47 protein-coding genes, 1 pseudogene and 1 riboswitch (1 of these 49 running past the window's edge) are annotated in these 57,671 nt (G+C 41.4%); of the genes and pseudogenes, 21 read left to right on the plus strand and 27 right to left on the minus strand.

What is annotated here, in order from left to right; translation table 11 throughout:
- The first annotated feature begins 134 nt into the window (after positions 1–134).
- Positions 135–329, plus strand: a complete 195-nt coding sequence (locus tag EWV66_RS11835) for a hypothetical protein (protein ID WP_052275514.1) — start codon at positions 135–137, stop codon at positions 327–329.
- A gap of 238 nt (positions 330–567) precedes the next feature.
- Here the strand turns inward: EWV66_RS11835 and EWV66_RS11840 are convergent, their stop codons facing one another.
- A complete protein-coding gene (locus tag EWV66_RS11840; RefSeq protein WP_052275515.1) occupies positions 568–1,995 on the minus strand; it encodes a glycosyltransferase family 2 protein in 1,428 nt (475 codons plus the stop codon).
- 211 nt (positions 1,996–2,206) lie between these two features.
- Between EWV66_RS11840 and EWV66_RS11845 the strand changes: the two genes are divergently transcribed.
- Complete coding sequence (locus EWV66_RS11845) at positions 2,207–3,442, plus strand: bifunctional sterol desaturase/short chain dehydrogenase (protein WP_052275516.1); 1,236 nt, start codon at positions 2,207–2,209, stop codon at positions 3,440–3,442.
- 10 nt (positions 3,443–3,452) lie between these two features.
- On the opposite strand, the gene EWV66_RS11850 is transcribed toward EWV66_RS11845, so the two are convergent.
- The 3 genes from EWV66_RS11850 to EWV66_RS11860 form a co-directional block, all read right to left on the minus strand.
- Entirely contained in the window at positions 3,453–4,397 is a 945-nt protein-coding gene (locus EWV66_RS11850) for an NAD(P)-dependent alcohol dehydrogenase (RefSeq protein ID WP_052275517.1), read from the minus strand.
- Between the two features lie 2 nt (positions 4,398–4,399).
- A complete protein-coding gene (locus EWV66_RS11855; protein ID WP_287107664.1) occupies positions 4,400–4,786 on the minus strand; it encodes a hypothetical protein in 387 nt (128 codons plus the stop codon).
- An 85-nt stretch (positions 4,787–4,871) separates the two neighbouring features.
- Complete coding sequence (locus tag EWV66_RS11860) at positions 4,872–5,573, minus strand: acyl carrier protein (RefSeq protein ID WP_287107663.1); 702 nt, start codon at positions 5,571–5,573, stop codon at positions 4,872–4,874.
- Between the two features lie 536 nt (positions 5,574–6,109).
- Here EWV66_RS11860 and EWV66_RS11865 point away from each other — a divergent pair.
- Positions 6,110–6,640 carry a universal stress protein gene (locus tag EWV66_RS11865; RefSeq protein ID WP_052275520.1) on the plus strand — a complete coding sequence of 177 codons (531 nt, stop codon included), beginning with the start codon at positions 6,110–6,112 and terminating at the stop codon, positions 6,638–6,640.
- On the opposite strand, the gene EWV66_RS11870 is transcribed toward EWV66_RS11865, so the two are convergent.
- Together EWV66_RS11870 and sppA are read right to left on the minus strand one after the other, a co-directional pair.
- Positions 6,630–8,789: a ComEC/Rec2 family competence protein gene (locus tag EWV66_RS11870; RefSeq protein ID WP_052275521.1), complete on the minus strand. Its 2,160-nt coding sequence runs from the start codon at positions 8,787–8,789 to the stop codon at positions 6,630–6,632. The genes EWV66_RS11865 and EWV66_RS11870 overlap by 11 nt on opposite strands.
- Positions 8,790–8,842: 53 nt before the next feature.
- On the minus strand, positions 8,843–10,654 hold the full coding sequence (gene sppA / locus EWV66_RS11875) for a signal peptide peptidase SppA (protein ID WP_287107660.1): 1,812 nt from the start codon (positions 10,652–10,654) through the stop codon (positions 8,843–8,845).
- A 663-nt stretch (positions 10,655–11,317) separates the two neighbouring features.
- Between sppA and EWV66_RS11880 the strand changes: the two genes are divergently transcribed.
- On the plus strand, positions 11,318–12,685 hold the full coding sequence (locus EWV66_RS11880; protein ID WP_052275523.1) for a DNA cytosine methyltransferase: 1,368 nt from the start codon (positions 11,318–11,320) through the stop codon (positions 12,683–12,685).
- Here EWV66_RS11880 and EWV66_RS11885 read toward each other — a convergent pair.
- The 4 genes from EWV66_RS11885 to EWV66_RS11900 form a co-directional block, all read right to left on the minus strand.
- Entirely contained in the window at positions 12,682–13,494 is an 813-nt protein-coding gene (locus EWV66_RS11885; RefSeq protein ID WP_045357158.1) for a TdeIII family type II restriction endonuclease, read from the minus strand. The two genes, EWV66_RS11880 and EWV66_RS11885, sit on opposite strands and share 4 nt — an antisense overlap.
- Before the next feature lie 22 nt (positions 13,495–13,516).
- A complete protein-coding gene (locus tag EWV66_RS11890; RefSeq protein WP_002796518.1) occupies positions 13,517–13,744 on the minus strand; it encodes a helix-turn-helix domain-containing protein in 228 nt (75 codons plus the stop codon).
- A gap of 144 nt (positions 13,745–13,888) precedes the next feature.
- Entirely contained in the window at positions 13,889–14,119 is a 231-nt protein-coding gene (locus EWV66_RS11895; RefSeq protein WP_002744591.1) for a type II toxin-antitoxin system HicA family toxin, read from the minus strand.
- Positions 14,116–14,355: a type II toxin-antitoxin system HicB family antitoxin gene (locus tag EWV66_RS11900; protein WP_002777417.1), complete on the minus strand. Its 240-nt coding sequence runs from the start codon at positions 14,353–14,355 to the stop codon at positions 14,116–14,118. Before EWV66_RS11900 ends, EWV66_RS11895 begins: the two co-directional genes overlap by 4 nt.
- A gap of 138 nt (positions 14,356–14,493) precedes the next feature.
- Here EWV66_RS11900 and prfC point away from each other — a divergent pair, with 138 nt between their 5' ends.
- The 8 genes from prfC to EWV66_RS11940 all read left to right on the plus strand — a co-directional run bounded on the left by prfC (position 14,494) and on the right by EWV66_RS11940 (position 26,374).
- Positions 14,494–16,128: a peptide chain release factor 3 gene (gene prfC, locus EWV66_RS11905; RefSeq protein WP_052275524.1), complete on the plus strand. Its 1,635-nt coding sequence runs from the start codon at positions 14,494–14,496 to the stop codon at positions 16,126–16,128.
- Positions 16,129–16,239: 111 nt separating this feature from the next.
- Entirely contained in the window at positions 16,240–16,950 is a 711-nt protein-coding gene (locus EWV66_RS11910; RefSeq protein WP_287107659.1) for a lysophospholipid acyltransferase family protein, read from the plus strand.
- Between the two features lie 394 nt (positions 16,951–17,344).
- Positions 17,345–18,328, plus strand: coding sequence for a GntR family transcriptional regulator (locus tag EWV66_RS11915; RefSeq protein WP_287107658.1), 984 nt, complete (start codon positions 17,345–17,347; stop codon positions 18,326–18,328).
- Between the two features lie 374 nt (positions 18,329–18,702).
- Complete coding sequence (locus EWV66_RS11920; RefSeq protein WP_002756598.1) at positions 18,703–19,827, plus strand: vWA domain-containing protein; 1,125 nt, start codon at positions 18,703–18,705, stop codon at positions 19,825–19,827.
- Between the two features lie 17 nt (positions 19,828–19,844).
- Entirely contained in the window at positions 19,845–23,000 is a 3,156-nt protein-coding gene (locus EWV66_RS11925; RefSeq protein WP_287107657.1) for a tubulin-like doman-containing protein, read from the plus strand.
- 92 nt (positions 23,001–23,092) lie between these two features.
- Entirely contained in the window at positions 23,093–25,414 is a 2,322-nt protein-coding gene (locus EWV66_RS11930; protein WP_287115968.1) for a methyl-accepting chemotaxis protein, read from the plus strand.
- Positions 25,415–25,420: 6 nt separating this feature from the next.
- Positions 25,421–26,062 (plus strand): OmpA family protein, encoded by a 642-nt coding sequence (locus tag EWV66_RS11935; RefSeq protein ID WP_052275527.1) that lies wholly within the window; start codon positions 25,421–25,423, stop codon positions 26,060–26,062.
- Between the two features lie 78 nt (positions 26,063–26,140).
- Positions 26,141–26,374, plus strand: a complete 234-nt coding sequence (locus EWV66_RS11940; RefSeq protein WP_012268074.1) for a hypothetical protein — start codon at positions 26,141–26,143, stop codon at positions 26,372–26,374.
- Between the two features lie 51 nt (positions 26,375–26,425).
- Here EWV66_RS11940 and EWV66_RS11945 read toward each other — a convergent pair whose 3' ends face one another.
- A complete protein-coding gene (locus tag EWV66_RS11945) occupies positions 26,426–26,986 on the minus strand; it encodes a Uma2 family endonuclease (RefSeq protein WP_052275528.1) in 561 nt (186 codons plus the stop codon).
- A gap of 5 nt (positions 26,987–26,991) precedes the next feature.
- On the minus strand, positions 26,992–27,582 hold the full coding sequence (locus EWV66_RS11950; protein WP_052275529.1) for a Uma2 family endonuclease: 591 nt from the start codon (positions 27,580–27,582) through the stop codon (positions 26,992–26,994).
- 509 nt (positions 27,583–28,091) lie between these two features.
- Here EWV66_RS11950 and EWV66_RS11955 point away from each other — a divergent pair.
- The 4 genes from EWV66_RS11955 to EWV66_RS11970 all read left to right on the plus strand — a co-directional run bounded on the left by EWV66_RS11955 (position 28,092) and on the right by EWV66_RS11970 (position 33,245).
- Positions 28,092–30,011: a long-chain fatty acid--CoA ligase gene (locus tag EWV66_RS11955; RefSeq protein ID WP_287107655.1), complete on the plus strand. Its 1,920-nt coding sequence runs from the start codon at positions 28,092–28,094 to the stop codon at positions 30,009–30,011.
- 61 nt (positions 30,012–30,072) lie between these two features.
- Complete coding sequence (locus EWV66_RS11960; protein ID WP_072923740.1) at positions 30,073–30,522, plus strand: YlqD family protein; 450 nt, start codon at positions 30,073–30,075, stop codon at positions 30,520–30,522.
- 247 nt (positions 30,523–30,769) lie between these two features.
- On the plus strand, positions 30,770–32,134 hold the full coding sequence (locus EWV66_RS11965) for a DUF3370 domain-containing protein (protein ID WP_052275531.1): 1,365 nt from the start codon (positions 30,770–30,772) through the stop codon (positions 32,132–32,134).
- 226 nt (positions 32,135–32,360) lie between these two features.
- Positions 32,361–33,245, plus strand: a complete 885-nt coding sequence (locus tag EWV66_RS11970; RefSeq protein ID WP_052275532.1) for a hypothetical protein — start codon at positions 32,361–32,363, stop codon at positions 33,243–33,245.
- Between the two features lie 153 nt (positions 33,246–33,398).
- On the opposite strand, the gene EWV66_RS11980 is transcribed toward EWV66_RS11970, so the two are convergent.
- The 5 genes from EWV66_RS11980 to queA form a co-directional block, all read right to left on the minus strand.
- Positions 33,399–34,970: a TIGR04222 domain-containing membrane protein gene (locus tag EWV66_RS11980; RefSeq protein ID WP_052275533.1), complete on the minus strand. Its 1,572-nt coding sequence runs from the start codon at positions 34,968–34,970 to the stop codon at positions 33,399–33,401.
- A 586-nt stretch (positions 34,971–35,556) separates the two neighbouring features.
- The gene (locus tag EWV66_RS11985) at positions 35,557–37,287 is read right to left on the minus strand and encodes an Rqc2 family fibronectin-binding protein (protein ID WP_052275534.1); all 1,731 of its coding nucleotides are present in this window, start codon (positions 37,285–37,287) and stop codon (positions 35,557–35,559) included.
- 136 nt (positions 37,288–37,423) lie between these two features.
- Positions 37,424–38,530 carry a glycine cleavage system aminomethyltransferase GcvT gene (gcvT, locus tag EWV66_RS11990; RefSeq protein WP_052275535.1) on the minus strand — a complete coding sequence of 369 codons (1,107 nt, stop codon included), beginning with the start codon at positions 38,528–38,530 and terminating at the stop codon, positions 37,424–37,426.
- Positions 38,531–38,742: 212 nt separating this feature from the next.
- On the minus strand, positions 38,743–40,452 hold the full coding sequence (locus EWV66_RS11995) for a serine protease (protein ID WP_072923749.1): 1,710 nt from the start codon (positions 40,450–40,452) through the stop codon (positions 38,743–38,745).
- A 164-nt stretch (positions 40,453–40,616) separates the two neighbouring features.
- On the minus strand, positions 40,617–41,714 hold the full coding sequence (gene queA / locus EWV66_RS12000; protein WP_052275537.1) for a tRNA preQ1(34) S-adenosylmethionine ribosyltransferase-isomerase QueA: 1,098 nt from the start codon (positions 41,712–41,714) through the stop codon (positions 40,617–40,619).
- A 160-nt stretch (positions 41,715–41,874) separates the two neighbouring features.
- Between queA and EWV66_RS12005 the strand changes: the two genes are divergently transcribed.
- Positions 41,875–42,264 (plus strand): hypothetical protein, encoded by a 390-nt coding sequence (locus EWV66_RS12005; RefSeq protein WP_002796539.1) that lies wholly within the window; start codon positions 41,875–41,877, stop codon positions 42,262–42,264.
- 3 nt (positions 42,265–42,267) lie between these two features.
- On the opposite strand, the gene EWV66_RS12010 is transcribed toward EWV66_RS12005, so the two are convergent.
- Together EWV66_RS12010 and EWV66_RS12015 are read right to left on the minus strand one after the other, a co-directional pair.
- Positions 42,268–43,320: an LOG family protein gene (locus tag EWV66_RS12010; RefSeq protein WP_052275538.1), complete on the minus strand. Its 1,053-nt coding sequence runs from the start codon at positions 43,318–43,320 to the stop codon at positions 42,268–42,270.
- Positions 43,321–43,508: 188 nt separating this feature from the next.
- Positions 43,509–44,696, minus strand: a complete 1,188-nt coding sequence (locus EWV66_RS12015; protein ID WP_287107652.1) for a tetratricopeptide repeat protein — start codon at positions 44,694–44,696, stop codon at positions 43,509–43,511.
- A gap of 37 nt (positions 44,697–44,733) precedes the next feature.
- Here EWV66_RS12015 and EWV66_RS12020 point away from each other — a divergent pair, with 37 nt between their 5' ends.
- Entirely contained in the window at positions 44,734–45,909 is a 1,176-nt protein-coding gene (locus tag EWV66_RS12020; protein ID WP_002756636.1) for an esterase-like activity of phytase family protein, read from the plus strand.
- 111 nt (positions 45,910–46,020) lie between these two features.
- Here EWV66_RS12020 and EWV66_RS12025 read toward each other — a convergent pair whose 3' ends face one another.
- From EWV66_RS12025 to EWV66_RS12035, 3 genes are all read right to left on the minus strand, one after another.
- Positions 46,021–46,572, minus strand: coding sequence for a LabA-like NYN domain-containing protein (locus tag EWV66_RS12025; protein WP_002764933.1), 552 nt, complete (start codon positions 46,570–46,572; stop codon positions 46,021–46,023).
- 381 nt (positions 46,573–46,953) lie between these two features.
- Positions 46,954–47,778: a sulfurtransferase gene (locus tag EWV66_RS12030; RefSeq protein ID WP_287107651.1), complete on the minus strand. Its 825-nt coding sequence runs from the start codon at positions 47,776–47,778 to the stop codon at positions 46,954–46,956.
- Entirely contained in the window at positions 47,747–48,190 is a 444-nt protein-coding gene (locus tag EWV66_RS12035) for an ATP-binding protein (RefSeq protein WP_052275542.1), read from the minus strand. Before EWV66_RS12035 ends, EWV66_RS12030 begins: the two co-directional genes overlap by 32 nt.
- Positions 48,191–48,362: 172 nt before the next feature.
- Here EWV66_RS12035 and EWV66_RS12040 point away from each other — a divergent pair, with 172 nt between their 5' ends.
- Entirely contained in the window at positions 48,363–49,499 is a 1,137-nt protein-coding gene (locus tag EWV66_RS12040; RefSeq protein WP_052275543.1) for a PP2C family protein-serine/threonine phosphatase, read from the plus strand.
- Here EWV66_RS12040 and EWV66_RS12045 read toward each other — a convergent pair whose 3' ends face one another.
- Positions 49,500–49,823: an STAS domain-containing protein gene (locus EWV66_RS12045; protein ID WP_052275544.1), complete on the minus strand. Its 324-nt coding sequence runs from the start codon at positions 49,821–49,823 to the stop codon at positions 49,500–49,502.
- A 145-nt stretch (positions 49,824–49,968) separates the two neighbouring features.
- Here EWV66_RS12045 and crtO point away from each other — a divergent pair, with 145 nt between their 5' ends.
- Entirely contained in the window at positions 49,969–51,615 is a 1,647-nt protein-coding gene (gene crtO, locus EWV66_RS12050) for a beta-carotene ketolase CrtO (RefSeq protein ID WP_072923756.1), read from the plus strand.
- A 45-nt stretch (positions 51,616–51,660) separates the two neighbouring features.
- Here crtO and EWV66_RS12055 read toward each other — a convergent pair.
- The 4 genes and pseudogenes from EWV66_RS12055 to EWV66_RS12070 all read right to left on the minus strand — a co-directional run bounded on the left by EWV66_RS12055 (position 51,661) and on the right by EWV66_RS12070 (position 56,716).
- Positions 51,661–51,844, minus strand: a pseudogene (locus tag EWV66_RS12055) (hypothetical protein).
- A 204-nt stretch (positions 51,845–52,048) separates the two neighbouring features.
- A complete protein-coding gene (locus tag EWV66_RS12060) occupies positions 52,049–54,064 on the minus strand; it encodes an ABC transporter ATP-binding protein (protein WP_287107649.1) in 2,016 nt (671 codons plus the stop codon).
- A 35-nt stretch (positions 54,065–54,099) separates the two neighbouring features.
- Positions 54,100–55,272 carry a glycosyltransferase gene (locus EWV66_RS12065; protein WP_052275546.1) on the minus strand — a complete coding sequence of 391 codons (1,173 nt, stop codon included), beginning with the start codon at positions 55,270–55,272 and terminating at the stop codon, positions 54,100–54,102.
- A gap of 106 nt (positions 55,273–55,378) precedes the next feature.
- Complete coding sequence (locus tag EWV66_RS12070; RefSeq protein ID WP_052275547.1) at positions 55,379–56,716, minus strand: ArsB/NhaD family transporter; 1,338 nt, start codon at positions 56,714–56,716, stop codon at positions 55,379–55,381.
- Positions 56,717–56,948: 232 nt separating this feature from the next.
- A riboswitch (cyclic di-AMP (ydaO/yuaA leader) is annotated at positions 56,949–57,079 on the minus strand.
- Positions 57,080–57,268: 189 nt separating this feature from the next.
- Here EWV66_RS12070 and EWV66_RS12075 point away from each other — a divergent pair.
- Positions 57,269–57,671, plus strand: partial view of a DUF3172 domain-containing protein gene (locus EWV66_RS12075; protein WP_002733879.1) — the 5' portion only. 176 nt of this gene lie beyond the right edge of the window; 403 of the gene's 579 nt are visible here — the first part of the coding sequence; its start codon is at positions 57,269–57,271; its stop codon lies beyond the right edge, outside the window.

Below are 57,671 nucleotides of genomic sequence, written 5' to 3' on the forward strand. Positions count from 1 at the left end.
CTATCTAAATAATCGATCAATTGAGGAAAAAATAACTCAATAAATTCGACAAAAAAGGTGGAGATTAACTCCTTAAATAAGCGGTCATGGTCAATATTATTAGTCATGTAATGTCATCTTAACTAATCTGAGCGATGAATGACTACTCGTCCCTATTGTATTCTGAAAAGTCGGTTTTGGCAACGGATTATTATGACCTTACCCCCTTAACCTACGAGGAGAGGGGGATGCTTCCCGCAAAAAACCCCACAGAAAACGGGTTTCTTGAAGAAACCCGTTTTCTCGATAAGAAATTAATTACATTTTCGCTAGATTTAACCTTAAAGTGATTAACAAGCGCAGACATTCCACTAACCGATCACAAAAAAAAACTGGAGCGAGCGCTTTTCGCCACCCCAGTGCTGTCACGGAATTCAATTCTGTATCTAAATTAACACATTATTGGCAGCAAGCATGATTAAGGAAATTGGAAATTTTTCCCAAAGGGGTTTCCAAAGGCTGTTACCTTGACTGACAGGGGATTTCGAGCCTGATAAAGCCAAAGTTTTGGGAGTCTATCCTCGAAAATTAAACTTCGGCGCTGAGATGTTCCCCCAGATGAACGGTTTTCACCCATTTTAAACGTTTAGGACGCAAAGCCATCCGTAGGCTGACACTGGGAATAATAATAAACCAGTGCATCATATAAATCATGCCGCGAATGGTTTGAGCCAGGATGTCCAAACCGAGAGCAAAAGTGAATTTTTTACCCGTATTGACTCGGATTAATCCTGTCACCATCCCCCAGAGAGAAAGGGAAAGAGCCAAACCAGTTAAAGGCGTTAAAATCGGGGCTTGATGCTGGGTAATTGTGATTAAAAGATCGGGAATAGCGGCCGCAGGTAAGATATATTGAACGAGCAAAAAAGCAATTAAATCAAACTTTTTCGGCCAAGGCATGGGAGACTTTAAAATTGCTTTCCAATAGTCGAGATAACGCTGAAAACCACCCTCGGCCCAACGATTGCGCTGATGCCATAAAGCGATCGCAGTTGTCACCCCTTCTTCCGCTACTGCGGGAAAATTTAAGACATTAATTTTCCAATTATCAATATGGAGACGAATAGTTAAATCAAGATCGTCGGTGATCGTTTGTTCATTCCAACCCCCGCAACGATTTAAGGCACTACGACGGACAAATTGACCATTTCCGCGCAATTCTCCGATCCCTCCCACTGCGATCCGTTGCTGTTGGAAACAGCTATCAAAGATCATTTCTACCGCTTGTCCTTTGGTCCAGAAGTTTTCGGCAGCATTGGCGATCGCTTTTCGCACCTGTACCGCACCCACTTCTCGATCGTCGAACATTGGGACCACATGACGCAGTAAATCGGAGGATAATCCCGCATCCGCATCGAATACGCCGATAATTTCCCCGTTAGTCAGGGATAAAACCTGATTCAAGGCGCCAGATTTGCCACCTCCGGCATTAGCAGGACGATGGAGAATTTTTAATTGGGGATATTCTAAAGCAAGGCGATCAAGAATTGCACCGGTGTTATCGGTACTATAGTCATCGACGATCCAAACTTCTAACTTATCTTGGGGATAGTCTAGATGACAGAGATAATTAACCAGCTTCGTGATTACAGTTTCTTCATTTTTGGCCGCTACTAAGAGGGACACCCTGGGGACAGAGGCTAAATCCCAATCTGGCAAAGGAATTGGCGGCGTTTCTGGTTTCGTGAACAGCAGCCGCAAAGCTTGCCCCGATAGTACCATAGTTAAGGCGATAATTGCCCAATAACCCCAACTCAGCCAATGAAGTCCGATAATTATTGTCCAGATCGCCATGAGGCTAAAAGCCGCTTTCTGTCTGCGTCCCGATCGGCCTTGAAAAATTTCGCTCCTAAATTCCTCCTCCTCATCTTCGGGATCGGACCAGTCAGATAGGAGGGAACCAATCGGGTCTAATTCTTCGTTATCATCCTCTCGCGACCAATAATTTTCTGCCATAATCGACTCAGGTTAAGTAACTGTTCAAATAGAAGCTTATTTCTTGCTTTATCTTACCGAAAATTGTTAAAATTTTTAACGGAATCTTAAGTTTTTTCGGTAAAGAAACCCCAGTTTTTCAGGCTATTGGTTCCTTTTACCCGATAAATGCGCTTTTTCGGCTAAGATTGCTTTGTTTACATTCGTTGAGAAAATTTAACATTTATCCCCTATGTCAAACCTGCTCCTCTGTGTCGGACTGATTTGTGGCTCAATTATTTGGGTGGAGATCGTGCGTGATTGCTATCATGCTCTGGCCCACCATTGGCAGCCCCTTTATCGTCTGCACGTCTGGCATCATCGGGTTTTTCGTCCCGATCTGTCGGTAATGAGCGAGGAAATTTATCGTCGGGCGCACTGGTACAATGATGTACCGGAGGCCTTGGTGATGTTGGCTGCCAGTGTTTTACCGGTACTACTGGCCTACTCTTGGGGGTTCGATCGCCCTTGGTTGGGTTGGTTAGGTTCCCTTTATACTTTGGCTTTTCTCAGTACGGCGATCGGTCGAGGTTTAGGTATCGCCAATCTGGAGGAATTAACCGATTTAACCCATCGTCCGGGGGAATTTGAGAGTTTTCCCGCTCAATGGCGCGTTAATCGTACCTACCACTGGCGACACCATTTTGATAACCAAAAGGCTTATTATTGTGGCACTTTCACCTTTATGGATAAATTGATGGGGACGGCACTTTCTCTCAAGGGTAAAACGATCGCCATTACCGGAGCGAATGGAACTTTAGGGCGATCGCTGTTAAAGTACCTACAACTGAAGGGAGCCAAGGTGATCGCGCTCACTTCTGGGGAGAATGCGATCGCTCTTGAAATTAACGGCGAATCAGTACCCGTAAAAACCGTGAAATGGCAAATCGGCGAAGAAACGCAACTTGAGAACCTATTTAAGTCTGTAGATATACTGATTTTAAATCATGGCGTTAATGTCCACGGCCAAAGAACCCCAGAAGCGATCGAATTAGCCTACGAAGTGAATACTTTTTCCGTCTGGCGTTTAATGGAATTATTCTTCAAAACTGTCCGCACTAACGAGCAAATTGCCCGCAAGGAAGTCTGGGTGAATACCTCGGAAGCGGAGGTTAATCCTGCCTTTAGTCCCCTCTACGAACTCAGTAAACGAGCGATCGGTGATATGATTACCCTGCGTCGTTTAGATGCTCCCTGTGTGGTGAGAAAGCTAATTCTTGGCCCTTTTAAGAGTAATTTAAATCCTGTGGGTATTATGTCGGCCGATTGGGTGGCTAAACAGATTATCAAGGCGGTACAGAGGGATAGCCGCAATATTATTATTACTATTAATCCCTTGACTTTTATCACCTTCCCAATTAAAGAATTCTCTGTTTCTACCTACTTAAAACTATTTACTCGTTCCCCAAAAAATCGGGAAAATCCCTAACTATTTATCCTTAATCGGGGATTAAGACTATTTTTCCGCGCACTCTTTCCGATTCACTATAATTATGAGCTGCTGCCACCTGGGAAAAAGTATAGGTGCGATCGATTCTAACAGTTAATTTACCCGATTCGATCGCTTCTTTGAGAAATTGCCAGTCAGACGCTTGTGCTTGAGCAAAAAATATCAGTTTCCCTTTTTGGGGCAACCAAGCACCGAGATAATTTAAGAGGATAATTCCTGGATTTGGGAGGGTGGTTATATAGGTCCCTTGGGGTTTTAAAAGCTGACGACAGTGCCAAAAAGAAGACTTAGCCACAGCATCGAAGATTATATCATATTTCTGCTCAGTTTTTCTCCAATCTTCTTGGGTATAATCGATAACTTTATCTGCTCCTAAAGAGGTGACATAATCGATATTTTTACTACTACAAACTCCATCTACTTCCGCAGAGAAAATTTTCCCTATCTGCACAGCAAAGCTACCCACTCCTCCCGATGCACCATTAACTAAAATCCGATTTCCTGCTTTAATATTGCCAAAATCTCGCAAGACTTGCAAAGCGGTAGAAGCAGCTAAAGGGGTGGCAGCAGCTTCAATAAAGCTCTGATTAGGCGGTTTTTTAACTAATAGGGAAGCGGGAATAATTGCATATTCAGCATAGGTTCTACCGGGTAATTTATTGACAAAACCAAAAACCTCATCTCCGATCTGGAATTGTTCCACCTGACTGCCTTTTTCAACGATAATTCCACTATAATCAAAACCTAATTGCAGGGGAAATTTATTACCTGTGGCTATTTTGAGCATTCCCCGACGAATCTTCCAATCAATCGGATTAATTCCCGCTGCCATAATCTTAATTAAGACTTCTTTCCCTTGGGGAATTGGCTTTTCTATTTCGGTGTATTGGAGAACATTACTATCGCCATAGCGATTGATGATAATAGCTTTCATAATTAAGAAAAAAGTTGGTAAAATAGTAAAGGAGCAAAAGTAATGACCAAGAGAACAAAAATCCAAACTCGTCCCGCTAAAAGATTATAATCTTGCCCTAATCTTGACCAAGAATGACCAGCGATAAAATGACCGAACAGAAACTCAAACCCCACTGTTAATACTAACCAAATTAAACCGATAGTAATTGCTTGACCGGAGGATTCTAGACCCCAAAAATAGACAAGAGTGCCAATATAAAGACTAAAAAAGAGGATTCCTGTCAGGGTAGAAATTTGATGAGCGCGTAGTTCATCGAGATATTTTCCGTAGGTGCTTTCCCTGAGAATACCGTTACTAATTCCTATTACGATCATCGGGAGCCATAGGACAATGTAGCGACTAATCATAAGTTGTTGGTTTAGAACTCGCTCTAATTGGATTATAGCTATATTTGGCTGATAACTTGAGATATTTTGGTAAAAATTAAGATTGTTACTTGCCTAAATTTTCAGCCAGATAATCAACTAGCTTTTTCACTGTTGTAAATTCTTGGCATTTTTCTTCAAGTTCAAGTTCGAATTCTTCTTCTAAAGTCATGATTAATTCAACTGTATCAAGTTCATCTCCTCCCCAATTTGAGACTAATAAACCATTACTACAAGAACCATAAGAACTATAAAAGCTAGAAGAACTATAACTACTGAGGGTTTCCTTAGATTTTAAATAAAATAGTTCATCATCAATATGTATCTCAGACTTTTCCACATCTAATTGATCACTAATTATCTCTTGAACTTTGATAAAAATTGCCAGTTTTCGTTCATTGTCTTGTGACGTTATTTTCTCGGTATCATCATTGTTTTTATCGTTAATAACAGCATTAGCTTTTTGTTCTGCTATTTTAATAGCTTTCTCTTCATTGATTCTCCTTGATTCCAATAGACTGGATTGACTGAAAAATAACTGATATCTCATAACTTCAATTCTAGAATTAATTAAGTTTCGTATTATATGAAATTCTACTTTATGACCACTTTCCTTGTAAATTCTTGTGGCTAAATCCCAAACAATCTGATCGCGGTTTGCTTCTAGCTGGTTTAATTTTTCTTCACTCAGAGATACCATATCATCCAAATACTGATTGATCATCATTGCCAGAATTTGCATCTCATAATTTTTGCTATCTTCATTCATTCGACTAGATCCTCTGCTGCAAAAAATCTCAACCATATTGTATCTTAAGATAAATACTTTTATAAAAAATCTAGGGGTGCATCTCACATTTGCAGAAATACCGACAATCAGCAATTATCGGTGACTCTTAGATGATTACAAATGTATCAGCATCTGGCTGTAAGCATCCCACCGAAAAGCTAATGCGCTCCGGGGTTTGGGTAGGGTTGATTCATGAATCAACCCTACCTTGAATCAACCCTACCTTGAATCAACCCTACCTTGAATCAACCCTACCTTGAATCAACCCTACCTTGAATCAACCCTACCTTGAATCAACCCTAGGGTATCGTCTCGGAGTCTCCCCAAATTGTTAATTTTTTTGGGGATTTAGCTACATCATCCGAAAAATGTCACACTAGAGGTAGGGGAGCGTCAACTATCAGTCATCAGCTTTCAGCAATTTTTGGCTATTTCCCCAGGGTATTGCTGGCAGCCGGTGGGAAAAAAGATTAACTTCAACCCTGACTTTATCTGCTATCGAGGAGGTTAATTCGATGAATAATACGGAAACACTCTCAGTCGATCGGGATACCAACAAACTCTATAATAAAATTCTCGTGGCTGTGGATTATCAAGATGTCACTCCAGAGGTATTGAATACGGCTATTCTCTTAGCGAAAACCTACGCTAGTGAGTTGCGAATTGTTTATAGTCTGTCTAAACCTTTGACTCCCTACACGGAAACTTTTATTTATGGTAATCTGATCGGTTATGGTGGTGGTTATCCCCCCGATATGATCGCCTTGCAACAACAAATCACCGAAGAAATGCAGGCGGAATTACAAGCTTGGTTAAACGGTTTAGTCGATCGAGCTAAGGAAGATAATATCACAGCCCGGGCTGATTATTATATCGGTGATCCGGGGCAGAAAATTTGTCAAGTTGCCCAGCAAGAGGGGGTAGATTTAATTATTGTTGGTCGTCACGGTCGATCGGGTTTATCTGAGTTAATCTTAGGTAGTGTCAGTAATTATGTGGTACATCATGCTCCCTGTTCGGTTTTGGTGGTACATATCACTCATTAATTAGAAAGGGTTGAAATCCATTTTTTGCTGTCCATTGAATCGCACCATCTCTCCCCGTCCAGTAAGTCTTAATCCGGGCCTTTCTCAGTTGATTTCTGGCATTACGGGAGAGATTGTTGGTGACGGCGATCGCTGTTTGAGGTCGAATGGACTCTAACCATTGTTTATCTAGATTGCTTCCCTGCCATAATAACACTAGGGGGCTGAATTCTTGGGATAAATTAACGGGATTTTTCGGGTTGATAATCCAGAGCCAAGATTGATTTTTTACCTGAAATTTAAATAAATTTTTCTCGAGCAATTGTCCAGTAATTTCGCCGAGATTAAATTTTTCTAACTGGGATAAAGTAATAGTTTTTTTGATTGGTATGTCCTCACTGATAGTTGAGAATTGCGCCGAATTATTGACGGTTATTGCTCCTTGTATTTGATTAATTCCCTCCTGTCGCAAAAAAGGCAAAACTGTATAACGTGCTGTTGCGGGTTCCTCCCCATTAATTAAGAGAGTATTTCCTCGATTTTGAATAATTATTACCGGTTGCGATTTGGTGGCTAAAACTGTCACCTGAGTTAAAGTTAAATGCTGATAAATAATCGGTATTAAAATTAAAGTGAGGATAAATAAACCGATTAAATGCCACCGTTGACGAAACCAGATATTAAAGCAGATTAAGGTAAGGCAAATATAAATAATTAACATCACTCCTAAGGATAATTTACCTGTGGAGTAGGTACTAAAAGGAAGCAGACTAAAAAAGTTGGTAATTTGCAGTAATAACTCTAGAGGGTAATAGAGAATACTAGCACCGATACTGCCCAAAGGGGGATAAATTAAGCCTAAAAAGGCAGTAAAAACTCCTCCTAAACTAATCAGGGTAACTAGGGGAGTTGTGATAATATTAATGGGGATATTATAAAGAGCGATCGAGTTAAACGTAAACATTAATAAAGGCATAGTCCAGAGAGTGGCAGCTAGACTAATAGCTATAGGTTCAGCGATTAAATTAGGGAAATAGTCAATTTTATTTTTCAGTAAGGGAACGGTAATAATTAATCCCAAAGTCGCTAAAAAACTTAACTGAAATCCTAAATCCCAAATCCAGAGAGGTTGCCATAATAATAGAATTGTAGCCGCTAGTAACAGGGAACCTAAACTATTAACTTGTCGATTATAAAGCAGACCAATTAATGCGCCAATTCCCATCAAAATCGCCCGCAGAACTGAAGGTTGTAACCCTGTTAAAGTGCCGTAAATTATTAAGATAGTAACGGCAATAGTGAACTGTTTTTTAGGGGATAAATTGCGAGTAACAGTTAAAACAAATCCCAACAAAATAGACACATGAAAGCCAGAAGCTGCTAAAATGTGAGCCAATCCAGTTTTAATAAATAAATCAGTGATTTTTGCTGGCAAATTAACCGCTTGTCGTCCGAGGGTAATCGAACTTAATAAAGTCCCTTTTTCCTGGCCTATTCCTTGAATTTGTGCCTCAACAATGCGCTGACGAATCTGCCAAACTCCCCAAGTCGGTGATTTTTTATTGATAATTATTTCCCCTTTTAAACCAGCAAAAGCACCCTGACGCGCTAGATAATTAGCAAAGTCAAAAGCATTGGGATTATTGGCACGACGGGGACGATAGAGTAATCCTTTAACTGTTATTTCTTGTCCGGGATAAACCTGATTTTCTGCTAGATTTGGTAGAGTAACGTAGAGTTTACCTGTGGATTTTTCCTTTGGTAAATTATTGAGGCTAAATTCCTTTACTTCTAACCAAAATTGTAAATTTTCTCGGCGATTGAGACGAATTTCTGATATAATACTGCCCGTGATTTTAATAGAGTTAACCACATTATTTTTTAAAAGATGACTGATATCGTTTGCGCTGGGGTAAGGAGTGCGAATTTCTAGATAAACAACGGCAAAGATAGCTATTAATCCCGCTATCAGCCAAATTTTTTGCGGGGGACTTTGCCACCAAAAACGACGGATAAAAGTTGTGGTTAACAGGGTAATTAGACTGATAATAACAATTCTAATTACCACTTCTTGCCATCGGTTTAACTGGGGACTAAAATCTAGCAGACCTGTAGATAATAATCCCAAAATATAGGCTAAACCAAGAATAACGCTATTAGGGCGATTCATAGAAATTTTTGTCAAATAATTTCAGAATTAGCGGGCATTATTTTTACCTAATATCAGCGAAAATCGAGATTAAAAAGTAACTTAGCATAAACACTATGGGGATCATTAAATGTAGGTAACTTCAATAATTCCTGCTGAAAATTTTGCCATTCCTGCGTCAAAGGGTGATTATTTTTAGTTAGAGGAGGAAGATAGGTTTGCAAGAAATTAGAGACAAGTTCTTCTTGCCAACTTTGCGATCGAGGATATTCTTTAAGACTCCAATCATCTCCTAATTTAGCTGTTTTGGCTGCGTATTGTACTGCCGCTTCTAGACCACCGATTTGATCAACTAAACCAATTTTAACCGCATCTTTTCCCGTCCAGACGCGACCTTGGGCCACAGTTCTAACCTTGTCTGGGGATAATTTTCGCCCCTTGGCTACCGTCTCGATAAATAAATCATAGAACTGATTAACTGCCGCTTGATAAATTTCTAATTCTTGGGGATTTTTCGGTCTGGTAATAGTAGATATATCGGACAATTTTCCAGTTTTAACCGTATCCCAATCGATGCCATTATTATTAGCAATCTTCTGGATATTTAACAACAATCCAAACACACCGATCGAACCAGTAATTGTATCATTATCGGCAAAAATTCTTTGACCACCCATCGCAATCCAATAACCCCCAGAAGCTGCCACATCACCCATAGAAATAATTACCGGTTTTTTCGCATCTAAACGCTTAATTTCTCGCAGAATCACCTCGGAAGCGGTGGCACTTCCCCCCGGACTATTAATTCTCAAAACTACCGCTTTTACCTCCTCCTTCCCTTGTAATTTTCGCAATTCCTTCGCCAATTTATCCCCACCGATTTCGCCTCTATCTCCCTGACCTTCTACGATTGTCCCTTCTGCATAAACTATCGCTATTTGATCGCTACTATCTTCCTCCTCATCGAGAGAACTAGCATAATTAGCTAAAGAAATTTGCGAAAAGGAGCCAGAGTTTTCCTCCTGATTAGTTTTATTTTTTGCTTCTCCTGTCAAATCCTTTGCTAAAGCAATTACTCGATCTAAATGGGCCACTTCATCAACAAAACCCGCCTTTTTCGCTGTGGTTGCTTCCAGAATACCTTGAGTATCAGAAATAGTTTGCACCTGTTGGGGTGTTAAATTGCGACTTTTGGCCACTGTGGAACTATAATTAGACCAAATTGTATCGAGTAGGGTTTGCAGCTGCTGACGATTCTGGACACTTAAATCCTGACGCGTATAGGGTTCCACCGCACCTTTAAAAGAACCCACTTTTACCACTTGTACCCCCACACCATATTTTTCTAGTGCATCGGCAAAAAAGGTTTGTTGACTACTTAAACCATTAATTTCCATTCTCCCCACGGGATTAATAATCACCTTTTCAGCAACGGAAGCGAGATAATATTCCTTTTCCGTCCATTCCACATCGTAGGCGATAATTTTTTTACCCGATTGGCGAAATTTTGCCAAAGCTTGCCGCACTTCCGTCAGGGTAGCATAGCCATATTCACCGACAGTGCCGCGACCGTAGAGTAACAGACCGACAATACTATCATCAAGGGCGGCCTTTTCGATCGCCGCTATCACCTGTCGCAAATTTAAAGTGATCCGACTCTCACTGGTCAAACTATCGGCTAAACTTGAACTAGGGGGAGCATCGCTGATATTGGTGGCTAAGTTAAAGACTAAGACTGATTTTTCCTTGACTGAGGAGCTATCGCTAGAAATCAGGAAAGAAAGCAGTAAAAATGCTAATCCCCCCACACCTAGGGACGAAAATACCAATAATCCCAATAAAGTTCCCAAGCAACTAGCGAAAGTTTGTTTAAAAAACTGACCCATCGGTTTTCATCTACTACTAATTATCCTGTTTCCTATTGTAGGGATTCCCCGCCCAGAAACAAGTTTTTTATCTGACTGCCTGACACATCTTGCTGAATCACCGACAGGTTAAGACACGGATGCGAGAGAACCAAATTCGGTCAAAGAAATCTTGTTTAGCTGGCTTGGAAGCAAAAATTGGTTCGAGGGATGAAACCCTTATAGAGAAAGACATTCGGCTATTTTTGTCAATTGTTTTCGCTCTAGAACAAAAGTGGTCTAGATTTTTTACTTCTATCTTTGACATTTTTCTTGACTTGAATATTTTTTGAGAACTTTTTTAGTTTCTCACTTTTTCTGCCCGAAGAGCATAAGTATAAATACTTAAGTTATTTTCATTTTATATGCTACCAGTCATAAGCTGTTGACTATCTAAATTGCTCGTTAAGGCTGCAAGGGAGAAGGGAGCAGGGAGAGGAAGTTTGAGCATTTGTACTAAAATTTTCAATCCGCAGTTTAAATTCAGTACAGCTTACTACAATTGGAAGTGCGGAATGTGGGTTAGAGGTCTATTATTGTCGTGCCTCTATCGGCTGAAAATACCGAAAAAAAACTCTTAAGTTATACTAAAATAATTAATACAGATAGGCATCTTCCCAGACGGTGAAAAGGAATTATTGACCCTTGAAAACCACAGTTAAAGTCAGCACACAAACCCAATTACCCCTACATCTAGTTATCACCCATCCCCAGTATCGTTTTATCGATTTATTCGCGGGAATCGGTGGGTTTAGAATCGCTTTGGAGAAATTGGGAGGACGTTGTTTAGGCTATTCAGAAATTGATAAACAGGCCATCCAAGTTTATCAACAAAATTTTATTAGCTATCTCAACAGCGATGAAATTGCTTTCGGAGATGTGAGTAAAATTAGCAATTTACCCGATAATCTCGATCTTATTGTCGGCGGCGTTCCCTGTCAACCTTGGTCGGTGGCGGGATGTTTACGGGGATTTGAGGACCCCCGGGGAAAACTCTGGTTTGATGCGATTAAATTAGTCCAGAAAAGTCAACCGAAAAGCTTTATTTTCGAGAATGTCAGTGGGTTAGCTAGTCCTCGCAATCAGGAGAATTTAGAGTTAATTATCGATGAATTAACCAGCTGTGGTTATCAAGTTTACTGGCAGTTATTAAATGCCTACGATTTTGGTTTACCCCAGAATCGCGAGAGAGTTTTTATCGTAGGAATTAGAAAAGATATAGACAACTATGATCGGTTTAAATTTCCTTTACCTTTGGGTATCCATCCGAAGGTTTTAGATATTTTAGAAGACATCAAGAATATTCAACCCGTCGAGAAAGTCAAGTTATCCGCAGATACTTTATTTAATGGTTTTGTTCCTCCATCGAGAACTCGTTTTCAAAAAGAAGATGAATTAAATGACTTTTTTATTTTTTCTGATTTAAGAAATGGTCACACAACTATTCATTCTTGGGATATTATCAAAACTACGGAACGACAAAAAAGTATCTGTTTAGCTTTGCTGAAATTAAGACGCAGTAAAAAGTATGGCGAAAAAGATGGTCATCCCGTGGCTTTTTCTGCTTTTTTGGAAATTATACCCGATCTAAAAATCGAGGAACTAAATCAGTTAGTTTCTCTGGGGATTTGTTGGCAAACGCAGGAGGGGAAGTATGAATTTATTAACTCGAAAAATATGACGGGAATTAACGGCATTTATCGGATTATTTTACCGACGGCCGATATTATTCCTACCCTAACCGCTACGGGTGCTAAAGATTATATTGCTACTATTTCAATTACCGCTACTCATCCCCAAGAATACAAACAATTGTTTTTAAAGAAAATCTATAAACCCAAAAAGTTTCGAGAAATTACTCCCCAAGATGCGCGTAAATTACAAGGATTCCCCGATAATTTTATCTATCATCCACAGCCGGCTATCGCTAAAAAACAATTCGGAAACGCTGTTCCTGTACCAGTGGTGGAGGCAGTAGCAAGAAATTTACTAGAAATAATTTTACCAAATTAATTATCTAGATAATTACGAAACTTTTGTCTATACTTGTTGATAAATGCTTGATCTTTTTGAAGATCAATAAAAGCTTCTTTAATTAATGACCAAGTATTGATTTTACCAGAACAAAAATCCCAAAATTCATTTTCAACCCATATATCATGATGTTCCTCTAGAGGATACATTTTATTTCCCTGTGATTGCCACCATGTTTGAGGTAAGAAAGGATTAAAAGGAATAACAATTCTTGTGTGAATACTTGCTAAAGGTTCACGGGACAGCCGATAACAATACCAATCTAACAACTGGTCGCTAAATCTAGAGCCATCTCCCCTATTGGGATGTGTAGCTTTTAAATCAAACACATACTCAATGTTGTCTTTGATTAAATAAATATCTACTCCATGACCAGAAGGAGGATCGATATAATTGAGGTTATTCCTATTTATTTTCTTAGCTACTACTCTAAGTCTTTCAATGCACTCTGTCATGGATATTTTTTGTTCTTTCGATTTTCTGAGACTTTTTAAATTATCGAGTTCACTTCTTAAGTCTTGAGGAAATGGACTAGGTTGTAAAAGTTTTTTATCCTGCTTATATAAAATACGAAATCCATTATCTTTGGCTAAAAAGTTTGCTAATTTTTCCCAGAAAGTAGTTCCCATGCTTGTCGTTAGTCCAGTCATCACAGAACTAATCTGTCTCTCCTCTGGAAATAAATAATCTAAAATATGATGATTCCTAGGTTTGGGTTTTTTAAAATAGTTTTCTATTGAGTTTTTAATTAGCTTTTGAATTTCTATCACTAACTGGTTATTATCCATACTGAATTGCAATTAATCAAATTTATAGATAAGCAAAAAGATCAGCAATAGATATATCAAGTGCTTTGGCTAACTTTTCGATATTTTCTAAAGATACATTACACTTACCAAGTTCAATACTGGAAATATAAGTTCGGTGCAGTTCCGCTTTTTCAGCTAAGATTTCTTGAGATAAGTCAAGTTCTCTTCTGCGTCTTCTGATAGCTTTACCAAAACGATGTTTGATATCTAAGGATTCTTTTTGTGCCACAGATCAATTATCAAGAAAGTGTATGAGACATTTCTACAGATTATAATTCACATTTTGCAGATTATAATTTACATTTTGTCTAAAACATTGGTTCGTTCCTCTGAAAGTACAATTGCTGCTATCGCTTCAACTATCTTTTAACTCTTATTTTCGTAACAACTCGAAAAATGTTTCTTTATCAAGACCAATATCTTGAATCATACCCATGAGAGTACCTTGCTTAATATCTTTTCCTGAATGAATAGGGATCACAACCCTACATCCACCACTATTTTTGTAAATAGCATGGCTACCTTTTTGACGATCCAAATAAAAGCCCAATTTTTCAATAACTTTAATAAACTCCTTGACTTTAACTGCGGGATACTGACTCATATTAAAATATTTAAAGGCTTAAAAATCAAATCTTCTTTGGGAATGGGTTGATGATCAGCTATCAAACTTTCGAGGTACAATTCCATAGCTTCTGTAATATTGACAATCGTTTCTTCAAAAGTGTCTCCTTGAGAATGACAACCTTGAAGCGCAGGACAAAAAGCGTGATAACCACCGTCTGACTCTTTTTCTAGAATAACGGTGTAGTTATAAATTTGTTTGGTATTATCACTCATAACACTATCAGTTGTGGATTGTAAATTATCCTAGCATAGACTTTTTTTAATGACTTTTCCCGGAGCGATCGATTTTTTGAGCGGATTAACTCCCCACTTAAACTAGAATAGAAAGATAGGAAAGCGATCGAAATTAGAATGACGACCGAAATTGAAAAAGAACTAGAAACCGGCGAAGCTGTCTTGGAAAAACGGCGAAATTTTGCCATTATCTCCCACCCTGACGCGGGAAAGACCACCCTGACCGAAAAACTGTTACTATACGGGGGTGCAATCCATCAAGCGGGTGCAGTCAAAGCAAGACGCGACCAACGCAAAGCCACCTCCGACTGGATGGAAATGGAAAAACAACGGGGAATTTCGATTACTTCCACGGTTTTACAGTTCGATTATCGTGATTTTCAGATTAATCTCCTCGATACTCCCGGCCACCAAGATTTTAGCGAAGATACCTATCGTACCCTAGCCGCTGCCGATAATGCGGTGATGTTAATCGACGCAGCCAAAGGTTTGGAACCGCAAACCAGAAAACTCTTTGAAGTGTGCAAACTGCGTCAGTTACCCATCTTCACCTTTGTTAACAAAATGGATCGCCCCGGCCGCGAACCCCTGGACTTATTGGACGAAATCGAGCGAGAATTAGGATTACAGACCTATCCCGTCAATTGGCCGATCGGAATTGGCGATCGCTTTCGGGGAGTCTTCGATCGAGCCACCCAGACCATACACCTGTTTGAACGTCGCTCCCACGGCTCTCAGGAGGCGCAGGAAACCGTGATCGAGCTTGGCGACCCCAAAATTGAGGATTATCTCGAAAAAGACCTGTATTACCAGTTAAAAGAGGATATAGAACTGCTCTCGGAATTGGGTGCGGAATTGGATTTGCCAGCAGTCCACGCAGGAGAAATGACCCCGATCTTTTTTGGTAGCGCGATGACCAATTTTGGGGTGAAATTATTCCTAGAATCCTTCCTCGACTATGGATTACTACCCAGAGGACGCAATTCCTCCCTAGGAGTCCTTGATCCCACCTATCCCGATTTCACCGGTTTTGTCTTCAAACTGCAAGCAAACATGGACCCCAAACATCGGGACAGGGTAGCCTTTGTGCGGGTATGTACGGGGAAATTTGAGAAGGATATGGTAGTAAACCACGCTAGAACTGGTAAAACTATCCGTTTATCCCGTCCTCAGAAACTTTTTGCCCAAGATCGGGCAGTTATTGAAGAAGCTTATCCCGGAGATGTGATCGGATTGAATAACCCCGGGGTCTTTGCGATCGGTGATACGATTTATATGGGTAAAAAGCTCGAATACGAAGGGATTCCCTGTTTTTCTCCGGAATTATTCGCCTATCTCAGAAATCCTAACCCTTCCAAGTTCAAACAGTTTCAAAAAGGAGTCTCGGAATTGCAGGAAGAAGGGGCCGTACAGATATTATCCTCGATCGATGAATTTAAACGCGACCCGATTTTAGCCGCCGTCGGTCAATTACAGTTTGAAGTGGTGCAATTCCGTCTTTTAAGCGAGTACGGAGTCGAAACTACCCTCGAACCCCTAGCCTATAGTTTAGCCCGTTGGGTCGCCGGGGGTTGGGCCGCTTTGGAAAAAGCAGGTAAACTCTTTAATACTTTAACCGTCAAAGATTATTGGGGTCGTCCCGTCTTATTATTCAAAAATGAGTGGAATTTACAGCAAGTCAAAGAAGATCATCCCTCTTTGCAATTAAACTCGATCGCACCGGTAGGAGCGGGAGTACAACCCCAATCCTAACCATTAATCCCTCAAGACAATTGCCGAACTGGTCAGGACAAGATAGCGACCCCCAGACAACTGCACTAAAGTGGAAGTGGTCAGAAAGTCTCGATCTTTCCTAACAATCGGATGTCTCAAAGCACTATCGTTGACGAGTCCCTCACCATTAGAAAAATTCCTGCTGTCAATTCCCGAATTAATCCCTGTTTAATTCGCTTTTGTTATTTTCTGGGAAATTATCTGGTTTTACCAGCTTTTTTCAGCAAAATAACGGTTACGGGCCAGGAAAATATTCCCCTAACGGGGGGTGTCATCCTTGCACCTACCCATCGTTCCCGTTGGGATGCGCTGATTTTACCCTACGCGGTGGGACGCTTAGTTAGTGGACGCGATTTGCGCTTTATGGTTTCCGCTAATGAGATCAAAGGGGTGCAAGGTTGGTTTATCCGACGTTTGGGGGGTTTTCCCGTCAACACCGATCACCCCAGTATGGGTAGTCTGGTCCATAGCGTCGAACTTTTGGCCGCGGGGGAAATGGTGGCGATTTTTCCGGAAGGGGGTATCTGTCGCGATCGAGTGGTTCATCCTCTTAAACCGGGGGTAGCGCGGATCGCGTTGGAAGTTAAGACCATGAAACCCGATGCAGATATCAAGATTTTGCCGGTAAGCATTAGTTATAATCAGCCTTACCCTGGATGGGGAAGCGAAGCGACAGTAAACATCGGTCAAGGGATTAATGTGCTTGATTATCAACAAAATTCGCTAAAACGGGAAACTGTCCGCTTAACCAAAACCTTGAGCGATCGCTTAAAACTTCTCCACGAGGATCAATCCCCTTAATCAGCTGTTGATACTAAATCCTGTTCAAAAAGTATAGTATAGTCGGGGGGTCACTGCGTGCGCGTTGCGGGGGGAAATGGGGTGATAGGGAAGTGGGGTGTGGGGAGAAACAATTCATAACTTGAGAGTTAATCACACTATTAAAAACGGATTTGGTATGACTATCTACCGCATGAGTGGGATTTCGGGGACGGATTAAAATGATTGTTTTAACTATTTTTAAGTAAAAAAGTAGCTTTTCTAGTTTAAATAAATAATATTTTGGTGTTTGCTGCTTCTGGCTCCTGAATACTGCCTCGAAGACCCCTCAGATCGGGGAAGATATCCGATTGTTGCCGGAGGTCTAATGATAGAATAGGCATCAGCGAAAGTAGTTTGTGAGCGAAGTGATCCGATGCAGTTCCAAATCCAGCCAGACAGTGAAATACCCGCCTCTAAGCAATTATTTGACCAAATTCGCTTCGCTATCGCCTCTCGTCAGTATCCCCCGGGCCATCGTTTACCTAGTACCCGTCAACTAGCTATGATCACGGGATTACACCGTAATACGATAAGTAAAATTTATCAACAACTGGAAGACGATGGGTTAGTGGAATCTATAGCAGGTTCGGGGATTTATGTCAAGGCTCGCGGGCATGAAAACGATAATTTATCGGGTTCGCCCCTATTGGAACAAAATCCAGAAATAGGCCGACTAATTCGCCAGAGTTTGGCTGGTTTTCTCGCTCAAGGTTTAACTTTAGAGCAAATTCGCGAGTTATTACTGGCGGAAATCGATTGGCGATCGCAGTGTAGTTCTCAAGTTCTTGTCACCATTCCCCGTCACGATTTGGGTGCAGGGGAACTAATGTTGAGAGAATTAGAGCAATCCCTCAAAATTCCCGTCCAATTAGTGGCAATGGAGGATTTAGCCCAAGTTTTAGCCAATACTAAATCTGCCACTGTTGTCACCAGTCGCTATTTTATCAGTGTGGCGGAGGAAATTGCCGCTCCTTTTCACCTACGAGTCATTCCCATCGATATCTACGATTACAGCAAGGAATTGGCATTAATCAAAAAATTACCCACCGATAGCCGTTTGGGGATTGTCAGTATTAGCACCGGTATTATTAAGGTGGCCGAAATTTTAATTCATAGTTTACGGGGCGATGATTTATTAGTTATGTCTGCCCAAATTCATGAAACGGATAAGTTAAAAGTTTTAGCTCGAACTTCCCAGACAATTATCAGTGATCAGGCGAGTTATACTTTAATTAAAAATCTGATTAATGAAGTGCGATCGGATTTAATTCGTCTGCCAGAAATTATCTGTAGTGATAATTATATTGGGGATAAATCAATTCAATTGCTCAGACGAGAATTAGGATTAGGTGGTTAGAGGATAAAAGACACATTTTAACCTCTGAATCTCTCCCAATCCCTTTACTGTTACCTCTTGCCTTATCTCAACAAGCAATTTAAGTAGGGAGGCACAATTATTTGTAGGATGGGTTAGCGGTAGCGTAACCCATGCTGGCGTTGGGTTTCATGCTTCAACCCAACCTACGTTCATCTTATATTTAATTCCACTCACCCACTTAAATGCGCGGGCAGCTGAACTTTAAAATTTAGTTTAATCTATGGTTACTATTGACAATGACCTAGGGCAAATCGAGAATAAAAGCGAAAAAAACTTTTAAGAAGTATTATTTTTTTAGTACAATGGGGCAAGGATAGGGATAAGCTCAATTTTTCACTCTCGGACGAGGTTAGATGAAAAGTGCTGACTGTTTAACGGTATCCCCCGGGGAACCGCTTACCGATTGGCAAAAACTCGGATTAGATTTGGTGGCTCGTTGGCAGGGACGAGATGTTATCCTAGCGATCGATCTTACCGGCAGTGTTAACTTTAATGATGAAGGACGCACGCGCCTCGGTCAAATTATTCGCGATAGTTTAAAAAATAACGATTCCGTTTATTTAGTCCCCTTTGCTGATAATGTTCAACCGATTACAGAACCGATTTTAATTCGCGGAAGGGAAGATATAGACGCGGTTTTAAAGTCAATTCCTTGGCAATCTAGCCAAAGTGCTAAAAATACCGATATTCAGCGCGCAGAATGGCACGTTTATCCCCGACTGGCACGCTTAAATCAGTGTCGTTTAACTGCCAATCAAGCTATCAAACCCCAGTCGGTAGTTTGGATTACCGATGCACCCCTTTCTACTGCCGCGGGGATTACTTCACAACAGTGGATAGAAACCCCAAAAAATAGCCCTTTTCGTCTTGCTAATTCTCCCGAAAGTTTGGAAAGACAAAACTGGCTTAATTCCCTACCAATTAATCTAAGAACTCAAGAAATTACTGCCACTAACGGCAATAAATATAAACTATCAGTTGTCGATATTGCTCCCACAGCACAAGAGTTTTGCACTCCCGCACCGGGAGGACAAGAAACCTGTTTGATTAATCCTTATCTCTTGAGTCAGTTATGGTTGCCAGCATTGGTAATTACATTAATGGGAATTGGGGGAATAGTAGCGAGTATTTTGGGAATTCGTCACTGGTTGCGGTTAAATACTGCTTGGACTATTAAAGTCTCATCTAATGATGATGACAATGAAACCCAAAAATATATTTTAAAAACATCCGAAAGAATTAACATCGGTGGTGATGAATATCATAAGAATACCATTCCTTGTCATGGGGAAGAAATTCGCTGCTATTTAGAAAGACGCGGCAATCAGTTATATCTAAAACCCACTAAACAAGCAGAGATTTTTTATCGAGGTAATCAACTAACTCAGGAGGTGAAGATAGATAAAAATTACCTGACTTTAACCTATCACCATAACCATCAAGATTTCGACCTACAAATTCAGATTAGCAAAAAATAACTCAGGAGATTTAAACCATGGCTAACACCAGTCAAACCCGCGCTATCAAACGGACAGTTATCATCGGATTAGGTGGTACTGGTCGAGATGTGTTAATGAGAATTCGTCGCTTTATTATTGATAAGTATGGGAAGTTATCTAACCTACCCGTTGTCAGTTTTGTTCATATTGACACAGACAAAAACGCTTTCAATGGTTCGGGTTTACCCACAGGAAATAGCTATCACGGGGAAGAAATTCTTCTATCAGCTGCCGAAAGAGTATTCATTAATATGAATGCTCAGGATGTTAACAATCTAATCTTTGAACTTGAACACAAAACCCTTTTTGAAAGTCCCTTTTCCCATATTGAAAGCTGGTTAGACCCAAGACTAAAAAAACAAATAACTGCCATTGAAAATGGTGCGGGGGGTATTCGTCCCGTCGGTCGTTTAGCTTTCTTCCATAACTATCAAAAAATTCAAGAGGCAATTGAAGCAGCGGAAAGACGAACTTCTGGTCATGAACCCTTTATGTTTAGCGGTAAAGTTAATGGTCAAAGTTTTAATGTCCAAGAGGGTTTAAATGTCTTTGTTGTCGGTTCTTTGTGTGGGGGAACTGGTAGCGGTATTTTCCTCGATGTGGCCTATACTTTGCGTCATATTTTACAACAAACCGCCGAATATACATCCTTTGGTTATTTAATAATTAGTCCTAAACTTTATGGTGATGGGGCAATTATGAGAGCTAATACCTATGCAGCTTTGAAAGAGTTAGACCATTATACCAATGAAAGTAATTCCTTTCAAGTCTGTTATGATAAACAAAATTTCGTCAACATCGATGAAAAACGTTCTCCTTTTGATTTTGCCTACTTAGTTTCTAATCGCACTGCGGGAGATTACCGGATTAATAACAAAGGTAAATTATGTAACGTCATTGCTTACAAGATTTTCTTGGATTTTGCCGATGAGTTATCTCCTCACATCAAAAGCAATCGGGATAACTATAAAGACCCGATGATTCGTAAAGATAATCATCCTTTTCAGATGTGTCAAGGTTATATCTCCTTTGGACTAGCGAGGATTTATTTTACTCGCGACCGAATTGTGCAGATTGGTCTCAATCGTTTTAGTCTCAAATTAATCAAATTTTGGTTAGAGGGATATGGTCAAAGTCCCAGTGGACAAGAGTTATTAAGTAAGTTCCTAGCTAATTGGAGTACTCAAAGTAATAAGGATGATTTTACTGCCAGATTGGAAGAAGCAACCCTAGAGAATAATAAAACTTTTTCTAAGACTTTAACCTCTTGGAAAAATTCCCTAGAGGAAGAAATATCCAATAGTCAAGATTTGGAGAATTTACCCCAAACCGTCAAGCAATCCCTAGAAAAAGAGTTTCGCAAAGTACAAGGGGGAGAAACAGATAGCAGTCGCGGAATCTGGTTAACTCTGACCCAACAAACGCAACCCAAGTTAATCGAAAAATTTAAGTCAGATATTGACCAATTTTTGGAGATTCTTCTTAATCCTGATAGCTTAGAATTTTCTTTGGAAAATAGCCTATCTTTTTTGGTCGCTTTACAAGTACAGATTAATACCTACAAGGGGAATCTAGAGGAATTATCTCAGGATAATAAAGGGTTTCATTCCTCGGAAAAAATTGATAACATTTGGCGAAATGTTAAACAAACTCTCGAAGATATAAACGGGAAAAAGTCTGTCTTCAAGATGTTTAATAAAAATGCCAATAGTGAGAGAATCAAGGCCGAGTTAAGAGACTACGTTCAAAGCGGACAAAAATTAATTCAGCAGAACTTTAATTTCAGCATCAATGGGGAATCCAGAAAGATTGTTGAAGCGATTCTCAAGCATATTTCTAGTCGAATACTGCAGATACAACAACTGAAAGAATCCCTATATCAGCTAATCACAGAATACGATAAATACGAACAGGAGTTAATGCAGTTAAATCTCGACGAGATGACTGGGGAAGGTATTTTCCCAGAGGAGAATATTGATAACTGTATCCCTGACAGTAACTCCCGAACTCAATACATTTCCGTTAGCCAAAAAGTCACTAATAATTTAGGCTATAATGCTTCCTTATTCAGTTTATTTAGCCAATCCTTTGTTATTGATAATGAGACTCTCAAAGAGACCCTAACAGCAACAATTGAGAAACAGTTTCAATCAGTAAGCACTAATAAGATTGATGCAGTAATTAAGCGATTTATGGGTCAATATAAACCCCATGATTTTCCTGAACGCTTGGCGCAAATTCTGCGAGAAGCTGATTTAATGTTACCCATAAATGTTAATGATGCTTACTATCGCTTGGAACCAGATAAAGCATTACTAATTGGGACTAAGGATGATAATTCACCCACCATGCAAAGATTCCTGAAGACTCTCGAATCTGATTTAAATATTAATCGGGGTACTTCTTTTAAATCAATTCAAACGGACGAAGAAATCCTAATTACCTACGAATTTGGTGGGTTTCCCCTAAGAATCATTACTGATTTATCTGGGTTACAAAAAATCTATCAAGACCAAAAGAGAATAAGCATTTTACACAATGATTACAGGATAGATTTTGCTGATATTATCCCACCACCTGCGAAATTAATTGAGGAATTAGAGTTTATTTTCTATCCCGCAATTGCTCTCGGTTTACTAGAATACGATGAGGAAGATGATACTTATCAATTAGTCATCGAAGGCGATTTATTTAACAATAAGTCCATTATCGATATTAGCGGTAATTGGCGACTTGCTTTAGAACAATTTGCATCTCGTAAGGACATGATTAATGCTTTACAGATACTGCTTAATCAGGCAAAAAATGAGATTTTGGCTAATCCTCCTCTATTATTTACTAACGAGGGTGATTATTTCCAGAACGTCAGCTATTTTGTCAACAATGTCAAAAATTTACCCTCCTATCACCCCAATTATCGCTACAAAGATAAGGTAGCTGGACAAGATGGAAATACTCGACAGGAGGCAAAAGAAGGAATTATCACCCGTTTTGTTAATCAACTGAAAATGGAACTAGAAAAACGTGCTGCTGAACAGAAAAAACTCGACAAACAACAGCAAAAGCAACAAACTTTACTGGGAACAAATAATAACAGTAGTCAACCCAGTTTACCCCCAGAGGTTAGCACTACTGATGAATGGTCAAATTAATCAATCTTAATAATGTTTCCCCAGCTATCTGAGGAAACATTCACCCCCTAACTCTCTCTATCAACCACAATTCGAGGTATCCAATAACTATCATGGCATTACTTAACCTTTTTCCCCCCTATCTGATTGTTTTAACTCTAGTCTTGGTTATTTTTCCCACCGTCTTAACTCTGGGAATCCGGATTGCTCTCTATAAACATCTCCAAGAGTCAACTGTAAAAGTCAAGCGCTTAATTCGGGGAGAAAGTCGCGGGGTTCAACCTAAAATTATCTCTAATCTAGAGAATAGATTTAAGATAGCCAGTAGTCAACTAGATGATGTTAATACCGCAGCTTTGGTAGATGGTTTATACCATGAAGAACAATTTACTTTCATGTCTAAATCTCTTAGCTGCGAGAAATGGGATTATTTTGTAAGAGTCTTACCCAATCTCCTCCTCGCTTTTGGTTTGTTGGGAACTTTCCTCGGAATTACTCTCAATCTGACGGGAATCAGCACACTTATCGATATCAATAATGTCGATGTGCAAAGTTTAGGAGAAAAGCTCAAAACTCCCCTAGAAAGTATGGGGATTGCTTTTATCACTAGCTTAATTGGTTTAGCTTGTAGTTCTTTACTGACTGTGATTAACTTAATCTTTAATACCCACCTTGCTAAAGTAAATCTAATTAGTTCCCTAGAAGACTATTTAGATAACATCTTGCAGCCGACTGTAGAAGGGAATAGTCGCTTGAATAAAGCGGTTGATAGCATGGTGGATAAACAGCAAGCATTTCTGACTAACTTTCATACCGAGGTGACGAGAGTATTAGAATCTTCTTTAGGAAAAGTTGCTAAAGAAATTGCTGATGGTAATCAGGAAACAGCTAAGTTAGTCACCCAGGTTTGTGAAAGATTAACTGAAACCGCAGGAACTTTATCTACCGGTGCGACGACTTTTCAGCGTTCAGCTTTTGAACTTAACCAGCAAGTACCAATTATCACGCAAGCAAACCGAGAGTTTACACAATCCTCTCAGGAACTAAAAAATAGTGTACTGCTTTTTAAACAAGCGTCAGAGTTAATTGAAAAAAGTAACTTCTCTGGTAATATCGAAAGGTTTACCGCTAGTTTAGCAGAAACTCAAGGGAGATTTTCTCAATCCACTGCACTACTAGAGCAGAATATCGGGGAGATTATCAGCAGTAATAAAAGAGCTAACGATTTAGCAGAACAAGTGTATTTAAATATCCAAGAATCTTCTCAAAAATTACAAAATAGTGCGGTAGGTTTTCTGGAAGCTTCCGAAAAAATCGAAAGTAGTCAATTTGCCGATAAGTTAGTGCAAGCAACCGCAGATTTAATGACTGCTCATCAACAGTTTGCCAATTCTACTACAGATTTAAACCAATCAACTCAATCTCTAGCTTCTTTAACTCAAGACTTCCAGCGTTCAATGACAACTATGGTTGAGTTAGGAATAAAAATTACTGACTTGAATCAAAAATCTGAGACAATCCTAGAACAAAATCAGCAACGATCAGTCACCGAACAAGAAAAGTTATCTAACATCCAGGGAGAATTAGTAAAATTAATCGAAACTGTGAAAACCTATCAAGACAGTTTTAACTCCGAGTCGAAACAATTAGGCAATCAACTTATCAATCGTCTTGAGCAAAGACTATCCCAAACCTCCGATAAAATCCTCACTGCTTCCCATGGCATTGAGCGCTCTAGTAATAATCCAGAGGTGACTAATGCTAACTTGTCTCAGTTAATTGGTACAGTGACAGAGCAACTTACTCAAGTCAAGGAAAGCTTACAGTCTGAGTTAAACCTTTTAAGCAATAACTTAGGGATGGTAGTTGATGATAAATTAACTAAGAACTCAGAACAATTAAAAGCAGTTTCCCAATCTATTGAGAAAACAGCCAATCAATTTGGCAGCCTTAAATCAGATTTTTCTCAAGTAATTAATTCAGTGAACACCAACACCAGTCAATTAACTGCTAACTTAGAATCTTTGCGAGATAAGTTAGAGAAAGTTATCGCTAAGGAAAATAAATCGAATCAGAAAATGATTGAACACATCTATGGAGAAATTCAAAAATGTTTAGCAGAACTGGAGAAAATTAACGATATGCGTTCTGAATTTTCTAACTTAAAGGATGAGATAGAAGAACTTTTTGAGACAATCCCTAATCCTGCTCAAAAAAATGTTCAGGATGACATTTATAAGTTAAATAAGAAGTTGGAAGAACTTAAAAAACTTTTTGAGACAATCCCTAATCCTACTCAAAAAGATGTTCAGTCTGAATTTTCTAACTTAAAGGATAAGATAGAAAAACTTTTTGAGACAATCCCTAATCCTACTCAAAAAAATGTTCAGGATGACATTAACACCATATTTGATAACTTCACTAACAAATTCTAAGCAATTATGTCTAGACGTACCTACTACCGAGATGAAGATAAATCGGTGGATGTTTATCCCGCATTTACCGATTTAATGTCCAATGCTTTCATGATTCTGAGTTTATTTCTCCTCTTGGCACTTTTTCAGTCCTATAATCTCATCAGCAAACTGGAGGAAGCTAACCGAAAACTGCAAACAGCAACCCCCATAGTTATCGATGAAAAATCAGGAAAATTTAAATTTCAGTCGGGAAGTGCCCAATTAAACCCAGCTTTAAAAACCTATATTCGTCAGCGCATTATTCCTGCTATCGAAACCATTACCAAAGACAGAGAAATCGACTTTATTCAAGTAATTGGACACACCGACGGACAGGGAATACAAAAGACAAGTAATCTCGATAAAAATATCGAATCGGTTGCCAGCAGAAAACAATCTGTTAAAATGCTAGTACCCGGTTCTAACACTGATTTAGGATTAATGCGCGCTTTAGCAGTCGTCCAAGAAATCGAAAACACAGGTAAACTCAAAAACGTCAAATTTCGAGCTTTTTCCGCAGGACAGTTATACCTACCCTCGGGTAAATTAGCTGCGGTTAATCGTGACGCAGATGCAAGCAGACGCAGAATTGAAATCCGTTTTATTCCCCCCGGTAAAAAACAATAAGGCAAAAAAATCTAGAAATTTGTTTTTTTATCTTTTGCTTGTTACACTGAGGAAAGAACGAAATTCAAATCAATATCTATGGAACAAAACACTTTAGAGGGGACTTGGGAAGAAATTTTACAGCATAGTGCTAAATTAGCTGGTCAGCGAGTGAGATTGACCATTCTACCTAATCAATCTTCCAATTCTTCCACTCCAGAAACTCTAGACCAAAAATTAAAAGGACGAGTTGGACGAGTTTATTTTCAGCCATCAGATTTATCTGAGCGAGTAGAAGAAGTTTTTACAAATATTTTAGATGATAAAGACTAAACGGTATGGAAATCAACCTTTTGAGGTTGTACCTTAATGATTTTTCATTCCCTAGAGGGTGACATCCTCGTATAAATCCCGAAAAGATGCCGTCAGATTAATACTCTGCAAACTAAAACTTTCTTGCTGATAGGTTTGCAGAATCCATAAACCCTGTTCACCCCGTCGAAAAGTTTCTACTCGTTGGTGTTTACTATTGACTAGGACATATTCCTCTAAACTTTCTAGAGTTTGATAATCATTAAATTTATCACCCCTGTCAAAAGCTTCTGTGGAATCGGAGAGAACTTCAATAATCAATTTAGGAAAACTTTTGTAGGTAGCAGTTTCTCTATCTCTGTCATCACAGGTGACAATAATATCAGGATAATAAAAGTGATTGCGCTTCTCTAATCTGACTTTCACATCAGCAAAATAAACCCGACAATTGGAACCCCGCAAATGATTACGAATGATAAAAGTGAAATTGAGTCCGATAATATTATGAGTATCCGTTGTCCCTGCCATGGCGTAAACTTGTCCATCGATATATTCATGTTTAATGGGACTTTTTTCTTCAAACTGAAGATATTCTTCTGGGGTGAGATTATTATAGTTAGATAAAGCAATCATGGTTTTTAAGGAATTTGGGGAGTATCATTAACCGTTTCTAGGGTGACATCCTCGTATAAATCCCGAAAAGATGCCGTCATATTAATACTCTGTAAACTAAAACTTTCTTGCTGATAGGTTTGCAGAATCCATAAATCCTGTTCACCCCGTCGAAAAGTTTCTACTCGTTGGTGTTTACTATTGACTAAGACATATTCCTCTAAACTTTCTAGAGTTTGATAATCATTAAATTTATCCCCCCTGTCAAAAGCTTCTGTAGAATCGGAGAGAACTTCGATAATCAATTTAGGAAAACTTTTGTAGGTAGCAGTTTCTCTATCTCTGTCATCACAGGTGACAATAATATCAGGATAATAAAAGTGATTGCGCTTCTCTAATCTGACTTTCACATCGGCAAAATAAACCCGACAATCGGAACCACGCAAATGATTACGAACAATTGTGTATATATTCCCCGCAACAATATTATGAGTATCCGTCGTCCCTGCCATGGCGTAAACTTGTCCATCGATATACTCGTGTTTAATGGTACTTTTCTCTTCAAACTGAAGATATTCTTCTGGAGTGAGATTATTATAGTTAGATAGAGCAATCATCGTTTTTTCTGCTAATTACAACTTTATTAAGTACCTAAGCAGGTAGGTGTTAAAAATTGTCGGCACCCCCCTTATTAAGGGGTAGGGTTGATTCATAGTAGGGTTGATTCATAGTAGGGTTGATTCATAGTAGGGTTGATTCATAGTAGGGTTGATTCATAGTAGGGTTGATTCATAGTAGGGTTGATTCATAGTAGGGGTAGGGAAGGATCAGAGGCAAAATCTATCTTCTATTTAATTAGAACCACTTACCTAAGCAAAATTAATTATACATCTAAGCCGTTAGCCTTTTCCGTAATCAGTAAGCAGTATTAAGTAACAGTACATTCCCTGATTACTGTTCACTGTTCACTGATAACTGAAAAGTCTCCTCTCTCCGAGTCTCGACTAGGAAATTAACTTTGCAGGATTAGATACCTGTTGAAATACTGTCTAGGAGAACCGGCAAAAAGAGCCTCGAATGGTTAATCTATATGTTATTACTCTTGTAACCCTCTATAACTACTGTTATGACAACCCTAATTGACTATTCAAATATTCAATCTTTACCCGAAGTTTGGTCAATAGTTGCCCAGCGTTTCCCCGATATTATCGCCCTGCACGATCCCCACAGTAAACCGGAAGTAATTATCACCTATCGGGAACTTTATCAACAAATTCAGCAATTTGCCGCCGCTTTACAAGCATTAGGAGTCACAGAAACCGAAAATGTCGCTTTATTTGCCGATAATAGTCCCCGGTGGTTTATTGCCGACCAAGGTTCCATGGCAGCCGGGGCCGCCAATGCGGTACGATCTGCTCAAGCAGATGCAGAGGAATTAGCCTATATTCTGGCCGATAGTGACAGTCAGACGCTGATTGTCGAAAATAAGAAAACTTTAGGCAAATTGCTGGCGAAAATCCCTGAATTGCCCCTAAAATTAATCGTGCTGCTCACCGACGAAGACCCCGCTACTGGGGCGATTTCCGTGCAGACCTTAAATTTCAAGCAACTAATGGCGATCGGGGCTGAGAACACCCTTAAACCCATCACCAAGAGCGAAAATGATCTGGCTACCCTCATCTACACATCGGGAACGACGGGACAACCAAAAGGGGTGATGTTAAGTCATGGTAATCTCCTCCATCAGGTACGCAACTTAAATGCTATCTTTCAACCGGATCCTGGGGATCGAGTTCTAAGCATACTACCTTCATGGCATTCCTACGAGCGCAGTTGTGAGTATTTCAGTCTAGCTCAAGGTTGCACCCAGATTTATACCAGTATTCGCACTTTTAAGCAGGATTTAAAGCAGTTTAGTCCGCAATTAATGGTGGGAGTTCCCCGTCTTTGGGAATCTCTTTACGAGGGTATCCAAAAACAATTTAGCGAACAATCGGCCACAAAACAGAAATTAGTGCGATTTTTGCTAGAAAAGTCGGAAAAGTACGTTATTGCTAAACGTATCGCTGATAATCTCAGTCTAGATCATCTTCATGCTTCCCCCGGAGAAAGACTAAAAGCAAGAATTCAATCCCTCTTACTCTATCCCCTCCATGCCATCGGTGACAAGCTAGTTTATGGCAAAATTCGCCAAGCAGTGGGAAATAAAGTTAAAATCTTGGTTAGTGGCGGTGGTTCCTTAGCCAGACATCTAGATACTTTCTATGAGATTGCCGGAATCCCGATTTTAGTTGGTTATGGACTGACAGAAACTTCTCCTGTGGCTACCGTCCGTCGTATCGATCATAACCTGCGCGGGTCTGCCGGTCGTCCCGTCTTTCAGACAGAAATCTGTATTGTCGATTTACAGAGCAAAGAAGTCTTACCCACAGAAAAACACGGTTTAGTTTTGATTCGCGGTCCGCAGGTGATGCAGGGATACTATAAAAAACCGGAAGCAACCGAAAAAGCGATTTCTCCCGATGGTTGGTTTGATAGCGGTGATATTGGTTGGTTAACCGCTGCTGGGGATTTAGTCTTAACCGGACGGGCCAAAGATACAATTGTTTTGAGCAATGGTGAAAATATCGAACCGCAACCGATTGAAGATGCTTGTTTACGCAGTCCCTTTATCTCCCAAATTATGCTAGTGGGACAGGATCAAAAAGCTTTGGGGGCTTTGATCGTGCCTAATCTTGATATACTGGCCAATTGGGCCCAAGAACAGAAAATATCCTTAAATTTACCCGATCTTCACAGCGATCGCTCAATGATTCTTTCTAGCGATCTCTACAGCAAAAAAGTCTTAGCTCTCTACCAACAAGAATTAAAGCGCGAGGTGAGAAATCGGCCCGGTTATCGTGCCGATGACCAGATTAAAACCTTTGAGTTAATTTTAGAGCCTTTTTCCCAAGAAAACGGCATGATGACCCAAACTTTAAAGATTAAACGACCGGTAGTAACGCAACGCTATCGCGATATGATTAACGAGATGTTTGCCAAGTAAATATTTCTGGCAAATATTCCCTAACCCCTTGACAAAAAGACCTTTTTAGGATAAGCAAATCATGGATGACGCACAAACCAGTTTATTACTGAAGCGCCCGGTGACAATTAAAGTCATCGTGACTCCGCGCTGGAAAGAAGAAGCACAACAGCAATTACAAGCACAAATGGCTCAAATTGACGCACAAATTCAACAATTAGAAACCCAAGGACAAAGAGCGATCGCAGAAATTCAGCGTCAGAGTCTGATCCCCTTACCCCCCGCGGCTGCCCAACAGATTGACAATATTCAAATCCAAGTCAATCAACAGAAAAGTGAGTTTCTCGAACAAAAAAACCAGTATCTGCAACAATTGCAACAGGTACAACTCTTGGAACTCAATCAAGAAGTCGCCCAAGCACAACTAGAAAGCTTTTTCCGCGTCGAAAAAGGCGATAACTTAGTGGCCAAAATGAATGTGGAACTCGTCCTTAGAGATGGCATCGTCGAAGACATTCGCGGCGAAATTTAAAGCTAGGGTGAGCAGTTACCCGTCCCTGTCAACTTAACGGTTAAAATCGGCAATAGCAAGGGTTTTTCTCCCTTGCTAACCCAGAAAACCGCCCCTAGCTCACATCATCCCTGACAGGACTTGATCAGACCTTAAAAATATATTAAGATTCTTTATCGATCGCCAAGACAAACTCGCTTATATTGTCCTATAACTTCACCTCTCCATCGACTCACCCTTAATTAGATCCTATAAATATGGAATCTCTATGCTTTCTTTCTTACCCACTATTCTTTTAGCTCAGTCCGCCTCGGTCTTGCCCCAGATAGAGAGGAAATTAATCACCCAATATCAGGAAGTGCGTCAGTTGCCCGGTCAACTAAATGACGTTCTAGTTTTTAATAGCAATAGTCCCGAAGTCGTAGAAAAAGAGGGAATTCTCCTCTCCACTTTCCCCGGCAAAGGAAAACGTTATCCCGTAGCCCATCTCAATCATCCCCTACAAGGACGTTTTGACGTTTTCACCCACCACATCGCTCGTCAAACCGATCCCAATCGCGACTTACACCAGGGCCTGATCGTTACTAATCCCACCTCCAGAAACCTGGTTATCCGCATCCTGCAAGGAGTCAGTTACGTCACCTCCGCCGATGCCCCTTTTGTCGATTTGCCCTCTCTGGTGGAAGATCCCAACGGCCGGGTTTTTTCCGGTCCCGGTTCCCGTTTAGCCGGCGATATCATGCGTCGTCGCCATGATAGCCAATTTCCCACCCAGATCGTCATTCCCCCGGGCCAAAGTCGGATGCTCTTCGATCTGGTTATCCCCAGAAGTAGCGCCCGCTCGACTCTCCTGCGTCTCTACAGCGATGGACCGGTCTATATGGCTAATTTAGCCCTCTACGAAGTTCCCCAAAAAGTCAAAATCGAAGATCGGGAAATAGAAAGCTTTCGTCCCCCTACCCTAGAGGAATGGCGTACCCTATTAGTTAGAGGTGATTTGGCCGCTCCTCGTGATTTTCCCCCCACTCCCCCCGATCAATGGTTCCCCGGCAGAAGAAATTTTTATGGTCGCGTGGCCGGAATTTCTGTCGGTTCGGAATGGGCAACCCGGATTGTCGATCCCAAAGGGGGAATTAATCTCACCATTCCTCAACCTGGTCAAGCTTTTGCCTATCCTTTAAGTACGGTGACAGCAGCTACTTTCGGAACCAGACAAATCCAAAGCGCCCCCATGTTAGTGCGTTATCCCGATACGGCTTTCAAAGCTCACGGTAACTACGGTGTTCACTACTATCTGACTTTACCTCTATATAACAACACTAGCAAAACCCAGGTGGTGGTTTTGAGTATTCAAACCCCAATTAAAGAAGATAATTATCTCGATCGCTTGCTATTTGTTGAACCCGTCCAGGGACCGGTATTTTTCCGGGGTGCAGTGCGCGTTACCTATCGTAACGAACTGGGACGCACTGAGGAACGTTTTTTCCATCTCGTTCAACGGGAAGGACAACAGGGAGAAGCTTTAGTGCAGGTGGAACTTCCCCCTGGCGCCCGACGCGACGTTAATCTCGATTTTCTCTATCCCCCCGATGCCACCCCTCCCCAAGTTTTGAGCGTTAAAACTTTGGAATAGATAGTTTTTCTCGAAAAGTTAACGGCTGATTGTCGGTAAAAATAAGTAAGATAAGTAGGTGGGTATTAAAAACTTTCAGATGCCCCCCTTATTAAGGGGGATCCCCCCGCCTTCGGCTTCCCCCCTTATCAAGGGGGGCTAGGGGGGATCGAACCTAAAATCCATTTTAAATTTAATTATAACCAGCTACTTACACTGATATTAATCTCTCTCTGGGAATTAGCCGATGAATATTAGCAAAACTTGCTTTATTTGCTGCTTATTATCTCAATTCTTGGGCGATGCAGCTGCGAGTTTAGCCGTGACTAAACTCGATTTTGATGCCGGTCAACCCCTCAGAAATCAAGTGGTTAGATCGGGGAAAATTAAGGTACAAGTTAGCTATCAACCTATCGACCTAAACGAGAAAGTTGATGATAATTCTGATATTAATAATGTGTCTTATCAAATCTTTTATAACGGGCAAATTTATCAGCAAAATAGCGGTTATAGTGCCTTTGGATCTGGCTATGTTGAATTAAGAGATTTAGATAATAATGGCATCGATGAGATTATCGTCTCCACCTATAGCGGCGGCGCTCATTGCTGCACATCTTTGGTAATTTATACTTGGCAAAAAGATAAATTTATTAGAGAAGAAACGGGTTTTTTAGATGGTAGTGGTGGTTCTTTTGAAGATTTAGATGGAGATAATAATTATGAATTTATCACCGTTGATAATGCTTTTTTGTATGCTTTTAGTTCCTACGCCGCCTCTTTTCCTCCCTCGAGAATTTATACTTTTCAACAGGGTAAATTAGCAGATGTCACCAGAAAATATCCCCAAGAATTAAGAAAAACTTTAGCAGCAATGTTGAAAGCTTTTCAGTTAGCTAAAAAAGAAAAAGCCGAAGTTAATGGCATTTTGGCCGGTTATGTGGCACAGAAAATTCTACTAGGAGAATACCAAGAAGCTTGGCAATTTCTTCTCGCTAATTACGATAAAAACTCCGATTGGGGTCTCGATATCCATGGCGAAAGTATAGCGATCGGAAAATATCCAGACTTTCCCACTGCCCTAAGAGCTTTTCTCCTGAAAAATGGCTACTTAACCCGAACTGGGGTTAAGTAGAAGCGATAAAATTCCCTGTTCAAGGAGGATTTTTTCGGCTGATGGCAGTAAGCAATCAAACCAGAGAGGAGATTAAGGCAAAAATTAACAGGGCTACGGTGGCGGGAATGTTCAACGGAACGAGCGAGCGGCTGTTAATAGCCTTGAACTCAATCAACCACCACCACAACCACCACAACCGCCACAACCGCCGCCACCGCCATCACTGCCGCCACCACCGCCATCACTGCCGCCACCGCCATCACTGCCGCCACTGCCGGCATCACTGCCGCCACTGCCGGCATCACTGCCGCTACCACTGCCGCTACCACTGCCGCTACTAGCAGCGGCTATGGGAGTCAGCATTTGATACAGGTCTGCTAAAGCCATATCCGCCATCAGAACTGTTGCTCCAAACAACGCCACCGCAAGTACCAGTTCAGAATCGCTGCTATTGGCTGTTTTTAAATGTTGTAAGCGATTTGTTAAATCATTAAAAATGATCTCTCCATAACGGCTGCGCTGACGCTGTGGTTTGACAAAAAACCTTGCTCCCAAAACTAGAAGCCCAAATATACAGATGAGAAGTAAACCAACTGGCTTATCGCGAGAAATTCCCACCGCCATTTTGCACAAGCCTATTCCTAGAAGAATAACCACAATCAATGATGGATAAATTTGCGCTTTCAATGCTTGGGCATCGCTCAGAAACAAACCAAGCTGTTCTAGGCGGGAACGAATGCTATCTTTCATTCCTTGAGACTTCTGGAAAACCTGTTTAATTGCCCCATCAGTGGCCAAAATATCTTGTGCAACCGCCTTTTCTACAGGATCGGCAATAGCATCGATCTTTCCTGTCACCACCAGTTTGCTTTGTGTTCTTCCAAATGGTGATTTTTCTTTTAATACCTCCACATAGCCTTGTTTTACCAAACTGGTGATTGCGGCCATAATCAGGCGATGATTGCCCCCCGCCAAGAAAGCTATCTCGTAAGTATTTAAATCAGGTTGCTGCTTTGTATTAGTGCTAACTAGGCACAGGGAAAAACGTAGCCAGGCTGCCAAAGCGATTCCCATCACTCCTAGGGAAATATAGAAGGTTAAAAATTCCGGACCTGTAAAATTCATTGGGTTAGGAATTTGGGAGATTATCTGACAGCCAGTTATCATCAGTGAAAGGAAGGCTAAAAAGGTAAAGATGCCTATTTTTCGCAGTTGTGGTTTGACGGAGACTGTGAAATTAGGTTTTGACAAAACCCAGCTTTGTTGAGTATTGATCCGGATAAAATGCAAATCTCGCCCGAATCGGTCTTTGGGTTTAGGCCAAATATCTATTGGGGGAATATGTCCAAAAAACTGTTCGTAACTTTCTAGCGTCTTGCTATACCAACTGCCAAATTTTAATTGCTCGGATGAACCCCCACGAGTCGGCTCGTGATGTAATGTGGTTTGCAAAATTTTGGGACAGAACTCTTGCCAGTACAATCGCGTATAGGTCAGATGTAAATGCCAAACTTGATCGATTTGGTCGGATGGCGTGACTGGATGTCCTGCTGCAACGGCTAGAAATATAAACTTTTTGTATTCCTCGATCACTCTCTGAGTATAGCCTAAGGACCAGCCGTTATCTCTTGCTAATCGTTGGCTGAAAGATAATTGACTATCTGGCCGATCCAAGGCAAATGCCTGAATTCTTTTATATAGTTCTATCTGTTGAAAGTTCATCGTCCCTAATGGGCTATCCATAAACCGGGCCTCCCGAAAAAAACTGTTTCTAGTCGTTTATTTAGGCCGAAGAGGCTTAACTATGCGTGCAGTTTAAATTTCTTTACAAAAAGCTGGATGCTAACTATCCCTCTTTCATCCCAAAGATAGAGCAAATATTCTCAACAATCAAAATCATTCATCTGGGCAATAAGGGACTTGCGTGGGAATAATATCCCAATCGATCGGAGGGCGCAAGCTTTGCGCCCCTACAGTAACGGATTTTGTCCACAATGTAGGGGCGCACTGCGTTCGCCCAAAAGGTACATTATCAAAGCGCAAGTCCCTAAGTCTCGGAAACCCAAAAGAAAGTTGAGGAAACTGACAGAACCGGTTAGGTGAAGATAAAATACCAGTGGTTGCTTTAATATCACCTAAATAGTCGGTTTTTTGTGTCTTTCCCCCGACTATTGGCTGCTACCACTGGTTTGCTGTTGTTTGTTGTTGTAATCCGAGGAAATATAGTTCTTGCGTTCCCAAGCGCCTGAACTGCATTTGTCTCTCTAGTAACAATTGTAACAGACAATACCCTTTTTGTGTAAAAAAAAGTAAACAATTTGGTAAAAAATTATTTTTTGCGGTAATCTTCAACCCTCTGAGGACAGCCCCAGATTACCGTTTCCTGTTTGTAAACCACCATACCGGGCTTGGCGCCCTTGGGTTTATAGACGTATTTGGGACGGGTATAGACGACGGGAACCTGTTCACTATGGCGAGCGCGGCTATAATAAGCGGCGTAATCGGCGGCAAATTGCAGATCGGCGGCTTCTGGAACTGTACCGGGGGTTAAACGGAGTAAAACGTGACTACCGGCGATTTCTTGACTATGAAACCAGATATCGTAATCGCTGGCGCTACGAAAAGTTAGCCGATCATTTTGACGGTTATTTCTGCCAATCCATAATTCGACTCCAGAGGGAGTAGTAAAGCGCATGGGTTCGGATTCTTTATTATTCGTCCGATTACGCTGGTAATTGCTTTCTAAATACTTCTGTTGTATTAATTCTTCTTGTATCTCGTCTAATGCCTCTAAATCTTCGCTGCCGCTATAATTTTCTAGTTGACTTAAACTCGATCGCACTTGTTCGAGATAATTAATTTCACTAACCACTTCCTCTAATAAAGGTTCCACCGCTAACCGCGCTCTTTTTAATTTCTGATGTTGTTTATAAAAATATTGGGCATTCTGTACGGGATTTCTTTCGGGATCAAGAGGAATAATTACAGGGGTTCCTGTCTCGAAATCTGCCAAAGTAATGCTAGTCATTCCCTGCGGTATTTGCTGCAGATTGGCCATTAATAAATCCCCTTGCTCTTTATAGCGATCAGCATGAGCAGATTCTGCTAGTCTTGTTTGAAATCCCGCCGCTTTAGTTTGCAGTTTAGTCAGTAAAGAGGTAATTTTTTGGTTTAATTTTTGCTGTAGTTGTCGAAAGCTTTCTTGATTAATTTGCTCGCTATAATAACGGTTTAATAATTCTTGGACATCTTTAGCCGCTGCCAGCATCTCCCCACCGATAACTGTATAACCTTCTCTCGTCCATCCCGGTTGAAAGGTTTTATTTTCAAGGATTTTTAACCATTCTTGCCAAGCTGAAAAGAGCTTTTCCCAATCAGTATTATCTAACTGATCCGTGTTTAATTTCGGGTTAATTTTGGCTTTTTGTAACAGCGATCGAGCGATGACGGGACTAACCCCACGATAGGTACTAACTAACTGTTTTTCGATAGTTTTAGGGATTAAACTAACCCTAGCTTGCCAACTGCTTAAGGATTCTTCTAAACTGGGGTCTGTTGCCAATAAAACGGGGGGTAGTTGATAGATTTGTCCCGTTTGTACGGTGCGAACACTAGACTGAGTGGCATTGACTTGATGGGCAACGGTGACGATTTGATTGTCAGCCGCAGTTAAAATCACATTGCTATATTTGCCCATAATTTCTATATACAAATGCCACAGCGCCGGATCATCGGGACGTTGGGCAAATTGCAGATCGATGACTCTTTCCCACGGGGCAACAAATGCTAATTTCGTCAGCGCAAAACCATTGAGTTGATGACGCAATTGATCGCTGAAAGTGAAGGTATCGGGGACTTTTGGCGGTGGATCACCAATATGCAGCCGCGCCCCTTGGGGATGCCAAGAAATAATTAACCATCCTTTGCGATCGAAGGTTCGTAAATGGAGGGCGATCGTTTGGCGATCAATTTGATACACTTGTTCTAGTCTGGCCGGCAGCCAAGCGGCGGCAATTTCGGCACAAGTGGCACTGAGGGTGGTAAAGTCTAGGGATTGCATTTTCAGTTATCAGTTATCAGTTATCAGTTATCAGATTTGAGTTTTAAGTGGACAGTGTTATCTAGCAGTTGCCGTTTTCTCTTCACTGATTACTGATTACTGTTCACTGAAAAGCCACCTAACCTCGATCACCTTTTTACTTTTTACTTTTATAAAAGGGTTTTTTAACGACGGTAGCGGGGTAGGTGCTGCCGCGAATTTCCACTTCGATCGCCTGTCCGATCGAGGCGAAAGGTGTGGGAAGATAGGCTAAAGCGATCGCTGTGTTTAAAGTTGGTGATAAAGTGCCACTGGTGACTTTACCCACCATTTCCCCAGCGAATATTACCGGATAATCGTGACGGGCGATATGTTTGCCGGACATCTGCAATCCCACCAAGAGCCGATTGACACCATTAAGTTTTTGGTCTTCCAGGACATCACGACCGATAAAATCGCCTTTTTCTGGCAGATGAACCAACCAATTTAAGCCAGCCTCTAGGGGACTCGTGCTATCGTCGATATCCTGTCCATAAAGGGCTAAAGCTGCCTCTAAACGCAGGGTATCCCGGGCCCCCAAACCGCAGGGAGTCACCCCTAAATTTAAGAATTCCGTCCAAAGTTGCTGCCCGATTTCAGGGGTGGCCATAATTTCAAACCCATCTTCTCCCGTGTAACCGGTCCTAGCGATAAAAACTTTTTCCCCGAAAAGCTGGCTTTCCCAGTGATTAAATAGGCCAAAATCGCTTAATTTTTCCCTGATCAAGGGCTGTAAAATTGTGGATGCTTTGGGTCCTTGCAGGGCAATTAAGACCCTTTCTCGCGATAAATCTTCTAATTTGACCCCCGATCCCTCTAAATTGCCTAAAATCCATTCTCGATCTTTATCGGTAGTTGAGGCATTAACAATTAACAGGCCCTGGCTTTCGCTTTGGTAGTAAAAGATAATATCATCGATTATGCCACCGTCCGGGTTAAGTAAAACGCTATACTGTGCCTTTCCTGCCCTTAAACGGGCTAAATTAGAAGGAACTAGGGTTTGGAGAGATTGAACCAGATTATCTCCAGTTAAGATAAATTTGCCCATGTGGGAAATGTCAAACATCCCGACACCGTTGCGGACAGCATTATGTTCGATTTTTAAGCCGCTAAACTGTATCGGCATCTCCCAACCCGCAAAAGGGGTAAATTTGCTGGTTTGTTGGGCAATTAAATTGTATAAGGGGGTACGAATAGCGGGGGAAGTTGCTTCTTGGTTGGCCACGGTGTTCTCGATCGAATGGTTTTCTGCCTAGAGTAGCATAGCAGTTATCAGTGACCAGTTATCAGTTATCAGTGACCAGTTATCAGTGACCAGTTATCAGTTATCAGTTATCAGTGACCAGTTATCAGTTATCAGTGACCAGTTATCAGTTATTAGTGACCAGTGACCAGTAAACAGTGATCGATCACTATCCACTATCCACTGATTACTGATTACTGATTACTGATTACTGAAAAAGTTCCCCACTCTCTTAACCTTTCTCGCACTCTGTCAATGGGAATTGCGAAACCGCAGCCCAATCTAACGGCATTTTCTAGGGGTTTAGGAGTGGAGGTATTATCACAAAATAAACTCGCTTGGGAAATCACTCCCACCACTTGATTTTTATCGTTTAAAACTGGACTTCCCGACTGTCCAGAAACGACAAACATGGATAAACTTAAGGATTTTTCGTTATTATCATTAACAGTGCCTTTGCTGACAGTCCAATCTTTTTGATTAAAAGGATTACCGATCGAGATTACTGGTTGATTAGCGGCAATTGGTAGGGGTGCTAAAGCTAAAGGTTTTAAATCTGGGGGGGGATTTTTTACCTCTAATACTGCTAAATCGAGCCAGTCGTTAGGGGGGGTAGTGTGGAGAATTTTAGCTTTTGAACGCTTGCGAATTTGTCCCTGGGGTGGTTGGCTATAATACTCCACAAAAATGCGGGACTTTGCATCGATTTCTTGACGGGAATTCGTGACCACATGGCGGTTAGTCACGATCCAAGCTGTGTCTTGATCTCGTTTTAATAACCAACCAGTGCCGATGCCATTTTTATTTTTACCGCGAATGACAATTTTAACAATTGAGCGTTTTAAATTCACCAGAGGATCACTCTTAACACTGGGAATTATCTCTGGCATTTTTAATAATTCGGGATGGTCGTGAATCAATCGCCCCCGTTGGATTTCCTCTAAAATAAATCTAACTTCTGATAAATTGGGATCAATTTCTACGGCCTGCCGACACCAATTTAGACCCTCATCGATCTGACCGTTGTTGATATAGATATAACAGAGATTTTCGTAAATATTAGCATTCTTGGGACTAATTTGGCGCGCCTGTTGAAAAACTGCCATGGCTTCCCCTAGTTTTCCCTGTTCCGCTAAAGCTTTACCTAAATAATTATAAATATCCCCATCTTTAGGAGCGTAAATTAAAGCCTGTCGATATATTTGCTCTGCTTCCTCCCATTTTACCTGTTTTGCTAGGGTTTCTCCTAATTTTTTGTAGGTTTCACCCTGATCAGGTATCAATTCTAGAGCTTGCTGATAGGCATAACTGGCCTCTGGCCAGAGTTGCTGTTCACTGTAGGCCTTTCCCAGATAAAAATAGGCTTTTCCCTGAGTAGGATCGAGAAAAACCGCTGCTTGCAGAGCTTTCGCCGCCTCATCCCAACGTTGTGAACTATAGAGGGCTTTTCCTAGCTGAAATTGCCCTTTAAAAGTTGGTTTAATGATAATTGCTTTTTGGTAAGCATCGATCGCCTCTGACCATTTTTCCTCCTGCGCGAAGATATCCCCCAAAGCCACTAAATAATTACTTTGGGAGGGTTCCATCGGTGGTTTATTATTAACGATAAAGCCACGATTATATGCTTGTAAGGCTTCAGAATAGCGTTTTTGACTTTGCAAGACCTGAGCGATTTTTATATGGGCTTGGACTGAATTTTCGTGAAAAGATAAAACTGTTCGGTAAGCAGACAGAGCCGATTCCTTCTCCCCCGCGGCCAAAAGTCGATCACCTTGCCAGAGATAGGCCAAGGCAATAAGATAAAAAATAGCAAAGGGAGCGGCGACGGTGAAGGCAATAATTAAAAATATTTGCAGGGGTTTGCTAGAATAGCGGCGACCAATTTTAATATCTTTTCTTTTCATTTCTTGGTTAGGATAGACAACAGGCTAGAGATGGTTCGATAATCGACCTAGACCAATTTAGATGCGCGGGCCGCTTACACATATTTTTACCTTTTTCCTGTTGCCCTTTCCGCAGTTCTGCTCCTCCTTCTTTCTAGGGTGTGGATGTAATTTTGTCCAACTACTTACTGATTACTGCTGCAAGCGCTGGGTAGGATTAACATAGCGTCACCGAAAGAATAGAAACGGAAACGTTCTTGGATAGCTGCTTGATACAATGCCAGTAGTCTTTCCCGTCCGACTAAGGCACTGACTAACATCATCAAACTGGACTTGGGTAGGTGAAAATTAGTGATCATGCCGTCGATAACCCGCCATTGATAACCCGGATAGACAAATAAATTGGTTTTTCCCTGAAAAGCGGTTAATTTATCGCTCTTAGTTTCTTTAATTGCCCCTTCCAAGGCGCGAGCTACCGTGGTTCCTACGGCGATAACCCGGCCACCTCTAGCCTTTGTTTGGGCAATTTTTTCGGCAGTTTCGGCGGAAATTTCTAAAAATTCCCGGTGCATTAGGTGTTCTGTAATATTTTCCACTTCCACGGGACGAAAGGTTCCCACTCCCACATGAAGGGTGATATAGGCGGTATCTATACCCTTCTGGGCGAGCTTATGGAATAATTCGGGAGTAAAATGTAATCCGGCCGTGGGAGCGGCCACAGAACCCTGTTTATCAGCGTAAACTGTTTGATAACGGTCTTCTTCCGCCTCTGATTCGGTGACGTAGGGGGGGAAAGGAATATGACCGTACTCCTCCAACATATCCCAAAAACTGCGTCCGGGATGACGTTGAAATTCCAGCAGACGACCACTGGTGTTCAGATCTCGATCGATTACTTTCGCTAACCATAATTTTGCTTGGTCTTCCGTTCGCCCTGTTTTCGGATAAAAAAGGACTTCTGAACCGACTTTAAAGCGTTTTCCCGGTTTCACTAGGGATAACCAACGATGGTCATCCTGTTCTTCCAATAGTAATATTTCTATGGGTGCGCCGGTGGTTTTACGTCCAAATAAACGGGCCGGAATCACGCGAGTATCGTTGAGAACCAACAAATCCCCCGGCTCTAACCAAGTGGGTAAATCCCGAAAAATAGCTAAATTATAACTATTAGGAGAATCTACCACCAAAAGACGGGAACTGTCTCGGGGTTCTGCGGGATTTTGGGCAATTAACTCCGGAGGAAGGTGATAATCGTAGCTGGAGAGTGATTGGTCAGGGATCATCGTCGTTATCATCATAAAGATCTTCGCAAAAGTTGGGTAATTCTACCCAGGCGAACTTCACTAAATCGGGGATTTCTCCCCTTGGTATCTGGAACGGTTTATCGTCAGACTAGAGATATAACACTAATCGTGACTGTTAGCCAACATCCCAGCGGCCACTATGGACTATCTCTATTTTCTTGCTAACGCTAGTTTAACGCTACGAGTCACCGAATACCTGCGATCGATGACTCATCTACCCTCCTCCGTGATGACGGTTATTCATCAGATTAACGGTTGGGTGGTCAAGGTCAAGTTTAATCAAATGCTGACTCCTTGCCAACACGGGGATTTTCGCGCCTACATGAATGAGTTAGGGATTACCTATCAACCAGAAATGCGTCTCCAGATGGTTTTTTGGAGTTTGGAAACGGGACAATCCCCCATTGATGTCATGCGTCGTTACCAAGTGGCGATCGTGTCCCACGGTACCCCGGATCAGCAAGATATAGAGGCTTTTCGGCAACAATTTACTAAGGGTTTAGGATACTGTCCGGAAACTCTAGCCTAGGGTTTATTTTTTCTCGGGATGCTCTTCAAGGGCAACTACAGGACTTAAATCGTTGATGTGATCTATTAATTGATACAAGCGTCCGTAACTCTTGCCGTTAAAGTAAAAAACTAGACGGGGTAAATGGTGGCTGGAATCCCGATTCTCTCGTTCTAGAATTTGACTAGGTGCGATTTTGCCCTTAACTACGATATCGCCGAAGTTTTGGTTAATTTGTTCGATCTGTTCCCCGCTTAGTTCGTGATTAAGACGAATAACAAAGGATTCTCCCACAAAACGGCTGGAGTGATACACCCGATAGAAGTGGCGAATTGTTTGACAAGCGTGGTCTAGATCGTTGGTAATAGTATAAAAATTCCGATCTTCGGCGGATATCAGTCCTCTTTTTTGCAGATTTTCACTAATTTGTGCTTGCCAAGTTTGCCAGTAATCCCCATCAGGCTCATCAATTAATACTAGGGGTGCAGGTCCGTATTTACCCGTTTGACAGAGGGTAAGCGTCTCAAAGGCTTCATCTTGGGTGCCGAAACCACCGGGGAATAAAGCTACTGCGTCACTTTCCCGCAGAAAAAATAGTTTTCTGGTAAAGAAATATTTAAAATCGATTAATTTGGCATCATTTATGATATAGGGATTAGCCCCCTGTTCAAAGGGTAGCTGAATATTTAATCCGAAGGAATTTTCCCGGCCGGCGCCTTCATTCCCCGCTTGCATGATGCCACCCCCAGCACCGGTTAACACCATAAAACCGTATTGACTGATACGACGTGCGAATTCTACTGCGAGACGGTATTCACTGCTGTCGGGTTTGATGCGTGCCGAGCCAAAAATGGTCAGTTTACGAATGTGACGGTAGGGGTAAAATACCTGAAATCCCTTTTCTAGATCTTCGATCGCGTAGGTTAAAATTTTCCAATCCAGGCGATCGATTTCCTCCCCGGCAATTCTGACTATTGCTTCCAGAGATCTTTGAATCCATTTACCATCTTTCAAGTGGGGTAAATGTTGCAGCAATTTCAGCAAGTCTTCGGTTAATTCAGAATAGGAGTTGTTCATTTGGGTGTTGGGTGTTGGGTTTTGGGTGTTAGAGTTTTGGGGTGTTGGGTGTTGGGGTGGTCACTGCGTGCGCGTTGCGGGGGGTTTTAGGGTTTTAGTTGAAATTCCCCACTTCCCCACTTCCCCATTCCCCCATTCCCCATTCCCCATTTCCCTGTCCATTAGTTAACTATTCAAAGACTTAAAGATCACTGTTCAGGATTATTTATTGCTTGATTAACTTGGGTGATTTGGGTTTGAAAATATTGTTCACGATAACGGATAGCTTGGGCTAATTCCGCACCTTTTTGGAAAGCGAGCAAAGCTTGGGGATAATTTTTTCTCTCTAGATAAATTTGACCGATTTGATCGTAGGTATTCATTAAACCGTAGTAATTATAACCCAATTCATGGACTTTAATTAATTCTTGATAGATTTGTAAAGCATAATCTACCTGTTGATAACTTTTATAAAGTTCTGCTAACTTATTTAAAGCTTCTCCTGCGGTGCCGTACTGTTGTAAAGCAAAAGCGAGAGAATAGGCTTCTTGAAAGTTTTGGCTGGCTTTATTTGCATCTTTTAAAGCTTGATAATCTAAACCAATTTGAATTTTTAGATCGGGAATTAACTGTATTTGCTGATTTCTGATTTGGTTTTCAGCTATTTCTTCTTTAATTTTTACTGCGTTAGCTGGTTGCAAAGATTCTCGATAAATTTCTGCTAGTCTTTGCAAATAAATTCCTTGAGTTAAAGAATTATTCTGCACCTTAGAAATAGTTAATAATTCCTCATATACTGGAGCTGCTTTTTGATAATCAAAACGGGATAAATGAATTTGACCAAGTTTATTTAAAGTGGCTTCTACTGCCACATTATCACCAGATTTTCTGGCATTAGCTAGGATTTTATCATAGATGATTATCGCCTCATTAAAAGCTCGTACCTGTTGATAGGATGTACCTAGTAATGCTAATAATTCCCCGTCCATTGTCTGGTTAGTTTCTGCGGTTTGTTGCACAGTTTTTAAACGAGCAGTAATTAATTTAACATCCTCGGTTCGATCTCGATTCCAAGCTGCTAAACCCACTTTTCCCAAAGATTTGACTTCTTCTTTTGCTCCTAAATAACGATTTAATTTAATCACTTCATACCAGATGGGAAAAGCTTCCTCATTTAATCCCGCATCGTATTTAGCCTGAGCTTCAGCATCGCGTTGATCGATGTATAATAACAGTTGACGACGCTCCAAGGGAGTTAAAGGGCGATCGATTGCGGGTAATAAAGGACTTTTTAGGGGAGTTTCGAGGGGATTGGGTGCAGGGGTTTCTGTTTGTGCTAGGAGAGGAAGGGAAGTACCGATCAAACAGAGCCATAAACCGAGAGAAAAACGTAGCATAATAGATTGATAAGAGCGTAGTAGAGGATGATATTTTGTGATCGATCGATTCTATAAGAGACTGACTGCCGAAAATTTGCGTTTCCCAATTTTGGGTTTAATTGCTAGTTTGATTGTAACCTTTAGTCTGGGGGCCTGTGGTGTCTCCCCGCAAGTTTTAGCAGAACAACGAATGTTTCTACCCCTCTCGGTCGAGTTTTTGGGAGAATATCAATTGCCACAAGCGGATTATCAAGGGACAAGGGTGGGGGGATTATCGGCAATTACATACGATCGTGCCAATAACCGCTTTTATCTCCTCAGTGATGATCGTTCTCAGAAAGCTCCGGCCCGCTTTTATCGGGCTAGTTTGCAGATAAATGGTGAAAAAATCGAAAAAGTGAATTTAGAGGCAGTCACGTTGCTAAAAGATGGCAAGGGAGAAACGTTTAAAAAGGGATCGATCGACCCGGAAGGTATCGCTTTTTCGCCCCGACAAACTTTGTTTATTTCCAGTGAAGGTGCGGTTAAACAGGGAATTGCTCCTTTTATTGCTGAATTTGATTTGCAGGGACAATTAAAGGAGTCTTTGTTAATTCCTAATCGCTTTTTACCAGATGATACCAATCAAAAAGGAATACAGGATAATTTAGGGTTTGAATCCTTAACTTTAGGGATTACCAGCACTCTCAAAGACGATCCTTTTCGTTTGTTTACTGCCACAGAAAGCGCGTTAATTCAAGATAGTCCCACGGGAAAAAGAGCAGAAAATCTCAGAGTGCGACTTCTTCATTATGTTATTGATCCGATTGGTGCGCCTGTGTTAGTATCAGAACAATTGTATGTGTTAGATGAGCCACCCAGTGGTGCGAGATACTACGGTTTAACGGAATTATTAGCTTTAGAAAAAGAGGGTTATTTTCTCAGTTTAGAGCGAACTTTTGGTTTAGAAGGTTTTGGAGCGAAACTATTTCAGGTAGTTAATGGGAGTGCCACCGATACCTCGAAAATTGCTCGGATACCGGGAGAATTAGAAGCTTTACAGGTGCAACCCTTGCGGAAAAAATTATTACTAGATTTAGGGACTTTAGGGATTGATTTAGATAATTTGGAAGGAATGACCCTCGGTCCAAGATTAGCTGATGGCAGTCGCTCTTTGATTTTAGTCAGTGATGATAATTTTAATCCGAATCAGGTCAATCAGTTTTTACTATTTCGACTCAAGGAAAAATAAACAAGAGATGGTTAACTGCCTCACCTATCCCCTTCTGGGAGAAGGATTGGGGTGAGGACTACCAATAAAGAAAAATGGGATAAATAGCCGGTTTAAAGACAAAACGGCCGGTTAATAATCACTTTTTTCGATATCTTTGCGAATATCATTCAGGTCAATATAGCGATCGGTGGCGTTGCGTAATTCCCTAGCGATCATCCCTTCCGTAGAAACTACGGTAATATGAGTATTTTTAGAGCGCAATAGTTCGATCGCTCGTTCAAAATCTCCATCACCGCTAAATAAAATCACTCGATCATATTGATCGACGGTATTAAACATATCGACGACAATTTCGATATCTAAATTAGCCTTCTGAGAAAAACGACCGGAACTATCATCATAATATTCTTTCAAAATTTTCGTTCTCACCGTATAACCCAAACTAATTAAAGCATCGCGAAAACCTCTTTGATCTTGGGAATCTTTTAAACCCGTGTACCAAAAGGCATTAATTAACATAATATTCGGGTCGTTGGTGAAGTAATTTAACACCTTGCGCGGGTCAAAAAACCAACCATTTTTTTGTTGAGCATAAAACATATTATTGCCATCCACAAAAATCGAAAGGCGATCTTTCGGACGACCGCCACCATTACAATGACAAAGACCGGCTTCTGTCATACAAAATACATACCTAATTTTTTATAGAGTTTAACTATAAAATTACCTTTGAGTAATTTTACGGGGGAAAACGACTATTCTTTGAGGAATAGCGGTGATTTGAGAGCAAAAGGATAGCAACTAAAATAAAAATTAGCTTTTTTGTCTAAGTAGGGAGACACAATTATTTGTAGGATGGGTTAGCGGTAGCGTAACCCATGCGGGCGTTGGGTTTCATGCTTCAACCCAACCTACGTTCATCTTATATTTAATTCCACCCACCCACTTAGGAGACAAACTAGATAATAGTTTGGGAATAATTAAAAGTGATAATAGAGGGATTGTACAGTAATCAGGTCATTTTGATAATCTTTCTCGATAGATGGGTATCAATAGGGCTGGTTAGATCAGGTAGGAACACCAATCACTCCAACCTCCAGAATATAGCTTAACATTCTCGTATCCGGCTAGGGTCAGGGAAAAGATATTAACACAGGCTGTCACTCCCGAACCACAGTAGAGGATAATTTCTTGATCGCCTTGCCGCTCTTGCCAACGTTGTTTTTGCAGGGCCAGGGGTTGAGAAAAACCCTGACTATCGGTGACTTCTAACCAGGGATAATTAAGCGCCCCCTCGATGTGGCCGGCGATCGGATCGATCGGTTCCCTTTCGCCCCGATAGCGATCGCTTTCCCTGGCATCAATTAACACCACTCCCCCTTGCTCTTTTTGCCTTTTTACCTGCTCGATCGTGACTACCCAATCCTGTTGAACTTGGGGGAGAAAAGCGCCGGTTTTCGGCACAGGTATCTGATTAGAGACGGGATAACCGGCATTTAACCAATTTTGCCAACCACCATCGAGAATGCTGACTCGTTCATGGCCCAGATAACGTAATAACCACCAGAGACGACTGGCAAAGGCAAAACGGGAGGAATCGTAGGCGATGACATGGGTTTGACCAGAAATCACCCCTAAAGAGCTTAATTTAGCGGCTATCGTCTGCGGATTCGGTAAAGGATGACGGCCGCCATGAGGGGCAACGGGAGCCGATAAATCGCGATCGAGGTGTAAATAGAAGGCATTTTCAATATGATTGGCTAAATACTCTTGATAACCGAGATCGGGATCGTTTAACTGAAAACGACAGTCAATAACCATCAGATCGGGGCGATCGAGATTAGTCACTAACCAACTAGGAGAAACTAGGGGTGCGATCGGATTCATGGCGGGAAAATTGTTTAATAATTAATAGACAGTTGCGCTGATCTTCGCTGCGAGTATAACTGAGTTGATCGGCGATTTTTTCGAGGATCGGCAGTCCTTGCCCATGAGCGGAGAAACTATAGTCACGATGGGCATTTTTCTCGATAAAGCTCTCTAAATCGAAGGCGGAACCCCGATCCCAGATGCGAAGTTCCATCTGGTGGGGGGCAATCTCGATCTCGATCTCGATCGGGATTTCGGGAGGTAGGTGTCGGTGAGCGTGACGGACTGCATTGGTAAAACCTTCGGCAAGAGCAAGCTGACACTGGAGCCAGTCTTTTTGGGGAATGCCCGCTGGTTCAAGTTGCTCAAAATATTTTAAAACGGTATCTAAGGACTTGAGATCGCTATCTACCTGAAAAGAAATCTTCACCCCCGGCTTACCTCTCCAATGCCTTACGCTAGAAGTTATACCATTTTTCCCAAACTATGACTGATGTGTTAGCTCGATTCTGGATTTAATCCCTGGTTGAGGGACAAGCAAAGTCATCTGTCAGGGAGTCGGGGGTAGGCAGTAAGATTGAGATAGTCAAGTCACAAAAAAGATGGTACGAATTCTAGTAATTGATGATGATGGAGTAATTCAAACGTTTTTGAGCCGCGCTTTGCGGAAGGAATACGAGGTTTTTATTGCCAGTGATGGGGAAGAAGGATTAAAGCAAGCGGGGCAACTAAAACCAGCGATGATTATTTGTGATTGGATGATGCCGGGGATCGATGGGTTGGAAGTTTGCCGGCAAATTAAGCTTAATCCCCAACTGTCAACGACTTTTTTTATCCTCTTAACTTCTTTGGGATCGGTGGAGGATCGGGTCAAGGGATTGGATGCGGGGGCCGATGATTTTTTGTGTAAACCGATCGAAATTAATGAGTTAAAAGCGCGTGTGCGAGCGGGAATTCGTTTGCATCAATTAAGTCATGATCTGCAAGCACAAAAACAATTACTAGAAATGGAGTTAGCGGAGGCGGCGGACTATGTGCGATCGCTGTTACCAGAATCTTTTATTTCTCCAAAACTTGCTATCGATTTTCGCTTCCTTCCTTCTCGTCGATTGGGGGGGGATGGATTTGATTATTATTGGTTAGATAATGACCATTTGATGTTATATCTTTTAGATGTGGCTGGCCATGGTTTGCGAGCGGCTTTACCTTCCCTTTCGGTGATTAATTTACTCCGTTCCCGTGGTTTAACTCAGGTGAATTACTATCAACCTAATCAGGTTTTACATGGGTTAAATCAAGTTTATCAAATCAGTCCTAAGAATGATAAATATTTTACTATCTGGTACGGAATTTATGATCAGAAACAACAACAGTTAACCTATGCCAGTGCCGGTCATCCCCCGGCAGTTCTCCTGACTCAAAAACCTTTTGGACAGATGATTGAAACCAGACTGAAAGCCCCCGGTTTTCCCATCGGAATGTTTCCGGAAGCAGAATATATCAATCAGGTTCAATCCCTGAATTTCTCCAGTAGCCTTTATCTTTTTAGCGATGGAATTTACGAGATCGATTGTGCTGATGGTAGGATGTGGGGACTAGAAAACTTTATTCAATCTTTACGAAATTATCACTGTAATTCTGCTAAAAATCTTGATAATTTTATTGAAAAAATTCAAGCTTTACAATTTGATGGTAATTTTAGGGATGATCTTTCGATCATGCAGGTGGATTTTCGTTAATTAACTTCCGAGGATTTTTTGTTCTAATTCTTCTCGGTTATTAAAAATTTCAAAAACTCGATCCATATCGGTCAATTCAAACAACATTTTTATCTGCTCATTAATCGAGCAGATCAATAGTTTACCCCCCGCAGAACGCACGGTTTTTAAGGATAAAACTAGCGCCCCTAAACCAGAACTATCCATAAAGGTGACATTCTTGAAATCAACGATAATAACCTCGGAACCTCCCTGCACGGCTTCGGCAATTTCTTGGCGAAATTCGCTGGCTTGGTTGCCATCTAAAATACCCGATGGTTGAATAACTTTGATGGAAGAACTCATAAAAAAAAGGAAAAATTAAATGTTTTCTACCTGCTCACTGATAACTGCTCGCTGAAATCTGCTGATAGCAGCCAATCTTTAACTATTTTTAACATATTAGGGTCAAGAAAAGCGCAAAATTAAAAATAGGAATTTTTGAAACTGTATGGAAAGTTACGATGTCATCCTCATCGGTGCGGGGCATAATGGTTTAGTTTGTGCCGCCTATCTCCTCAAAGCCGGTTATCGTGTCCTCCTTCTCGAACAGCGTAGCGTACCAGGAGGAGCGGCTACCACAGAAGCGGTTATCCCAGATCTAGCCCCCGATTTTAAGTTTAATCTCTGTGCGATCGATCACGAATTTATTTTTTTGGGACCGGTAATTGAGGAATTGGAGCTAAAACGCCACGGATTAGAGTATTTATTCTTCGATCCTACCGTTTTCTGTCCCCATCCCTCTGGCCAATATTTTCTTTCCTATCGCTCTCTGGAAAAAACTCACGCCGCAATTGCCCAGTTTTGTCCGCGAGATGCCGATCGCTACCTTCAGTTTATCGACTATTGGGGACAGTTGATGAATGCGATTGGGCCTTGGTTTAACGCTCCGCCCCAAGATTTGCTCAGAATCGCCCGCAATTATAACTCTAGTGCCTTAGCTAGTGTCTGGAAAGCGATCGGCTCGAAAAAGAAACTGCTCGACTTCATCCGCACGATGATTACTTCCCCCGAAGATGTCCTCAATGAATGGTTTGAGAGCGAATTTGTCAAAGCACCCCTGGCTCGTCTAGCGGCGGAAATTGGCGCTCCTCCCTCCCAAAAAGGCATTACCTCCGGGATGATGATGATGGCAATGCGTCATTCCCCCGGGGTGGCTCGCCCTCGTGGTGGTACAGGCGCACTAACCGAGGCTCTGGTGAAATGTGTTGTTAGTCTCGGTGGGGTGATTTTAACCGAGCAGAAAGTTAAACAGATTCTAATCGAGGAAGGACAAGCGATCGGGGTTAGGGTGGACTCTGGACAGGAATATCTGGCAAAAGCGGGTGTTATCTCTAATATTGACGCTAGACGAGTTTTTTTACAGTTAGTCGCCCCCGCCGATGTGGATGCCGCCGATCCAGAATTGCGAGAAAGGGTAGAACGGCGAATTGTCAATAACAATGAAACAATTCTTAAAATTGATTGCGCCCTCGCCGAAGCACCAAGGTTCGAGGCTTACGATCACAAAGAGGAGTATTTACAGGGAACGATTCTCATCGCCGATTCCGTGCGTCACGTTGAACAGGCCCACGCTTTAACGATTTTGGGGCAGATTCCCGACGAAAATCCCTCGATGTACCTAGATGTCCCCACTATTCTCGATCCCTCCATGGCTCCCCAGGGCAAGCATACCCTCTGGATCGAATTTTTTGCCCCCTATCAGATTGCTGGGGCCGAGGGAACAGGATTAAACGGCACGGGATGGACGGAAGAATTAAAAAATCGCGTGGCCGATCGAGTTCTTGATAAACTGGCCGATTATGCCCCGAATCTCAAATCCGCCATTATTGCCCGTCGGGTGGAAAGTCCGGCAGAATTGGCTAATCGTTTGGGTTCCTATAAAGGTAATTACTATCATCTTGATATGACCTTAGATCAGATGATTTTCCTGCGTCCTTTGCCAGAAATAGCTAACTACAAAACCCCAATTAAAAACCTTTATTTAACTGGGGCAGGCACTCACCCCGGCGGCTCAATTTCGGGAATGCCGGGGCGCAATTGCGCTCAGGTTTTCCTGCGGGATCGAAGCACTTTTCTGCAACGATTATTCAACTAAGTAGGGTTGGCTGAATAAATCTAAAAACCTTGTTGGATAAGACTTTTAGACTTTTTTGATCTCAAAAAGTGCCAGCCGAGAGTGAGCGGGGCGAAAATTCCGGGACTTTTTCCCTGAAAATTAGGTAATTGACCGTCTGAAAATGGGTAAAACCCTACACCCCACACCCCACACCCCACACCCTGCCCCCACGAAAAACTTTTTCAGCAGACCCTAAGTAGGGAGGCACAATTATTTGTAGGATGGGTTAGCGGTAGCGTAACATAATCGGGCGTTGGGTTTCATGCTTCAACCCAACCTACGTTCTCTCTGACTTCTTGTTTTAAGATGGAGAATGAAACAGCCCTAGGGGGGCAGGGGGGTGGGGAAATAAATAATCAGTTTTTAATAACTGGATTTACTATGACAACAATTTTTGATTTTTGCAGGAGATCTATCGAGTCGAGGAATACTCGTAGTCTTCGATAATATGGAGAAGTCGCATAGCTGAACTACAGGATTCTTCTAAAATTTCCTGTTTCTCCTGAGAATCTTCGATTAAATCTTCAGATACTAGACGCAAAGAACCTAAAAGACTATTAAGACTGCTTCTCGCTTCGTAGGATAAATAAGCTTTTCTTTTTTGCTCATCTTCCCTATTCTTAGAGTCGGCCTCTTTGCTATCACTAAATTGCAGAGCGTGTAAACGGGCATAATGACCACCTTGAGCTAATAATTCCTCATGATTGCCGATTTCTGCCACTTTTCCCTTGTCTAGCACCACAATTTGATAGGCTTTTTGAACAGTGGAAAGACGGTGAGCGATCACAAGAGTAGTCCGCTCGCGACAGAGTTCATCGATCGCTTCCTGTACTAAACGCTCAGAAATTGTATCCAAAGCACTGGTGGCTTCATCGAGAATGAGAATATCCGGCTCTCGCAGTAAGGCACGAGCGATCGCTAATCTTTGTTTTTGTCCCCCCGAAAGTCTCACTCCCCGATCGCCAATTTCCGTATCCAGTCCTTCCGGCAGTTTGCAGATAAACTCGTAGGCATTCGCCCTTTTTGTCGCTGCTACAATTTCTGCATCACTAACATCGCTTAATCCGTAGGCAATATTAAAACGGAGAGAATTATTAAAGAGAAAAGTGTCTTGACTGACTATTCCCATGGCTTTTCTCAGAGATTTGATCTCATAATCCCGTAAATCTTGACCGTCAAAAAGAATCCTCCCAGCTGTAGGATCATAAAAGCGTGGTAATAAATCAGCAATTGTCGATTTTCCCGCCCCCGAAGCACCAACAAGAGCGATCATTTTTCCTTTTGGAATCCACAGATCGATGCCCTTGAGAACTAATTCTTGATGACCAGGATAGGAAAATTGGACGTTATCAAAATGAATACCTGTCTCTAATCTTTGATAGGGAATAGAGCCATTGCTCATAAATGGTTTATTCTCTCGAATGAGAAAATCCGCTACCACCTCTACTGCGGAAATATCACCCAATAGACTACTCCTAGCACTGTTAATTTGACTAACTATCGGCAAGGCCCGGAAAAGTACATAGAGATAGGTTAATAAAATTGTCGCTAAAGCTTGCAGTTGTTCATTAAAAAGATAACGACCAGCAATGATAATTAAAGCAATAATAATTACCCCACCGATCTCATTGAGCGGAGCGATTACAGCATTATTAGTCTGGGCATCTAAACCCGCTTTCTCCCGGGCTTCGATATCTTCCACAATAGATTCTAATTCGTATCTTTCATTGCCTACCGCTTTAATTAGACGAATTCCCGTTAACAGTTCCAACAGTTTATTAGTTTGCTGTTTAGCCGTTACGGTGATAATCTCTCCAAACTTTTTCGATCTCTTGACAAAGTATTGATTAAGCAGACCTAAAAAGCCACCCAAAACACTTGAAAGAATAGTTAATTGCCAAGAAATTGATAATAAAATAGCTAAGTACATGAAAGCTGTAGCGATAATCTTAATCAGGTTTATGTAATTTCTAATTGATGCTACAGCCCGATTAATCTCCGACATGAAACGATTAAAAATATCTCCTATTTTACTTTTTACATAATAATCTATATCCACTTCTAGCAGCAGAATAACTGAATCAATTCGCATATCTTTTGCCATAATTAAAGACAAGTAAGTGCCTAGCAAATTACTGACAAAATTGGTAATGTGCTTGAGAATTAAAATCAATAATATCGCCGCAAACATCCAGAAAAAACGAGTATCGACCGAGAAAAACTCGAAAACTGAGAGCAGCTTTTTTATAATTTCGGGGGCATTTTTTAAGATATCATTTTCGGGATTAATAAAAGAAATTAGTAAGGGGATAACTAAAATAGCTCCCACCCCATTAAATATGGTACTGGCAAAGCCGATAACAATACTGGAAACCACTAATATCCAGTGTTTAAGCGTATATTTAAGCAGAATTTGCTGAGGATTCATCGCTATAAGTAATAAAGTAAATAGTCAACGGTCAACTAATATTTCCCTTCCAGAGAAGTAATTATGCCAGAGAGAGTTGTCGCCATGGCGGTGGTACTGTAGGAGGCGATACAGCGCTCTCTCGCTTTTAGTCCTCGTGCATTAGCCGAGTCGAGATGATTAAAAACTTCTCTAATTATGACAGCTAGTTGCTCTGGCGATCTAGGTTCGACTAAATAGCCAATATCAGCTAAAATTTCGGGAATATCTGCCACTTTAGTGGAAATAATCGGTTTAGCCATCGCCATACCATCGGTGAGTTTAATCGGAAATTGGGCGTTAGCCGTGGCTTCATCCCTCTGGGGAACGATAATAGCATGAGCAGCGGCCACAACTTCCGGCATTCGATCGAGCGGTTGAGCAGGTAAATGAATTAACCAAGGTTGACCTTTTTCTAGCAAGCTATCCAGATAACCATCCCCGATTTGGCGACCACCGACCACCACCAATTTAAAATCAGGATCAGCAATTTTATCTAAAGCGATTAAGACATCTTCTAAACCTTTGTGGGGTCTAGCTGTACCCGGGAACATTAAGACTTTATACGCGGATAAACCGTATTTTTGACGACAAGCGACAGGATCGTAGAGATTGGGATCGAAAAGTTGCGTATCCTTGCCATTCGGTAAATAAATCCCCCCATAGCGCTTTTGCAAAAATTGATTATTAACCGTCACCGCATCAGCGCGGTTAATTAAATTTTCCATCCAATGCAGATAGAGAGGGTGATTCGGGTCCCTAAGCGCACCATTTTTTTTGAGGATATCCCTAGCTAATTGTCGAGGATAAGGACGATAGGACCATCGATCGCCACCAAACCAACTCATTTCCCAATCGTCAATATCGAGAATTAGGGGACGTGGGGAAAAAAAACGTTTCAGTAAACCGATGCCGAAACTGGTGGGACGGGGTTTAACCGCGTAGATAATCTCTCCGGAGAGGCGATCGAGTAAAGTTTTGATCTGGCCAAAAAACTGGGGATAATTATTGCCTTTGACCGATACCAGGGGTAAATTCCCCGGTGGGGTGGGATAGATTTCCCGGCCAAAAATCGGACCATAAACCGTCACCTGACAGTTTAGCTGTTGCAAGACTTGAGCAATCAAATAGACTCTTGTGCCACCACCACCGGATAAATCTGGTGCTAAAACAGAGATTTTTTTGTTCACGATCGCCGCTCAATCCAGATTATCTAGCACGATAGGAGAATGTTAATCGATGTTAACGTTCTTGTCAATCTTAAACGGACTTAACATTAATCCCCCCGGAGATAGACTAGACAAAGAAAACTAACATATACATAGCCGAGACGACTAACTGAGTAAACATCACTGGTAAACCGTAGCGCAGGAAGGTATGAAAAGTAATTTTGCCCCCGTGTTGTTCGGCGATGCCGGCGGCGACAATATTAGAAGAAGCCCCCACTAAAGTACCATTACCTCCTAGGGTGGCTCCATACATCATCGCATAGAAAAGCGGTAAAACTTCCGGGGGAAAAGAACCGGCATAATCGGGAGAAAGAACCTCCGTCCCGACTAAATTAACATTAACAAGGTACTGTTTCAGTAGTGGAACCATGGCCACCACTAGGGGAATATTCGGAACGACACTGGAAACAAAACCGACAAAAAACAGCAAGACTAGAGAACCTAAAAAGATATTTTTGCCTAAAATTATCGCCAGAAATCCCGATACACTATTAACTACCCCAGTTTTTTCTAAGCCGCCAATTAGGACAAAAATTGACATGAAAAATAATAGGGTACTCCAGTCCACATCTCGGAGAATATTATGCACCGTATCTATCTTCGATTGCTGGGCTAAAAGTAGGGCTAAAGCTGCCCCCATCAGAGCAACGGCAGCAGGAGCAATAGGTACGGGAAAAGATTCACCGACCACGAATAAAAATAAGACTAAAAAGACGATAATTCCCCCCAGAGCTAGGACGCGCGGATGATTAATTTGCGGATGGGGTAAGTCTTCTAAATGCTCGAATTTTGTCCGCCAGATTTTGGGGAATAACCAAGGTAACATAAGCAGAATGGTAATTACTGCCAGCGCACCACCTAAACTCAAACGCTGTAGGTATTCCATGAAGGTTATATTAATAGAATCACCGACGATATAAGTAGCAGGATCACCAACAATAGTTAATAATCCCGCACTGTTAGCCACGAAAACCATCAGGATTAAGAGCGGCACAAAATCCACACCTATATCCTGTGCCAATGGGGGAATTAAAGGTGCTAACAACATCACCGTGGTGGCGTTGGGCAATACCGCACAGATCGGGGTAGTAATAGCAACAATTCCTATTAGTAATAATTTGCCCTGTCCCTTGGCTAAAAGCACCATTTGTGCTGCTAAATAATCAAAAATTTTCGTTGGTTCAAAGGCTCTCACTAATACCATCACCCCAAAAAATAGGGCAAGAGTGCCATAACTGCGACTGATATAACCCACCGCTTCCTGGAGAGTCATGATATGGGTAAAAACTAAGATTAAAGCCCCCAGTAAAGCCGCTACGGTAATATGAAGCCACTCGAACATAATAACCACAATGACTGCAACAAAAGTCATCGCAGCAATCCACATTGGTAAAGATTCCAGCATTTTTGATCCTGTTTTTACTTTCGGTTTCTCGATAGGACTAAAAGTTTGCCCAAAGAATGTACAGCAAACTCATAGAAAATATGGTTATCTACGGAAAATCTTAAAATTGTTGCGATCGGTAATCTAACATGAAAATCCCCATAAACAATGTCTCCTTTGAGTTATGACTATCAAGTAGTCCCAGTGACATAACTGAACCGATCAAGACATTGCTAGGAATGTAGTGATGTTTCAGTCTTCCCCCCCACGCCTACGAAGTTAGCTGACGGGCTAGGATAGAGAGATATCCTTTTCTAGGCTAAAAAATCTAGAAATACGCCCCCAAATATGGTTCCTCCGCTCCGAATTTGTCTAGCTAATATCTAGCATAGAAACTTGGATTAGGCTGACTTACTCTGTTTAGTGATCCACCATAGCATACTAACCCCAAAAAAAACGATATAGCCCTATACCAGACCTATCCTGTCGGTTATCCCCCGGGTTGCTAGGATAGAACAATGATAAGCTAATAGCTAACGACTGACCGCCATAGCAGCCAGAAAAGAAATTTCTATGAATAGAAGACCCCGTTATACTCCTCCTCGATCGCGTGATCGTGATTATGACCGCTCCTATGGCGATGACTCCCGCGCTTCGTCCCCCGGTGGCCTATTGGCAAAATTGAACTATGCCATGATTGCCCTGATTGGTGGTATTTTTGTACTAGGAGTGGGTCTCGGTCTGGTATTCAGTTCTACTGCCAATTTTAGCCCCGAAAACGTCGCCTCCCGGGAAGTAATTGATCGCAGCGCCCCCAATGCGGAATTATGCGTGCAATTTGGGGCCAGTGCCATTGTCACCGATTTGCGGGTTTATGTCACCCTTAACCCCTTTAATGTTTTTGTCACCCAACCAGTCATGCAACCCGGTTGCGTTTTGCGACGCAATAACTGGTCAATTTTAGAACAACAAAAAT

Source organism: Microcystis sp. M_OC_Ca_00000000_C217Col (assembly GCF_007095585.1).
GTDB lineage: Bacteria > Cyanobacteriota > Cyanobacteriia > Cyanobacteriales > Microcystaceae > Microcystis > Microcystis panniformis.

Bases quoted from the DNA above. Each gene is read 5' to 3' on its own strand.
- EWV66_RS11950 (WP_052275529.1), bottom strand. From the start codon at position 27,582: ATGATTGCTCTATCTAACTATAATAATCTCACTCCAGAAGAATATCTT.
- EWV66_RS12045 (WP_052275544.1), bottom strand. From the start codon at position 49,823: ATGAGTTCTTCCATCAAAGTTATTCAACCATCGGGTATTTTAGATGGC.
- EWV66_RS11835 (WP_052275514.1), top strand. From the start codon at position 135: ATGAATGACTACTCGTCCCTATTGTATTCTGAAAAGTCGGTTTTGGCA.
- EWV66_RS11935 (WP_052275527.1), top strand. From the start codon at position 25,421: ATGTCTAGACGTACCTACTACCGAGATGAAGATAAATCGGTGGATGTT.
- EWV66_RS12070 (WP_052275547.1), bottom strand. From the start codon at position 56,716: ATGCTGGAATCTTTACCAATGTGGATTGCTGCGATGACTTTTGTTGCA.
- EWV66_RS11925 (WP_287107657.1), top strand. From the start codon at position 19,845: ATGGCTAACACCAGTCAAACCCGCGCTATCAAACGGACAGTTATCATC.
- queA (WP_052275537.1), bottom strand. From the start codon at position 41,714: ATGATCCCTGACCAATCACTCTCCAGCTACGATTATCACCTTCCTCCG.
- EWV66_RS11915 (WP_287107658.1), top strand. From the start codon at position 17,345: ATGCAGTTCCAAATCCAGCCAGACAGTGAAATACCCGCCTCTAAGCAA.
- EWV66_RS11985 (WP_052275534.1), bottom strand. From the start codon at position 37,287: ATGCAATCCCTAGACTTTACCACCCTCAGTGCCACTTGTGCCGAAATT.
- EWV66_RS12030 (WP_287107651.1), bottom strand. From the start codon at position 47,778: ATGAATCCGATCGCACCCCTAGTTTCTCCTAGTTGGTTAGTGACTAAT.
- EWV66_RS11920 (WP_002756598.1), top strand. From the start codon at position 18,703: ATGAAAAGTGCTGACTGTTTAACGGTATCCCCCGGGGAACCGCTTACC.
- sppA (WP_287107660.1), bottom strand. From the start codon at position 10,654: ATGGGTCAGTTTTTTAAACAAACTTTCGCTAGTTGCTTGGGAACTTTA.
- EWV66_RS11850 (WP_052275517.1), bottom strand. From the start codon at position 4,397: ATGAAAGCTATTATCATCAATCGCTATGGCGATAGTAATGTTCTCCAA.
- EWV66_RS11940 (WP_012268074.1), top strand. From the start codon at position 26,141: ATGGAACAAAACACTTTAGAGGGGACTTGGGAAGAAATTTTACAGCAT.
- EWV66_RS11995 (WP_072923749.1), bottom strand. From the start codon at position 40,452: ATGAAAAGAAAAGATATTAAAATTGGTCGCCGCTATTCTAGCAAACCC.
- EWV66_RS11870 (WP_052275521.1), bottom strand. From the start codon at position 8,789: ATGAATCGCCCTAATAGCGTTATTCTTGGTTTAGCCTATATTTTGGGA.
- EWV66_RS11970 (WP_052275532.1), top strand. From the start codon at position 32,361: ATGAATATTAGCAAAACTTGCTTTATTTGCTGCTTATTATCTCAATTC.
- EWV66_RS11885 (WP_045357158.1), bottom strand. From the start codon at position 13,494: ATGGATAATAACCAGTTAGTGATAGAAATTCAAAAGCTAATTAAAAAC.
- EWV66_RS11900 (WP_002777417.1), bottom strand. From the start codon at position 14,355: ATGAGTGATAATACCAAACAAATTTATAACTACACCGTTATTCTAGAA.
- EWV66_RS11910 (WP_287107659.1), top strand. From the start codon at position 16,240: ATGTCTCAAAGCACTATCGTTGACGAGTCCCTCACCATTAGAAAAATT.
- EWV66_RS11960 (WP_072923740.1), top strand. From the start codon at position 30,073: ATGGATGACGCACAAACCAGTTTATTACTGAAGCGCCCGGTGACAATT.
- EWV66_RS11860 (WP_287107663.1), bottom strand. From the start codon at position 5,573: ATGAATGAAGATAGCAAAAATTATGAGATGCAAATTCTGGCAATGATG.
- EWV66_RS12040 (WP_052275543.1), top strand. From the start codon at position 48,363: ATGGTACGAATTCTAGTAATTGATGATGATGGAGTAATTCAAACGTTT.
- EWV66_RS11845 (WP_052275516.1), top strand. From the start codon at position 2,207: ATGTCAAACCTGCTCCTCTGTGTCGGACTGATTTGTGGCTCAATTATT.
- EWV66_RS11955 (WP_287107655.1), top strand. From the start codon at position 28,092: ATGACAACCCTAATTGACTATTCAAATATTCAATCTTTACCCGAAGTT.
- EWV66_RS11945 (WP_052275528.1), bottom strand. From the start codon at position 26,986: ATGATTGCTTTATCTAACTATAATAATCTCACCCCAGAAGAATATCTT.
- crtO (WP_072923756.1), top strand. From the start codon at position 49,969: ATGGAAAGTTACGATGTCATCCTCATCGGTGCGGGGCATAATGGTTTA.
- EWV66_RS11855 (WP_287107664.1), bottom strand. From the start codon at position 4,786: ATGATTAGTCGCTACATTGTCCTATGGCTCCCGATGATCGTAATAGGA.
- EWV66_RS11930 (WP_287115968.1), top strand. From the start codon at position 23,093: ATGGCATTACTTAACCTTTTTCCCCCCTATCTGATTGTTTTAACTCTA.
- EWV66_RS12015 (WP_287107652.1), bottom strand. From the start codon at position 44,696: ATGCTACGTTTTTCTCTCGGTTTATGGCTCTGTTTGATCGGTACTTCC.
- EWV66_RS12005 (WP_002796539.1), top strand. From the start codon at position 41,875: ATGGACTATCTCTATTTTCTTGCTAACGCTAGTTTAACGCTACGAGTC.
- EWV66_RS11895 (WP_002744591.1), bottom strand. From the start codon at position 14,119: ATGAGTCAGTATCCCGCAGTTAAAGTCAAGGAGTTTATTAAAGTTATT.
- EWV66_RS12060 (WP_287107649.1), bottom strand. From the start codon at position 54,064: ATGAATCCTCAGCAAATTCTGCTTAAATATACGCTTAAACACTGGATA.
- EWV66_RS12025 (WP_002764933.1), bottom strand. From the start codon at position 46,572: ATGACAGAAGCCGGTCTTTGTCATTGTAATGGTGGCGGTCGTCCGAAA.
- EWV66_RS11980 (WP_052275533.1), bottom strand. From the start codon at position 34,970: ATGGATAGCCCATTAGGGACGATGAACTTTCAACAGATAGAACTATAT.
- EWV66_RS11840 (WP_052275515.1), bottom strand. From the start codon at position 1,995: ATGGCAGAAAATTATTGGTCGCGAGAGGATGATAACGAAGAATTAGAC.
- prfC (WP_052275524.1), top strand. From the start codon at position 14,494: ATGACGACCGAAATTGAAAAAGAACTAGAAACCGGCGAAGCTGTCTTG.
- EWV66_RS11965 (WP_052275531.1), top strand. From the start codon at position 30,770: ATGCTTTCTTTCTTACCCACTATTCTTTTAGCTCAGTCCGCCTCGGTC.
- EWV66_RS12010 (WP_052275538.1), bottom strand. From the start codon at position 43,320: ATGAACAACTCCTATTCTGAATTAACCGAAGACTTGCTGAAATTGCTG.
- EWV66_RS11865 (WP_052275520.1), top strand. From the start codon at position 6,110: ATGAATAATACGGAAACACTCTCAGTCGATCGGGATACCAACAAACTC.